The organism is uncultured Corynebacterium sp., from assembly GCF_946998835.1.
In the GTDB taxonomy this organism is placed as follows: Bacteria; Actinomycetota; Actinomycetes; order Mycobacteriales; family Mycobacteriaceae; genus Corynebacterium.
Genome location: NZ_CAMQAZ010000021.1, coordinates 1 through 45,997, shown reverse-complemented (window position 1 = coordinate 45,997; position 45,997 = coordinate 1). Strand labels below are relative to the sequence as shown.

Sequence of the window (45,997 nt, the reverse complement as noted above, 5' to 3'; positions counted from 1 at the left end):
TGTTGACCTGGTGGACGATACCGGTTCCCGGAGGAACAACGCGGAAGTTGGAGAATGCCCCGGTACCCCAACGGAGGAACTTGTAGCGCTCATCGTTGCGCTGGTACTCAATCTCGACGTTCTTAGCCAGAGCGTCTTCGCTACCGAAGGCCTCGATAATGACGGAGTGGTCAATGACCATCTCGGCCGGGTTCAGCGGGTTGACCTGATCCGGGTCGCCGCCGAGAGTCTTAACAGCCTCACGCATGGTAGCCAGGTCGACAACACAAGCAACGCCGGTGAAGTCCTGCATGATAACGCGTGCAGGGGTGAACTGAATCTCGATTGAAGGATCAGCGGAAGGCACCCAGTTGGCGACAGCCTTGATGTGCTCCTCGGTGATGTTGGCGCCATCTTCGTTGCGCAGAAGGTTCTCGCCGAGAACCTTCAACGAGTAAGGCAGCTTCTCCATACCCGGCACTGCATCGAGAGCGAAGTAGTCGTACGACTTATCTCCGACCTCGAGCTTACGCAGGGCGTTGAAAGAGTTCTTGCTTTCAGCCACAGTCAGCTCCATTTCTATTCGGGTGAATTGTCGCCTTCATCGGAGGAGTCGGCACTCGAATTTCGACTCTCCACAAGGCATAGGTGCGATCACGCCGCCCCTTATCAACCAATTAAAGCAATAATCACGGCGCGGGGCACACAAGCCACCACGCACGTTTTTAAGGAAGCGTTACCGTCCTTACAACAACCATAACAGTACGGGCGTTCTGTATGTAGATTGCGGGCGGCGCGCCGAGCTAAGCTACCCCCGTTCACGACCGCGACGGGTGATTATATAGAAGACAGACGAAGTGATGCCTCCGCCAAATTGGGGCATCGGCAACCACCTTCGCAGTACTTCAGCAATAGGAAAGGCAATCCACCAACATGGCAGCAGAATCGCTTTTAGCAAGCGCCACCGTCGACGAAGCGGTTACCCAGCTGCGCAACGACGACATTATGGTCACCAACAATGAGCTGCGAGAAGCGGTTCAGCCAATCGTTGACGATGCCGCAAATCGGGGAGTGCCCAATTTCAACGTTATCTACCTCGACGACAACCCCCAGGGCACCGATGCATTCTCATTTGCCCGCCAAGTAGTAGATGAACTTGGCGGAACTACCGTGGTTCGCACTCCAGATGGAATCGGTACCGCGTCGACCGATTTCTCACGCGCCGCCATTGCCCACGCCGAACGCGCCATGATGGGAACATCTCCAGACGACCCGGCCGGCCTGGATTACTACCTCAATGAACTCACTGGCTACGTAGTCCCATGGACTCTCTACAGCATTATCGTCGCGCTGATCATTATCGCGGCGTTCGCAGGTCTAATTTTCTACTGGATTCGAACCCGCCCAACCTCCTAGGTTCCGACAACCTGGAAGCAGGCCTGACGACAAGTAAAGCAACGCAGCCTAGCACGCATCGATTGACAGCTTTCCATTCGGCGCAGCCGCCGAGAATAGACGTTGCAACTGCCCCAGAAACTGGTAGCACCCAAGGCCCGTAACGCGCTTCGATGCTTTATTCGCTGCAGTGCCACTGCTCGCGGTGACAAACACCTGACACGCGTCAAGCCTTACGGCTTGTCCGTTGTGTGCCGGAAATATCGAAACGCAGACTGCAATCACTCCGACACGCCGGGGCGCCCGCTGAATGTGACATATTTCACAGCCCTTTTCCGTCGCACCTAAACGCGCAGGCCACGCCATATAACGAAACGATTACAAAGTGAAGCACTGTTGTTGATTTTGTTACTTATGTTTTTTTAGTGCTTGTTGACCCGTAATGTTCTCCGTGATGCCAATAGTGGACTCAAGTGTCCAGTATTGACTAAAGAAAATTCGTGTTAGCGCCACTGTTGCTTTTAACCCAGCTGCCAACGCAGTCTCTGCCAGGCATAGAAAAGCAGCAACGGGCGGATATCCAACGATGGGGAAGTCGCTGGAATCGCCCCGGAACCGCTAACGCATCCCATAGGAGAAAAGTAGGAGTACCGCGGTGCCGAGTAATCGCAAAGTCCGTGCCTCATATTGGACTCGTCCAATCGCCGGCCTGATCACGGCTGGTCTAATGGTGACTAACACTCAAGTTGCTGTCGCACAGCCAGCTGTTCCGAGCGATGCACAGATTCGCCAAGCTCGCGACGCTGCCAATAACGCGGAGTCATACTTACAGGCCCTGGTTGCCGAAGTAACTTCCAGCGAGCGCAAGGTCTCCGATCTTGAGCTGCGCATGGGAACCCTTCGCGAGGACGTGAACAAGGCGATGGTTGATCTCGAGAATGCTCGAGATGCGGCCATTCGCGCACGTGACGCAGTCGATGAAGCACGGATGCATCTCGACCGAGCTCGTACTGATCTTGCAAGCGCCCAGAAGCAGTTCGATGAACTAGCCCGCATAATCATGCGCCAAGGGCGCTCCAGCGGCTCCATCCTCGAGGGCGCAAAGAGCGCATCCGAGGCCCTTAACCGCCTCTCCGCCCTGCAGCGCGAAGCGAATCGTCAAGAGCAGACGATTGACTCCCTGGACAAGAACCGCACTGAAGCCGCCAACCAGGAATCGACCCTGCGGAAGAAGAGCCAAGAGGCTCAGCAGGCTGAGGACACGGCTAACAAGCGTAATACTGAAGCGCAGAATGCGTATACCCAGGCAAGCCAAGAGCTTGAGAAGGAACAGGCCGACTACCAGCAAGCTCAGATTGATCGCGAGGCAGCCAAGGCTTCCTTAGAGGCCGCTCGCGACGCAGTCAATGAGTTGAATTCGCAGCGCCAGAACTACGAAAACGAGCAGGCCCGCAAGGAAGCAGAGAATGCTGCCGCCAAGAAGGCTGCTGATGAGGCGGCTGCCAAGGCACGTGCCGAAGCAAAGAAGAAGCAATCTGAGGAAGCTGCAGCGACGACAACCCCAGAGTCCACCGGGCCGGCTGCTGAGGCGTCAGGTTCCACTGGTTCCTCGGGTACGAACAGCACGACCAGCTCAACTGAGTCCACCGGTTCCACTGGTTCTACTGACTCCACCGAGTCCACCGAGTCCACGGAGTCGTCGAGCACCGACGACTCGTCGTCAAGCGGAACCCCAGCGCAAACTGTGGCGCCGACGAACCCGGAGACCGGGCAGAGCACAGCTGGTTCATCGAGCCAGAAGGTAGAAACCGTGATTGCTCGCGCGATGAGCCAGCTCGGCGTCCCGTACGCTTGGGGCGGCGGTAACGCCAACGGTCCGACCAAGGGCATCCGCGACGGCGGAGTGGCCGACGCCCACGGCGATTACAACAAGGTGGGTTTCGACTGCTCCGGGCTGACTCTGTACGCATACGCAGCAGTCGGTATTGACCTGCCTCATTACACCGGTTACCAGTACCAGCGCGGCACTCACTACCCGGTATCTCAGATGAAGCGTGGCGACCTGCTGTTCTGGGGTCCGAACGGTCATGGCCATGTCGCTATCTACTTGGGCGATGGCCAGATGATTGAGGCACCACAGTCCGGTTCTGTGGTTAAGATCTCGCCAGTCCGTTATAACGGAATGACACCGAATGTTGTCCGCCTCGTCTAGTTTCTAACGACGTGTTCTACAGGTCGGGCAACCGACCTAAAGAAGGGTTTCTCTGTGACCTCCCCAATGCCCACTGACCATACAGACCTCGAGCGCGCATACGCGGAGCTGGGCAAGGTCGTGGTTGGCCAGGAGCACCTAATCAAGCAGCTCTTCATCGCGATGCTCGCAGGTGGTCATGTCCTGCTTGAGGGTGTGCCAGGTGTGGCGAAAACTTTGGCAGTGTCTACGTTCGCCAAGGTCATGGGTGGGTCGTATTCCCGCATTCAGTTTACTCCGGACCTGGTGCCGTCGGATATCGTCGGTACCCGTATTTTCCGCCAGGACACCTCGAAATTCATCGTCGAGCCCGGCCCGGTTATGTCGAATATCGTGCTCGCCGACGAGATTAACCGCGCACCCGCCAAGGTGCAGTCGGCGCTGCTGGAAGTCATGGCAGAACACCAGGTATCCATCGCCGGTGAGTCCACGCCAGTCCCGGAGCCGTTCCTGGTCCTGGCCACCCAAAACCCAATTGAAAACCAGGGTGTCTACCCACTACCGGAGGCCCAGCGAGACCGTTTCCTATTCAAGGTTCTCGTGGGTTACCCCACTCCGGCAGAAGAGCGGGAGATTGTCTACCGCATGGGAGCCACCCCTCCGGTTGCGCAGCAGATTCTCACTCCTGAGAGCGTTCGGGAACTGCAGCGCGCTACCCGCGAAGTCTTTGTTCACCACACGTTGATTGACTACATCGTCGCCGTCATCGAGCTCACCCGCAATCCTATGAGGGCGGAGCTAAAGGATGTCGACCGCTGGCTGTCTTACGGCGCATCTCCTCGTGCAACGCTCGGTGCCGTCGCAGCTGCCCGCGCCCACGCCTTGTTTTCCGGTCGCGACTATGTCGTACCCGACGATGTTGTCTCCGTGCTTCCCGACGTGCTGCGTCACCGCCTGGTCCTGTCCTATGAGGGCCTGGCCGATGGCATCACACCCGAACGAATTATTGACATCGTACTTTCTCGCGTACGCCTTCCCCAGGGCGCAAAAACTGGCTCCAATGAGGGCACTTCCTCCTAATGTCAGCTAGCGAAGATGACCTTGCACGCGTCCTGGCGTACTTAGAGCTGACTGTCACGCGAAAGCTCAACGGGCTTTTGCGCGGCAGTTTTCTCTCCACTGCCACCGGAGATGGCTCCGAGCCAGTCGGCTCGCGCGAATACGCCATCGGCGATGATGTTCGCCAAATGAACTGGGCCGTGACGGCTCGGACCGGCGTGCCACACGTGCGTACCGCAGAGGCAGAGCGCGAGCTGGAGTGCTGGATCGTCGCCGAGCCCGCCGCACGTCTGTCCACGGGCTTGGCCGACACCACCAAACGACATCTGCTCACCGCCGCTGCAGGCGCGATTACGATGCTTAACGACGCCCCGGGGTCCCGAACCGGCTTAATCGCGGGTGGCACTTCGGTGCCCGGAGGCCAGGGACGGGCCCACAGCTTAATGCTTCTTAAGCAGCTGTCCGACACGACCGCCGAGCACAACCTCGCAGCGGATATTGACACAGTAATGACTCAAGCTCCGCGCGCTGGGCTCTTAGTCGTTATCTCGGATTTCCTGGGTTCACTCGACTGGGCGCGCCCACTGCGGGTGGCCTCCGCCTCGACAGAGATTATGGCCATCCGCCTGGTCGATCCGGCCGATGAAGCTTTGCCCGGTGATGGCCCCGTAGTCATGGCGGATTCCGCGACCGGCGAAACTATTGAACTCAACATCAACGACAAAACCCGCCGCGAATATGCGGCCCAAGCCAGCGCCCATCACCAGCGAGTGACCGATGAGCTGAGCAGATGCCGTGCCCGCGTCATCACGCTGCGCACGGATTCGGATTGGGTACTAGATTTTGCTCGACAAATTGGCCAACATTAGCGTCTGAGTAATCACTTGTAAGTGTGAGGAAACTTGATACCGCGATGACGTTCCTAAACTCGACTTTTGCGCACCCCGGCTGGCTGCTGGCGCTCATTGTGCCGCTAGTCGCAGCAGTGGCTTACTGGGTCAGCACGAAGCAGCGGAGGCAACGAGCTATTGCCTTTGGCAACTTCACCATCGTTGGGTCACTGAGAAACAAGTCGTCGGCACGCATGCGCCATGTCGTGGCGATTAGCGCGATACTGTCGCTGGTTCTGGTCATTATCTCCCTGGCTGGTCCCATTTCGGAGACCAAAGTCGCCCGCAACCGCGCGACGGTCATGCTGGTGGTGGATGTCTCGCTGTCCATGTCGGCCACCGATGTTGCGCCTGACCGCATCACTGCAGCTAAAGAGGCGGGTCAAGAGTTTGTGGACAACCTCCCCGACGACCTCAACATCGGTCTGGTGACTTTCTCCGGTCGCGCGCGTACCGCCGTCAGCCCCACGACCAACCACGACACCGTCAACCGGGCTCTCCAGGCCGCTGAGCTGGATCAGGCTACCGCCACAGGTGACGCCATCGCCGCCGCACTCGATGCCATCAACCAGTTCAGCGACTCGGTCCAAGGCGGGGGAGAAGGCGCTCCACCAGCGACAATCGTGCTGCTTTCCGATGGCAAGCAAACTGTCCCGCAGGAGCTCGACGACCCTCGCGGTGCGTACACCGCCGCCGCCGAAGCCGCCAAGGCCGGGGTGCCCGTCAACACCATTTCATTCGGTACCGCGCAGGGCGCAATCACGGTACAGGGCGAGTTGATTCCTGTGCCTAACGACGACGAATCCTTGCGAGAAATCGCTCGTCGTACCAAAGGTGAGTTCTTCAGCGCCGGTTCCCTTGAGCAGCTTCGGGATGCATATGGATCGCTGGAGGATGACATCGGCTACGAGCTCAAGCGCGCCGAGAATCCGAGGCCCTTCCTCATCGCTGCCTTCGCTATGTTGCTGGTGACTGTCGGCTCACTGTTAGTGACCAATCGCCGGATTCCGCAATAAGGACGGGGTGAGAGGGCCGTCGTCAAGCAATGGCGCGTTGAGAACGGGCCGTCTTATGGTGTCCTCAGGCTGCACGACTAGACTCGTTTCCTATGTCTTCCGATAATTTTGACGCTGTTTTGCTGTTGTCATTCGGCGGTCCCGAAAAGATGGCCGATGTGCGTCCCTTCCTGGAGAATGTCACCCGCGGCCGCGGAATTCCGCCGGAGCGGCTGGATGAAGTCGGTGCTCACTATGCGCACTTCGGCGGAAAATCCCCGCTCAACGACTTAAACCGCGAGATTGTCGCCAACCTAGAGGCAGAACTAGCCCGCCGTGGCTATGATTTGCCTGTTTACTTCGGCAACCGCAATTGGCATCCGATGGCTGAAGACACTGCGGCACAGATGGCTGATGATGGCGTTAAGCGGGCTCTCGTCTTCGCCACCAGCGCCTGGGGCGGCTACTCCGGTTGTCGCCAGTATCACGAAGACATTGCCAGGGTTCGCGAGTCGCTGGGCGACCACGCCTTTGACATGGAGAAGATCCGCAGCTTCTACGATCACCCGCTGTTTATCGAGGCCTACGCCGATGCGGTGCGTAAGGCGTTTGCCAAGCTTCCGGAAGATCGCCGTGACGAAGCCCGACTTATTTTCACCGCTCACTCGATTCCGGTATCGGCAGACAAGGCATCCGGGCCGGTGGAGCTTGGCGGGAATCTTTACTCTCGCCAGGTCAACGAATCGGCACAGCTCGTCGCCGATGCGGTAGGTGTTACCGACTTTGATGTTGTCTGGCAGTCCCGGTCCGGCCCGGAACACGTGCCGTGGTTGGAGCCTGACATCGTCGACCACGTTGAGGCTGAAGTCGCGAAGGGCCTCCGCTCTGCGGTCGTGTGCCCGATCGGTTTCATCTCCGACCATGTTGAGGTCGCCTGGGACTTGGATGCTGAGCTGCAGGAAGAGATGGCCCATCACGACATTGTCATTGAGCGTGTCGCAACGCCTGGTCCGACAAATGCCTTCACCAACATGATTGTGGAGCTCATCGAAGAGCGCATCGCAGATGTTGAACCTCGCCGCCTGGGAAGTGAACCACTGTTCGGGTCGGCCTGTAACGGTGCGCCCTGCTCCACGACTTGTTGCACCCCGGCAAAGCGTCGTCCGCACTGATTCCGCTGATCCTAGTATGGGAGCTGGCCGATGCCTGGCAGGAAACTGCTAACGTGTCCACTCCTGAATCGCGTATTCAACGGCGCTCATCCGCGCCTGCCGGATTTTTTGCCACAGCGGGATTAGCTGCGCATCAAACGCGGCGCTGCCATGCCCGGACTCGCTGCCCTGCGCCACCGCCAGAATCGACGACACGCGGTCGGCTCTAGCAAGCACACCTAGCGCACGTCGCGGCACATCATCTGGCACAAACGCCATATCCAGGTGGTCATCGAGCATGCCGACCATCAGTCGCGGATCCACTTTCGGGGCACCGCTGCTTGACGACGTCAACGGGGAACGCGGCATCGTCGCAATAGTGGCAGCCGCACCCCGCGCTGCGTCCGCCAGCTGCAGATCCGCCTCCCCGGGAGAGAGGTAGGCCGGCTCGGGGAGGTGACCTTCCAGCGTGTACCAGTGCCACTGTGGTAACCCTGGCACCGGTGATGTCACCGGTGTGAGCACGTGGTTCCAGCCCGGCTCCGCGTCTGCAATCACAATGGCTGAGCCCGCTGCTCGAGCTGCCTCAGCCGCATCGGTTCCCGCTGGTAGTGCAGGTGCATCCCCGGGTCCGGAGAGGATGAGACGGACGAGGGGACGATGGTCACTGGTCCAATCACCCGATTCGGTGACCGCTCGAAGCAGGCGGAGCATGTCGCTTCGATCGAGGTCGGCATCCACATCGATGACGTGGGGGACCGTGGCGTCGGCAAGCACAAACGTCCCTGGTACCGACGTGGGTCCGCCGAGCGAATCGAGCGCGTCGAGGAGATGATCGTAGTTTTCCAACCCCGACAGCCACGCGCCGAGCCAAAGGGCGATGTGCTGAGTCGGACTCCAGACCTGGTCAAGAACACTGCGCTGCATAGTGCAGCTCATCCTAATGCAGTGCGTCGCCGGTACCGTAACCCATGCTGTTAATCTCAGTAGCCATGAGCTTTCAAGACCCGTACCGCAATCAGGACGTGTTCGCTGGTGCACGTGGCCACCACCGTCGGATTCCGCAACCAGCACGCGAGGTGACGGCAGAAAATGGTGTTGTCGTCGAGGCGTCCTATGACGGATTCGTCGGTGCGATTATCGGGTTGGAGAAAACTTTCGACGGCTGGTGTGTCCGGCTGGAGGACCGCCACGGCAAGTCGCGGCTGTTTCCCATGCATGAACGCGGTTTCCTCATTGACGGCAAGCCAGTGACTTTGGTGCGTCCGAAGGCGCAGCCGAAGAAGCCCTCGCAGGATCTGTCGGCATCGGGTTCGCGCAAGGTCCACAACGTCAAGGCCAAGGTCGCTCTACCCAGCCGCATTTGGGTTGAGGGCATCCATGACGCGGCAATTGTAGAGAAGGTGTGGGGGCACGACCTGCGCGTCGAGGGGGTGATCGTGGAATACCTGGAGGGCCTGGACAACCTTCCAGAGCGTTTGGCTGAATTCGGGCCGGGGCCAAAGCGACGCGTTGGAGTCCTGGCTGATCACTTGGTGGAAGGCAGTAAAGAAAGCCGCATGACGCAGCAGCTAGGCCCACATGTGATGGTCACGGGCCACCCGTTTATCGACGTCTGGCAGGCGGTCAAACCCGCGTCGGTAGGCATCGAAGCATGGCCGGAGGTGCCTTACGGCGAGGACTGGAAGACGGGAATCTGTCGACGATTGGGTTGGGGAGAAGATCCCACCGAGGGCTGGCGACGTGTGTATGCGGGGGTGCACACTTACCGCGATCTGGAATCAGATTTGATTGGTGCAGTTGAACGCCTGGTCGATTTTGTCACTGAGCCGCATATGCAGTACTAGCCACAGAAAATGACGCGACTTGACCAACATTTGTTCAGCAAAGTAGGTAGGGTGAGGGCGTGATTCCTCTCCTTTGGCTCGGAGCAAGCCTCCTACTGGTTCTCGGTGAACTAGCGGTCGGAGATTTGGCACTGTTAATGCTTGGAGGTGGTGCGCTGGCAGCGGCCGGCGCAAGCCAGCTTGGAGCGCCGCTTTGGCTATCAGTGGTTATCTTCGCCGTTGTTTCCGCCGCACTCGTACTGACTGTGCGTCCAGTCTTGCGCAAAAAGATGGCAAAACCGGACAAGTCGGCAGAACTGGAGTCGCGCCCGGAACTGCTGGCGGGTCGTCATGCTGAGGTTATCGAGCCAGTCTCCGCGTCCGCAGGCCTCATTAAGGTCAACGGAGAGTTGTGGAGTGCGCGCAGTCTGCTGTCTACGCAGACCTTTGATACGAAGGATAGAGTCACGATTGTAGAGATTTCGGGCAATACCGCAGTGGTGGACAAGCTACTCTAAGCAGTTCTGGGCAGTTGATACCAGGAGCTCGAAAAACTCTTCATTACTGACCGTCAACAAACTGACCACACAGTTTCTAGCTACGAGGGAATCCAATGGAAGGCTTTATCATCCTCGTCGTTTTCATTCTCGTGGTTGTTACCCTGGTTCTCAAAGCGATTGTCCTGGTTCCGCAGGGCGAAGCGGCAATCGTGGAGCGACTGGGACGATACACGCAGACACTGAACAGCGGCCTGAACTTCATCATCCCAATCATTGATCGTGTGCGCGAAAAGGTCGATACCCGTGAGCGTATGGTCACCTTCCCGCCACAGGCAGTGATTACGGAAGACAACCTGACCGTTGCTATCGATACCGTCGTGACTTTCCAGGTCAACGAGCCAGATCGGGCAATCTACGGTATCGACGACTACATCTTTGGCGTCGAGCAGATCACCACCGCTACGCTTCGCGACGTGGTAGGTGGCCTGACCCTGGAAGAGACACTGACTTCACGCGACTACATCAACCGCCGCCTGCGCGGTGAGCTGGATGAGGCTACTGCAAAATGGGGCCTTCGCATTGCCCGCGTGGAGCTGAAGGCTATTGAGCCGCCACCGTCGATTCAACAGTCGATGGAAAAGCAAATGAAGGCCGACCGCGAGAAGCGCGCCATGATTCTGACTGCCGAAGGTACCCGCGAAGCTGATATTAAGACCGCTGAGGGCCGTAAGCAGGCACAGATTCTGGCTGCTGAAGGCAATAAGCACGCAGCCATCCTGGCTGCTGAAGCCGAGCGACAGGCTACTATTCTGCGTGCCGAAGGTACTCGTGCCGCCACATACCTGGAGGCACAGGGTAATGCCCGTGCCATCCAGAAGGTCAACGCAGCTGTCAAGGCTTCACAGTTGACACCTGAGATTCTTGCCTGGCAGTACCTGGAGAAGCTGCCGGAGCTGGCGAACAAGGACGGCAATACCGTCTGGATGATTCCATCGCAGTTCGGCGACAGCCTCGAGAGCTTCGCGAAGGCTTTCGGCAAGAAGGATGCAGACGGTGTCTTCCGTTACGAACCTCCGGCCGTTAGCCGTGAGACCAAGGAAGAGGCCGAACAGGGTCGCGATGAAAACTGGTTCGATATGTCGACCAACCCAGAGCTGGCTCGCGCTGTTGCCGCAGCAAATGAGGTAGCTAACCGCCCGGTCGACGATCCGGTAACTGCGGCAGGCAGCTCCACTCCGGAGCGAAAGAGGAGTCGCCGCGCTGAACCACATCAGCCCGCACAGACCCCACAGCCGGGAGGCCAGCCCGGCCCCGCGGCAGTTGAGCCTGCAGCGCCGAGCGCCCCGGCTGCACAGCCGCTTCCGTCCGACAACCGTGGCCAGTCCGCCGCGCCTGGCGCCGCCAATGGCAATGTTGGCGGTAGCGCAGACTCGTCCGACCGTCCAGGCTTCTCAGACTGGACACGCGAACCCTACGGCCCAGGAAATGGGCAGTAAGCTTCTATAGCTCATCAGCCCGCTCGAGCAGGTGGACGGCCAGATTCCATCCGGCCAGCTCCGCCTGCCAGCCAGCTGCCGCGAGGCGCTGATTGACGGCCTGCTTAGAGACACCCAGTTCTTCCGCTGCTTCTACCTGTGTATACCCAGCACGAACCAAACCAGTAGCCTCGCGCCCTTCGGGGGACCTACGGGAGATTACGTGATGCAGCAAAGTGAATGCTGCGCCAATATCCTCCGAGTAGTCCTTACCAATCGGATTGTTAGTTCGAATCCTCGTTTTCACCGTGCCGACTCGGCCACCCTTGCCTATAACTGAGCTCGATGCCAGATGGGCTTGCTCAACATCATCTTTAGGGCAAATTCCAATACCAATTGCCCAGTCACCGGCGGCTAATAGCGCCAGCACGAGGGTGGTTACTCCCACTGCATTTTCGGGAACTGCACGAAGCTCTTCAATTCCTGCGACCTCAACAGTGCCGACATCGGCCAGGCTGGAAAGTGCCTGCGCAGAGACCTGAACGTGCTCCGCCCTGCGGGTAGATCGACCGCGATACCTGGCAAAAACTGAGTACATACGCACTAGTCTAGCCCCAACCCTTGACAGTAGTGGGTTAGGACACGGAAGCTCCCTCCGTCAGACCACCGCGGGTTCAGTGCGAGCGCGCTAATCGCTGACCACAAGTTTTCACTGCAACGTTTAACGCTTCTTAACGCTTCGACGAAGCAGCCACGACAGGGAACTTAGCGTCCGCGATAAGTCCCAGCACACCGAGCAGAAGCAAAATCCCCGTTGCCACCGCAAAGCGTACGTCGAATCCGACCAATAACGCGTCGCCAAGCAGAACAACCGCGAGCGTATTCGGCGCCGAACCTACAGCGGTGGCGATGATGTACGGCACAACGCGTATCGACGACAGTCCACAGGCGTAGTTGAGAAATGAAAACGGCACGCCAGCAATCATGCGCAGGCTGAGAACAGTCAGCCAGCCACGTTGTTCCAACCGACGGTCAAGGCTAAGGAGACGGCGGTTGGTCAGATGAGCACGAAACCAATCACGCCCCAGAAAACGCACAATGCACAGTGATAACAGGGCAGACACCGTTGTTGCGGTAATAGCCAGGAGGAAACCGAGCACTGGCCCAAAGAGAATTCCGGAAGCCAAGGTGAATACGGTGCGGGGGATGGGGAACTGCGTCAGTGCAACGTATGCGAGAAAGTAGAGGATGGGGAACCAATCACCAGCGTCGATAGACCACTGGCGGATGGTAGCGACGGTGGGCACATCTACGAACAGTGTGACGACGACCCCTACGCCTACGGCTATCGCCAGCAGGACTTTTTTGACTGTAGGGGTAATTCGCACATCGGATACGTTCACCCATTTGAGGTTACCGGGGATTACAGGAAGACGTATGACCAGCGAATTGGATGCTGAGCAGGGTTGGTGGGACAGCGGCTAAGGGCGTTTGCCCTTTATTTCACTAGGATGGGAAACAAGGTCACTATGCCTTGACTCGAGCACTTGACGTGCCCGTCCGCATGAAGATTCAGTGCACGGTCACTCGGGGTAGGTCTTAGCGTCTGACTAGTGGCTCTTATTGACTATTGGAGGAAGTCAACGCCTGTTGATCACTTTCTGCCGTCGGAGAATTCGGAAAAATAGTCGCAGCCGAATTCACCTTGGTAGTTGGTCGATGGGGACGTTGCTTAGAACATGTAAGGGAGAAGGTCTGTCGTGACTGACCGAACGACCCCCGAATCACCTTCCACGCTGCCACCGAACTTCGAGGAATTGCAGAATTCCTGGTATCAGGGCGTGGCAAAGGTATTCGCGCGGGTGCACAAGCAAGACGTTGCAGATGTCCCGCTCGATATTTGGAAACGACTGATTAAGACCACCTACGACGGTGTCGATGTCCGGCCGCTCTACACCCGCGCGGATGAACACGCGGAAAGCCCCGCTCCGGGCCAGTTCCCGTTCGTCCGTGGTGCAAAGGTCACTGCCGACAACACCAACGGCTGGGGTGTTCGCGAGACCTTCGGTCGCCAGTACCCGGGTGAAGATGCCCTTGACCCGAAGGCCGTCAACGAGACTCTGCTGACTGCCCTGGAAAACGGCACTACCGACATTCGCCTGGACTTCACGGGCTCCCTGGAAGCCGCTGACGTGCCGGCTCTGCTCAACAACGTCTACGTCGACCTTGCTCCGATTGCGGTACACGCAGGTAAGAAGATCCCGCAGGTTGCAGAAGCACTGGCGTCCTACATTGAGCAGGCGAACCCGGCAAACCCGGACAACGTCGCAGTCGAACTTTCCGCAGCCCCGCTGACCGCCGCGTTTGCTGGCATTGACGATGTCTCTCTCGACGAGGCTGTCGAGCTGGCAGTCAAGGCAGCTAAGCAGCCTGGCGACGTTCGCGCTCTGCTTGTCGACGGCGTTGTGTTCTCCAACCTGGGCGCAAACAACATCCAGGAGATTGGCTACAGCCTCGCTGTAGGCGTTGCCTACTTGCGCGCGCTGACCAAAGCGGGCTTGAGCGCTGAAGAGGCACTTGGCCAAATCACCTTCCGTTTTGCAGCCACCGACGACCAGTTCGACACCATTGCGAAGTTCCGCGCCGCCCGCGTTCTGTGGGCCCGCGTCGCCGAGGTCATCGGTGCCCCTGAAGCTGGCCGTGCCCCGATGCATGCGGTAACCGCACCAGTTATGTTCAGCCAGCGTGACCCGTGGGTCAACATGCTGCGCGTAACTGTCGCTTCCTTCGCTGCCGGTGTCGGTGGCGCCTCCTCGGTTGAGGTCCTGCCGTTTGACTATGCAGTTGTCGGCGGTATGCCGGACGTCTCCAAGACTTTCAAGGCCCGCATCGCTCGCAACACCAACCTGTTGCTGCTGGAAGAGTCTCACCTTGGTTATGTCGCCGATCCAGCAGGTGGCTCCTACTTCGTAGAGGACCTGACTGAGGAAATGGCTGACAAGGCGTGGGAAATCTTCACTGGCACTGAGGCTGCTGGTGGCTTCACCTCCGGTGAGGCCGATGTCCGTGCCGCCCTGGACGCTACCTGGGAGAAGCGCCGCGCCGACATCGCACACCGCCGCACCAAGGTCACCGCTATTAACGAGTTCCCGAACCTGGCTGAAGCTCCGCTGGCTCCTGAGGCTCGCCCGGAGGGCGACCCAATTCGCCGTTGGGCTAGCGACTTTGAGGCGCTGCGCAACCGCTCCGATGATTTCCTGGCTGCAAATGGCAACCGCCCGCTAGTCGGCATGCTGCCACTGGGCCCGCTGGCCAAGCACAACATCCGCACCGGTTTCACCTCCAACTTGCTGGCTTCCGGCGGTATCGCCGTCGCCAACCCCGGTCAGGTTGTACCGGGTGAGGCTGGTTTCGAAGAGGCTGTGAAGGCCTCTGACATCGTCGTGCTGTGCGCAGCAGACAGCGAGTACGAGGCTTCCGGCGAAGAGGCTGTCAAGGCCGCCCGCGCCGCCGGCGCCAAGGAGGTCCTGGTGGCTGGCTCCGAGAAGAGCTTCGCCAATGCCGCTGAGGATGCCCGCCCCGACGGATACCTGAACATGACCATTGATGCTGTCGCGGAGCTGTCCCGACTGCTGAACGAACTGGGAGCGTGAAGGAAGTAATGACCACCATCCCAAATTTCGCTGACATCTCCCGCAACACCGACGACGCAGCCGCTGCCACCAACAAGGCAGCTGCCGCGGAAGCTGGTGAAGTGTGGACCATTCCAGAGGGCATCGATGTCAAGCGCGTCTATAATCGCGCTGACCGCGACGCCGCTGCTGCCGAGGGCCACCCGGTAGATTCTTTCCCGGGTATCGCCCCGTTCATGCGCGGTCCGTACCCGACCATGTACACCAACCAGCCGTGGACCATTCGCCAGTACGCTGGTTTCTCCACTGCAGCGGAGTCCAACGCTTTCTACCGCCGCAACCTCGCAGCTGGTCAGAAGGGTCTGTCGGTCGCTTTCGACCTGGCTACCCACCGTGGCTACGACTCGGACAACCCGCGCGTGTCTGGCGACGTCGGTATGGCCGGTGTGGCAATTGACTCGATTTACGACATGCGTGAGCTCTTCCAGGGCATCGACCTGGGCGGCGTCTCGGTGTCTATGACCATGAACGGCGCTGTGCTGCCGATTCTGGCTTTCTACATTGTCACCGCTGAAGAGCAGGGCGTTTCGACTGAGCAGCTGCGCGGTACGATCCAGAACGACATCCTCAAGGAGTTCATGGTTCGTAACACGTACATCTACCCGCCGAAGCCTTCGATGCGAATCATCTCCTCGATTTTCGAGTACACCTCGGCAAAAATGCCGAAGTTCAACTCGATTTCGATTTCCGGCTACCACATTCAGGAAGCTGGCGCGACGGCCGACCTGGAGCTCGCTTACACGCTTGCCGACGGCATCGAGTACTTACGGGCCGGTATCGACGCTGGTCTGGAAGTTGATAAGTTCGCTCCGCGCCTGTCCTTCTTCTGGGGCATCTCGATGAACACCTTCACCGAGATTGCTAAGCTGCGTGCAGGCCGTATTCTCTGGTCTGAGCTGGTTGGCAAGTTCGGCCCGAAGAACCCGAAGTCGCAGTCACTGCGTACACACTCGCAGACCTCCGGTTGGTCGCTGACTGCCCAGGATGTCTACAACAATGTCGCCCGTACTGCAGTTGAGGCTATGGCCGCAACGCAGGGCCACACTCAGTCGCTGCACACTAACGCACTGGACGAGGCCCTGGCACTGCCGACTGACTTCTCGGCTCGTATTGCTCGTAATACTCAGCTGCTGCTTCAGCAGGAGTCCAACACCACCCGTCCGGTGGACCCGTGGGCTGGTTCCTACTACATCGAGTGGCTGACCAACGAGCTGGTCAAGCGTGCACGCCAGCACATCGACGAGGTCGAAGAGGCCGGCGGTATGGCACAGGCCACTATCGAGGGCATTCCGAAGCTGCGCATTGAAGAGGCCGCTGCTCGTACCCAGGCTCGTATTGACTCGGGTCGCCAGGCCCTCATCGGCGTGAACAAGTACCAGGTCGAAGAGGATGAGGCCATCGAGGTTCTCAAGGTTGAGAACTCCCGCGTGCGCCAGGAGCAGATTGATAAGCTAGCTCGCCTGCGCGCCGAGCGCGACGAGGAAGAAGTTCAGAAGGCTCTGGCTGCTCTGACCGACGCTTGCCGTAACCCGGGTGAACCGGGGGACCTGGACAAGAACCTCCTGAAGCTCGCTGTCGACTGCGCTCGCGCCATGGCCTCCATCGGTGAAATCTCCGACGCCATGGAAGAGGTCTTTGGCCGTCACCAGGCCGAGATTCGTACTCTCTCCGGCGTCTACAAGGACGAAGTTGGCAAGGAGGGAGCCGTGTCTAACGTCTCCAAGGCCATCGCTATGGCCGACAAGTTCGAAGAGCAGGAAGGTCGCCGTCCGCGTATCTACCTGGCCAAGATGGGTCAGGATGGTCACGACCGCGGCCAGAAGGTCATCGCTTCCGCCTACGCCGACCTCGGCATGGACGTTGACGTGGGACCGCTGTTTCAGACCCCGGAGGAGGCCGCTAAGTCGGCAGTCGACTCCGATGTCCACGTCGTGGGCGTGTCCTCACTGGCAGCAGGCCACCTGACGCTGGTTCCTGCCCTGCGCGAGGAGCTGGCAAAGCTGGGCCGCGAGGACATCATGATTGTCGTCGGTGGCGTTATCCCACCGGGCGACTTCCAGGAACTCTACGATGCCGGCGCCGCGGCTATCTACCCGCCGGGCACCGTCATCGCCGATTCGGCAATCGACATGATGACCAAGCTCTCTGCCGAGCTGGGTCTCGACATTGCCGTTGACGAAGAGTCCTAGATAACTACCGCAGTCGCGCTGGGCTGAGCGTTCAGCTCAGCGCGTTGTCGGAATTGAGAAGTAGCGATGAACGAGTATCTTGAAGAAAACCTGGGCACCCTCGTCACTACCGCAGGCACGGTCGTTGAGGGCAAGACAGCTGTAGCCCCCGAAGTTGTCCGTCGTGCGCGACGACGCATCGATGTCGATGACCTCTTTGAGGGTGTGCGGGCTGGAAACCGCACTAAGTTAGCTCGGGCAATCACTCTGTTGGAGTCGACTGCTCCGGCTCATAAGGTTCTGGCTCAGGAACTACTGGTGAAGTTGCTGCCATTTTCCGGAAAGGCGATGCGTGTCGGGCTTACCGGTGTCCCCGGCGTCGGCAAGTCAACCACGATTGAAACCCTCGGTCTGAAGCTGATTGAGGAAGGGCACCGCGTTGCGGTGCTGGCCATCGACCCGTCGTCGACGAAGTCCGGTGGCTCAATCCTGGGCGATAAGACTCGTATGTCCCGGCTCTCGGCTGCGGATGAGGCCTTCATTCGCCCATCGCCGTCAGCGGGCACACTCGGTGGCGTGGCCAAGGCAACGCGCGAGGCCATGGTGGTGTTGGAAGCCGCGGGCTACGACATTGTCATCGTCGAAACTGTTGGCGTCGGCCAGTCCGAGGTCGCAGTAGCACAGATGGTGGACACGTTCGCGTTTCTGGCACTCGCCGGCGCTGGTGATCAGCTCCAGGGCATCAAGAAGGGTGTGCTGGAGATGGCCGACGTGATTTCTATCAACAAGGCCGATGGTAAAAACTTGCGTCCGGCCAAGCGTGCTGCGCGTGACCTGATGACGGCCATGAAGATGGTTCGCTCGTCAGATCAAGTTTGGACTCCGCCGGTGCTGACCATGTCGGCACTGGAAAATGAGGGCATCGACAAGTTCTGGCAAGCCATTGAAGACCATGTCGAGGCTATGCACGAGAATCATCTCTTCGATGAAAATCGCGCTAACCAGCAGATCAAGTGGATGTGGTCCATGGTGCATGAAACGCTCCTGCAGCGGCTCAACACCAATGAAGCTGTACAGACAGAGAGCACGTTGGTGGAAAAGCAGCTCCGCTCTGGCCAGCTCACTCCGACGCTCGCCGCACAGCGCATTATGGAGGCATTCGACAAGGGAGTGGCAGCTCTGAACTAGCAGCGCCAAAGACAAATAACCCCCGCGATTACCTACCGGAAGTTATCTGGTTGGGTCGCGGGGGTTTTCGTCGTCAAGCGAGCGGAAGCGTATATGCGCCTTACTGACCGCGGTGATGAGGCGGATTGCTGTAGAGCGTGTGCTCGGCGAAGTGGAGGGCGTTGACCACGAGGTTGGTGAGATGCTCGTCGGGCTGAGAGTAGAAGCTGGATGTGCCCTCTTTGCGGGTCTGCACCATATTGGCCATGCGCAACTTCGCCAGGTGCTGAGAAATCGCCGGGATGGGGCGGTCGAGAGCACTGGCGATGGCGGTGACGGTCATCTCGCCGTCACGAAGGAGGGACAGGATGGAGAGACGAGTCCTGTCGGCCATCAATTTCAGTACGCCAGTGGCAACGTCGAGCTCGGTGCTCGTAGGAGCCTTCTCAGTCATTTGGAGGGGTAGTCCTTTCGGAGTCGACATACCAAACACAGACTATGTTCACTAAGGTGAACCTTACTATGCATTGATACCAGTATTCAATTTCAGATGTCGCAACACGCTGGCACGAAGAGGGGAAGTGTGCACCTAAAGGGCAGCCACCGAAGATGCTGAAAAATCCTTCAGTAATATCATCTGCATGGATTGGTTGATAAGCACCTTCCCGTGGCTGGTGGAGGACTTAACGTGGTGGCAAGTACTGTTTTTCGCACTCGACTACACGATTAAGTTCATCGCAATCGGTTGGGTGCCGGAAAACCGAAGCCCCTCGGCATCGACAGCGTGGTTGCTGCTGATTCTGCTGATTCCATTCATCGGCCTACCACTGTTCCTCTTCCTCGGCTCGCAGCAGATTACGGGCCGTAGGCATGAGGTTCAAGCACTGGCGCAGGAGCTCATTGCGGAACGTACCGCCCATCTTCCCGACGTACCAGACGATGCCGAGATAGAAGATGACGTTGTCAACGTATTCAAGCTCTCACGTCAGCTCACCGGGATGCCTGCGATCGCCAGCTCGGAAAAGGGACTCTTCACCGAATTCGCAGCATCCATCGACCGCATGATTGAGACCATCGATGCAGCCAAGAAATCTATTCACGTGCAGTCCTACATCTTTGCCCTCGATGACAGCACGGAGCCTTTCATCCAGGCTCTCGAACGCGCACAAAAAAGGGGACTAGAGGTCAAGGTTCTCGTTGACCCGATTGGCTCATGGAAGTACCCCGGCTACTACAAGCTGAAAAAGCGCCTGGCCCAGTCGCGCATTCCCTGGCACCCAATGCTGCCAGTGAGCTTGCTGAAACTCACCTGGCGCCGCCTGGATCTACGCAATCACCGGAAGCTCGTGGTCATCGACGGCGACATCGTATTCATGGGCTCGCAGAATTTGATTGAGCCCGAGTATCAGAAGAAAAAGAACCATAAAATCGGCCGCCGCTGGGTAGACACGTGGATTGAGCTAGAGGGCGATATCGCACTGGCCTTCGACGCGATTTTCGCAGTCGACTGGACTAGCGAGCTATACAAGACCCCAGATGCCACCAGGGATTATTCGCTTCATGAAACCGAAGTTGACGACAACTACAACGTCGTCCAGGTGCTACCATCGGGGCCGGGCTTTAGCACGGAGCCGAACCTGCGCGTCTTCAACAACATGATCTACCAGGCTCACGAGCGGATTATCGCCGTCAGCCCATACTTCGTCCCCGACGAATCCATGCTCATGGCTCTGACCTCCGCAGCTTACGGAGGCATCGACGTCCAGCTCTACGTCAACGAAGAATCCGACCAGTTCATGGTCGGTCACGCGCAGCAGTCCTACTATCAGGCGCTGCTGACCGCGGGCGTGAAAATCTACCGATACCCGGCACCTGCGGTCCTGCACTCAAAGTTCATGGTTATCGACGACCGCATGGCCATGTTCGGCTCCTCCAACCTGGACATGCGCTCATTCGGCCTCAACTACGAGATAACGCTTCTTTCCGCCGCAGGTTCCATCGTGGACAAACTAATCACGCTTGCCGACGAGTACCGCGACAAATCCCTCCTGCTCACTCAGGAGGAATGGAATGACCGGCCCATCCACCAGCGTTACCTGGACTCTGTATTCCGCCTGACCTCTGCGCTGCAGTAGGGCAGAAGTCGGGTAGGGCAGGATAATACAAAAAATCCCGAGGCCTGCATTAGCTGCAGTTTCTCGGGATATATCTTGTGTCCGGAGGGGGACTTGAACCCCCACGCCCGTTAATAGGGCACTAGCACCTCAAGCTAGCGCGTCTGCCATTCCGCCACCCGGACCGGGTAGGAAGCACTTCCGTGCTGACCTGTGATACTGTATCCCGACTTCATAATGAAACACAAATTGGCTGGTCAAATAGGAATTATGAAGGGGATACCAAACAGAATCCGAAGTGTAATTACACCATCGTTGTTAACCTTCAAATGCATTGAGTTTGTGCCGCACAACAGACAATGTAAACAGACAATGTAATTGAGAAGTCTGCAAAAGCACCTGCAGCGTGCCCATAAAGTAGGCACACTGGTACCTATGACTACACATTCCAACGACACTACGAATGCCCCGGTTTTCCCAGGGCCGGATCCGTACGCACCGCTGAAGGACCTGCCGACTTTCGAGCTGTCCTCGCCAGATATCAAGGACGGCGAGAAGATTGCAGACGAATTCCGCGCTCCATCGAATGTTTCTCCGCAGCTGGATTGGGCAAACCTGCCGGAAGGTACCAAGTCCATCGCCGTAACCTGCTTCGATCCGGACGCTCCAACTGCTTCGGGCTTCTGGCACTGGGCTGTATTCAACATCCCAGCAACTGAAAAGGGCCTGCCGCAGGGAGCTGGCTCCGAGGACGGCTCCACGCTGCCTGAAGGAGCTATTCAGCTTGTAGGCGACTCTGGCATGCGTGGCCATTACGGAGCTAACCCTCCGGCGCAGCACGCTCCTCACCGTTACATGTACGCTGTGCACGCGGTCGACGTCGAAAAGCTTGATGTTCCGGAAGATGCCACGCCGACCGTGCTGGGCTTCAACCTGTACTTCCACTCAATTGCGCGTGCAATTATCACGCCGTGGTGGGAGAACGTCGGCGAGTAGGCCGGCGCGTAGGTCAAAGCGGTAGCGCTTGCTAAAGCAACTCCCTAGTCCGAAATCCAGACGCACGATGTCCAGACCTGCAACTTGACGCTGACACGCAAACGGTAAAACCCCCGGATTCTACGCTTTAACAGCGGCAGAATCCGGGGTCACGTGTTTACCCAGCTATAGGGCGCGCGTCAATACGGTTACGAAACCTAAGCGCACTCAGCCACTAACCGCGCCACGGCAGACCACAGCCAACGGCCTCCGAAATGGAGTAGAAGCCCTGGGCACGAATCTGTCGGGCCAGTCCCTGGTGAATGTCGCGAATCCAGTCTGGGCCGCCGTAAATCAACGGCGTGTAGCCCTGCAGCAGGGAAGCACCGTTGGCAATGCGCTCCCACGCCTGTTCAGCGGTCTCGATACCGCCGACACTGATGAGCACTAGCTTGTCTCCGACGCGCTCATGCAGCAGCTTCAGCACCTCCAGCGACCGGGCTGCCACAGGAGCGCCGGAGACTCCACCGGCACCCATCTCGGCGACCTCATCTGTGGGAGTGCGCAGGCCTTCACGGGAAATAGTGGTGTTGGTAGCCACAATGCCTGCCAACCCCAATTCAACAGCCAAGTCAGCAACTGCGATGACATCTTCGTCAGAGAGATCCGGCGCAATCTTGACCAGCACCGGCGAGTCGGTCTCCTCGGTCACCGCTGCCAGAATCGGACGCAGCGACTCCACCGCCTGAAGGTCGCGCAGCCCCGGCGTGTTCGGCGAAGACACATTGACAACAACATAGTCCGCCAAGCCTCCGAGCTGGCTGGCAGACTCACGATAGTCATCGACAGCCTTGTCCAGCGGAGTCACCTTGGTCTTACCGATGTTGATACCGATGACATCGTCACTACGACGCGCCCGCAAGTTCTCCGCGACCACAGCCGCACCGGGGTTGTTGAAACCCATACGGTTCAAAATGGCGCGGTCTTCCTTCAGACGGAACAGGCGCGGACGATCATTACCCGGCTGAGGCTTGGCAGTCACGGTTCCCAGCTCGGCATAGCCAAAACCAATCGGCCCCCAGCAGTCCGGGGCAATAGCGGCCTTGTCGAAGCCCGCGGCAAGCCCCAGCGGACGCGGAAAGTCCACGCCGAATACCGTTTGACGCAGCACCGCATCGTCAACGACGAGCAATTTGCTCAAAGCACGCTGGAGACTCTCCGATTTCTGCAGACCCTTCAGGGTCTTTGAAATGGCCTCGTGAATCTGCTCCGGCGGAACCTGGAACATCGCCTTTAGCGCGAGTTGGTAGGACTTGGCGCGAAGTTTCGAAGGCATCTACTTAGTCTCTCCCTCGGAGTTGTCTGCTCCCTTTGTGTCACCTGCACCTGTCGGTAGCTTATCGGCTGGTTCCCGAACCGACATCTCCTCGCGGATCTTTGCTGCATCCTGCTTGAAATCCGCAATTGCCTTGTCGACGTCCGCAGCGTCGAAAATCTGGGCACCGTCACCGGTCGCCGAGAAGACACCAATCTGTCCATCCTCGGTGACAACGATTGACTGCGGATTCGCAACCGTGTTGATGTCCGCGACCTTGACCGGAGTACCGGAGCTGATGTCGTAGCCTGTCAGCTTATTTACCTTCGTCGAAGTAACCCAGACAATTCCGCGGGATTCATCGACCGCAACCGCCCACGGAGCCTCCGGAGTCGGGGCCGCCTGGTGCAGGCGGATGATGTCACTGGCCGTGTAAATCAGCAGCTGGTTGCCCTTGGTGTCAGCGGCTGCGATGACATCGTCACCGGAGGCCACCTTGCCCACACCGATGCCCGCACGCAGGGCAGAGCCAGCGCGGGATTCATCAATCTTAAGTTCATGCACCGAGGTCTCTGGACGGTTGACCTCTAAGAGTTTTACGTCCGCGTCACTACCCGCATCCGGAACCTCAACGAGTTGCGAGCCATTGTTGGCCGCCTTGAAGTCACTGGCCAGCTCACCATCAGCGCCGAACACATCAATAACGTTGCTGTCCGCGTGCGCACCGATAATCCGACCACTTTCCAGCCCAACCGCGGCGGAGTAGTTGGTGCCGCGTCCGACGACGGCCGCTTCCGTAGCTTGGCCGGTAATAACGTGAATGCCATCTTCACATGGCAGTAGAGCGGTGGGACCGCCCGGCGCGAGCTCGCCACACTTCGCGTCCAGTTTCATCGAACGCTCGATGGGGTTATTCACCGGACCAGCGAAGACCTTGTCCCCGGCCTTCAGGACAACTCGCTCACCGACCAGCACGGCATCAGTGATGTTCTCATCAATCTTCTTGGCCTTCCCGATAGCCATATCGGGAGCAGCGGGTGAAGCGGCCGGCACTGGCGTGGCGTTGCCCATTCCGGCATCGATGTCTCCTTCCACATCGGAGGAGCATCCTGCCAGGACCACTGCGCTAGCGGAAAGCCCCGCTAGAAGGGAGGTTATGACACGTCGACGACTGTTTTCACTCACGCTATAGAAACTACCACCCCGGCCGGATTACTTTGCGGACGCCTCCAGCCATGGGAAGTTCCCACATCGGGTGCCCTGACGAGGGTGGGGTTACTGATTACAGGGTGACGTCGTCAAGCGCGTTGCAAATCTGTGGTGGCAGCGTGAGTTGTTCAGCGGTGAGGTTTTCGCGCAGCTGGGCGCGGTCGCGCGCGCCGACGAGAATCGAGGTGACGCCTGGTCGATCGCGGGCCCAGGAGATTGCGGCGACGGCAGCGCTGACGCCGAGCCCCTTGGCTGCGGTGGTCAGTGCACCTGCGACCGTGACGCCGCGGGTGTCTAGGTAATCCTGCACCTCCGCATCGGCGTGTTCGGAGGCGGCGCGGGAGTCTTCGGGGATGATGTGCTGGTATTTGGCGGTCAGCACACCTTGGGCGAGTGGGGCGCCGCCGATGAAGCCGAGCCCCAGGTGTTCGCAGGCAGGAAGCAGCTCAGCTTCAGGACCGCGTTGGAGCAGCGAGTACTCATGCTGCGCGAATACCGGTCCGATGCGGTCGGCTGCGGCATGAGTCACCGCTGCCTGCCAACCGCTGTATCCCCGCACACCGGCGTAGCGGACCTTTCCCGTGCGAACGGCCCACTCTAAAGTGTCGGCAACCTCTTCCGGCGGTGTCAGACCGTCCCAGTAGCCGGGCGACCACAGGTCAATGTGCTCGACACCGAGGTGCCCCAGAGTGTCGTCGAGGTCCTTTTGCAGCGTCTTACGTGAGCAGTCCACGCGCCTGCCGACGGGCCGCTCGGGGTGTATCCCAGATGCGACCGAGAGCACCAACTCGTCGGCAACACCGCGACGCGCGATGACGGCACCCAACATGTCGGCTACGGTATCGCCGCCGTGGAGTGGGGAAGCGTCGACGAGATTGCCACCCGCATCGAGGAAGTCCGTCAGGATGCGTCCGGCTTCATCTTGCCCGGTGCCCGCACCCCAAGTGGCCGTACCCAGCCCCAAGGCGGAGACGCGTAAACCGCTGTTGCCCAGAATTCGTTGTCGCACGAGTTTCACTTTAGGACACCCGCGGACTGTCGCGGGAAAAACTCGAGAGGAGCCACGGTGCGCCACTAAAGCTCGTAGAAGAAGAGCCTCGGCGAAGGCCGCGCTATAGCCACAATGCAAACCGGGCGAGTAGCCTATACACCCGTGACTATCATGACGACACTTAGCGCCTCAGCGGATACCGCTGCCGATACCGCCGGCACCGGCATGACATGGGCGCAGACGATCATCCTGTCCATAGTGCAAGGTCTGACGGAATTTCTTCCGGTGAGCTCCTCCGGGCACCTTCGGATTGTCTCGGAATTGCTGTGGGGCCAGGACGCCGGCGCATCGTTCACCGCTGTGGTGCAGCTTGGCACTGAGTTGGCTGTGTTGGTGTTCTTCGCCAAGGACATCTGGCAGATTCTCACTGGCTGGTTTGCCGGTCTGTTCAATAAGGAAGCTCGCGGTTTCAATTACCGCATGGGTTGGATGGTGATTGTCGGTACGCTGCCGATTGCCATCATCGGTGTGTTGGGCAAGGATCTCATCCGCGATAACCTGCGCAATCTCTGGATCACTGCCGCTGTGTTGGTGCTGTTCTCCTTTGTCTTTATCGCCGCCGAGAAGTTCGGCCGTCGTGAGCGCACTTACGAGGAGCTGACCATGCGAGATGCCATCGTTATGGGTTTCGCGCAGTGCCTTGCGCTCATTCCGGGTGTGTCCCGCTCGGGCGGTACGGTGTCTGCCGGCCTGTTCTTGAATTTGGATCGAGAGGTCGCAACGCGCTTTTCCTTCCTGCTGGCTATCCCTGCCGTTTTCGCCGCTGGAATTTTTTCGCTCCCGGACGCGTTTGACCCTGCAGCGGGGCAGGCCGCTAGTGGTGCGCAGTTGGCCATCGGTACGCTGATTGCCTTCGTCGTCGGTTATGCGTCTATCGCATGGCTGCTGAAGTTTGTGTCGAACCACTCCTTTGCTTGGTTCGCCGCGTACCGCATCCCGGTCGGTTTGATTGTTATGGTGTTGCTCGGCTTCGGCACGATCAACGCTGTTTAGTGAGGTAGTGAGTATTTAATGCATTCGTGGCCCCAACCACAGGTTTCCAATCTCGGCGATGCGCGCTTTGAGGTGTTCAACCGCGCCGGCGTGGCAGGTAAGGCGCACTCGCTTGACGACGGCAGCTCAACATCGGTACCCCTCCGCCTCTACGACACTGCGGATCAGAAGGCCTCCCAGGTGGAAGCGGGGCCGGAGGCAACCATGTACGTGTGTGGCATCACGCCCTATGACGCCACGCATTTGGGGCACGCGGCAACGTATCTCACCTTTGATCTGATTTACCGGCAGCTGTTGGACAATGGACACTCGGTGCACTACGTGCAGAACATCACCGATGTCGATGACCCGTTGTTCGAGCGCGCGGAGCGCGATGGGGTGGACTGGCGTGAGCTGGGCACCTCGCAGATTGATTTGTTCCGCTCGGATATGGAAAACCTGTCGGTGATTCCGCCGCGCGACTACATCGGCGCGATCGAGTCCGTCGATGAGGTCGTGGAAATGGTCCAGACGCTGCTGGAAAATGGCTCGGCCTACCAGCTCACCGATGACGAGTACCCGGATGTGTATTTCCGTAAGGATGCCACCGAGAACTTCGGTTACGAGTCCAATTACTCGGCAGAGCAGATGGCGGAGTTCTTTGCTGAGCGCGGCGGGGACCCAGATCGTCCGGGCAAGAAGAATCCGTTGGACGCGCTGGTGTGGCGTGCCGCTCGCCCCGGAGAGCCGAGCTGGGACACCCCCTTTGGTGCGGGCCGTCCGGGCTGGCACATTGAGTGCTCGGCGATTGCTACCAATCGGCTGGGCAAGAGCTTCGATATTCAGGGCGGGGGCTCGGACCTGGCATTCCCGCACCACGAGTTCTCGGCGGCTCACGCTGAGGCTGCCACTGGTTGTGCGCGCATGGCCAGCCACTACGTCCACACGGGCATGATTGCCCTGGATGGCGTGAAGATGTCCAAGTCGCTGGGCAACTTGGTGTTTGTCTCCAAGCTGGTGGCAGCTGGCGTGGATCCGAGCGCCATTCGCATTGGTGTGTTCGCCAGCCACTACCGCTCCGATCGCGATTGGTCGGACGAGGTGCTGAAGGCTGCCACAACGCGTCTTGAGACCTGGCGCACGGCCTGTGCCGCGACTAAGGAGGCCACCGACGATAACGCTGTGGCAGCTGCCGCGGCGTTGGTCGCCGATATGCGCGCAAGCCTGGCCAACGACCTGGACACGCCGGCAGCCCTGGACGCGATTGATTCCTGGGCTGCGGAGTGGTCGTCAGCTGACGACAAGGCGGAAGGCAGTGCAGCAGAAGTAACCGCGGAAGAACAGGCCCCAGATGCTGGCGCGGAAACTGGCACAGGAACTGGCGTAGCCGGTGCCGGAGAATTCGTTGCGGCCGCGCTGGACGCACTCCTTGGCGTTAAAATTTGACCATGAGCAACTCAGACCTGCCTGCTGTCGAAGTAACGAAAGAGAACATCGATAAGCTAGTTGCCGATTTGCGCATGTTTGCCACCGGCAGCTACCTGCAGCCCGAGGAACGCGAGTTCTGGGAGCCACTTTTTGACGAAGCGGTAGCCGACCAGGTCGGGGAAGCCCTCCGCGAGGCCACCGCTGGCATTGATCAGGCGGCGGCACTGGCCGTCGATAAGCGAGAAGAAGCCGCAACGCAGGCGGTAGAAAACTGCCTGCAGCGGGTATCAGAGATTGAGCATGCGCACGGTGGCTCGATTTTTGATGAAGAGCTCGACGAGATTCTCGCGATTATCAATTCCGCGACGCAGGCTGCCGGCCTGGACTTGCCTGCGGTGAAGGCGGAAAGCTACTTCGGGATGGAATAACCCAGCCCAATTAATTGCTCGGCCATGAAAGTAGACTAAGGTGTCTATTCATGACTGAACGCCACTCTTCCGAGTTCCTCACCGCACTGCACAGCCGTGTTCTCATTGGCGATGGCGCCATGGGTACACAGCTGCAGTCTTTTGACCTCGACGTTGACGAGGATTTCCTCGGCTACGAGGGCTGTAATGAGATTCTCAATGACACTCGTCCCGACATCATCGAGACGATTCACCGGCGTTACTTCGAGGCCGGCGCCGACCTGGTAGAAACCAACACCTTCGGCTGTAACTTCCCGAACCTCGCCGATTACGACATCGAAGACCGCATCCAGGAGCTCGCCCACAAGGGCACGGCAATCGCCCGCAAGGTCGCTGACGAAATGGGGCCGGGACGCGAGGGCATGCGCCGTTTTGTCCTCGGCTCGCTAGGCCCGGGCACGAAGCTGCCGTCGTTGGGGCACGCTCCGTACGCACAGCTTCGCGACGCTTACACGGAGGCCGGACTCGGCATGATTTCCGGTGGCGCGGATGCGTTCCTAATTGAGACCTGTCAGGACCTACTGCAGGTAAAGGCAGCCATCAACGGCGTCAAGGCTGCAATGCGGCAGGCTGACAAGAAGATTCCAATCGTCGTCCATGTGACCGTCGAGACCACGGGCACCATGCTGATGGGCTCGGAGATCGGTGCAGCTCTGGCGGCGCTGCAGCCGCTGGGCATCGACATGATTGGCCTGAACTGTGCAACGGGCCCGGACGAGATGAGCGAACACCTGCGCTACCTGTCCAACTTCGCCTCCATCCCAGTATCCGTGATGCCGAATGCGGGTCTGCCAGTGCTGGGTAAGAACGGTGCGACCTACCCCCTGACTGCCCCAGAGCTGGCCGCGGCACTGCGTGGCTTCGTAGAGGAGTACGGCCTTGCGATGGTGGGCGGCTGCTGTGGTACCACGCCGGAGCATGTTACAGCTGTTCGCGACGCTATTGTCGGCGCCGGTGACTACGCCGAGCAGGGCCCGGCTGTTCAGGCAGCACGCCCATCGACGGCCCCGGATGCGAAGCCGATCGATGAAGTCGCCTCGCTGTACTCGGCGACTCCGCTGACGCAGACGACCGGCATCACCATGATTGGTGAGCGCACCAACGCCAACGGTTCCAAGGCTTTCCGCGAGGCCATGCTGGCCGGTGACTGGGAGAAGTGTCTCAACACCGCCCGCAGCCAGGTCACCGATGGCGCACACATGATTGACCTGTGTGTGGACTACGTCGGCCGCGATGGCCGCGAAGACATGGCAACTCTGGCATCACAGATCGCCACTTCGGTGACTTTGCCGGTCATGCTGGACTCCACGGAGCCAGAAGTGCTGAAGACCGGCCTGGAGCACCTCGGTGGCCGCTGTGCGGTCAACTCGGTGAACTTCGAAGACGGCGACGGCCCAGACTCGCGCTACCAGCGCATTATGCGCCAGGTCGTCGAGCACGGCGCTGCCGTGGTCGCTCTGGCCATTGATGAAGAGGGCCAGGCACGTACGAAGGACAAGAAAGTTGAGATTGCCGAGCGTCTCATTGCCGATATCACCGGCACCTGGGGACTGCGCGAACAGGACATTATTGTCGACTGTCTGACCTTCCCGATTTCCACGGGTCAGGAGGAAACTCGCCGTGATGGCATCGAGACCATCGAAGCCATCCGCGAGCTCAAGCGCCGCCACCCGGATGTGCACACCACGCTCGGCCTGTCCAACATCTCCTTCGGTCTTAACCCGGCAGCCCGCCAAGTACTCAACTCGGTGTTCCTCAACGAGTGCATCGAGGCCGGCCTGGACTCCGCCATTGCTCACAGTTCCAAGATCTTGCCGATGAACAAGATCGATGACAAGCAGCGCGAAGTCGCTCTCGATATGGTCTACGACCGCCGTCGTGAAGCGGACCACCCCGACGGAGCGTACGACCCGCTGCAGGTCTTCATGGAGCTCTTCGAAGGCGTCTCTGCGGCTGACGCGAAGGATGCCCGGGCTGAAAAGCTCGCCGCCATGCCACTGTTCGACCGCCTTGCACAGCGCATCATCGACGGCGAGCGCACCGGCATCGAAGCCGACCTCGACGAAGGAATGAAGGAAAAGGAGCCGCTGGCGATTGTCAACGAGGATTTGCTGCGCGGTATGCAGACCGTCGGTGACCTCTTTGGCTCCGGTCAGATGCAGCTGCCGTTCGTGCTGCAATCGGCCGAGACGATGAAGGCCGCGGTTGGCTACCTCGAGGGCTTCATGGACGCCGAGGACGCTACGGGCTCCAAGGGCTCGATTGTGCTGGCCACGGTGAAGGGCGATGTCCACGACATCGGTAAGAACCTGGTGGAGATTATTCTCTCCAACAACGGCTACACGGTCCATAACCTGGGCATTAAGCAGCCAATCGCCACGATTTTGTCCGCCGCCAAGGAGCTGGACGTCGATGCCATCGGTATGTCAGGCCTGCTTGTGAAGTCCACCGTGGTGATGAAGGACAACCTGCTGGAGATCAACTCCGCCGGCGATGCCGCGCGCTTCCCGGTCCTGCTCGGCGGTGCCGCACTGACGCGCAGCTATGTCGAAGATGACCTCTCCGAGCTCTACCACGGTGATGTCTACTACGGCAGGGACGCCTTCGAGGGACTGCGCATCATGGACGAGCTGATGGCAGCGAAGAAGGGGCTTGGCCCGGATGAGAATTCGCCTGAGGCCATCGCCGCCCGCGAAAAGAAGGAAGCCCGCCGCGCTCGCCGTGAGCGCTCCAAGCGCATCGCCGCCGAGCGCGCAGCGAAGGCTGCCGCCGAGGCTCCCGAGGTGCCGGAGCGTTCCGACGTCGCCGCTGACGTCCCTGTTGCAACACCACCGTTCTGGGGGACCCGCATTGTCAAGGGCCTGCCTCTCGATGACTACCTGACCACCCTCGATGAACGCGCCCTGTTCATGGGGCAGTGGGGCCTGCGCGGCACCCGCGGCGATGAAGGCCCGAGCTACGAAGAACTGGTTGAGTCCGATGGTCGTCCACGCTTCCGCGCATGGCTGCAGCGGCTGCGGGCGGAGAACATTCTCCAGCATGCAGCTGTAGTCTACGGCTACTTCCCGGCAGTTTCCGAGGGAGATACTGTCCACGTGCTGCCGCTACCAGCGGAAGGGGAGCAGCCTGACCCCACGGCGGAGCCTGTGGTCTCGTGGACCTTCCCCCGCCAGCAGCGCGGTCGCTTCCTGTGCATTGCTGACTTCATTCGCTCGCGTGAGGATGCCATCGCCAAGGGGCAGACCGATGTCATGCCGTTCCAGCTGGTGACCATGGGACAGCCCATTGCCGACTTCGCCAACGACATTTACGCCAAGAACGAATACCGCGACTACCTGGAGGTTCACGGTATCGGCGTGCAGCTCACCGAGGCACTGGCCGAGTACTGGCACCAGCGCATTCGCTCCGAGCTCGCGTTCTCCGACGGCACAAGTGTTGGCGCGGAAGACTCCGACGATACCCAGGACTTCTTTGACCTGAAGTACCGCGGTGCTCGTTACTCCTTCGGCTATGGTTCCTGCCCGGATCTAACCTTCCGTCAGGGCATGATTGACCTGCTGCAGCCGGAGCGCATCGGCGTGGAACTCTCCGAGGAGCTCCAGCTGCACCCAGAGCAGTCCACCGATGCGTTCGTGCTCTACCATCCGGAAGCGAAGTACTTTAACGTGTAGCTTCGCGCTATCCCTGCGGTCGCACCAGCAAGGTCTGCATGCTGCGGCCAATGGGGCCGTGGGCATCGTAGAGCTCGCCGGCGGTCATACCGATTCCATCCGGACCAATGGAACCGCGGGCGGTGATTCCTACCCAGCCGCCGTCTTGCCCCGACGCCCCCGACGAATCCGCTGCCGCCGACACGTCGAGCTGGGGGAGTCGGTGCAGGTGAACCACTAGGTCGGTGTTCATGAACGCCCACTGATGCGGGCTCAAGGTGGCCCCGACACCATTGGCGGTATCGGCAACCTGCATGACTCGTTCCACCGCAGTCGGCTCCTCACCGAGCACGATTGGGTGCGGTGCGCGAACCCAGTGAATTTTCGTCCCCGCCGAATCTTCCGACGCGGTAGCGCGGGCTTCAATCGATTCGATGTAGCCGCCACTCCAGTCGTCGGTAAGCGGAATATGCTCGGCGCTGCATTCCTCAGGCCCGGGCACCTGCTTGTCGAACGCACGCTCAATATCCCGCGTATCCGCAGTGGCCATCATCCATGCGGATGCAGAGGCAACTGGCCGCCAGGCCCCCTTGACGTCGGCAAGCAATTCGGCCTCGACCTTGGCGATCTGCCGCCCCGGGCGCGACACCCATGAGCGCGCACGCAGCTCCGTGTACGGCACGGCCGACAGCAAATCCACGGCGATGCGGGTGATGCGCATCCCCTCGCTTTCCAAGCGGCGGCGTTCCAACATGCGCGTTAGCAGCGCCGATGGTGGCGCACCGTGCTGGAATGGCCCCCACGCACCGTAGGTGAAGCTGGTGGGCATGAAGCGTTCGTAGCCGAGTTTGCCGTCGGTGATTGTCCCCAGCGGAATAAAGTACGCCGCGGGATTGTCAATGGCCTGTGCAAGCGAATCTTCGGTGGTTGTCATAGCGAGTCGATGCCTTTCTTTCACGAGTGAGACGTTCATGGAGCACTGCACACAGCACCTCCCGATACTTTTCTCCCTAAAACTCTAACCTTTGCCTCCGCGCTGCTGCTGGAAAAATCGCTAAATACCTCCTCGCCTGGCATAGTCGCATGGTGTGAAAGCAATTTTGTGGGACATGGACGGCAGCCTCATCAACACCGAACCCCTGTGGGAGATTGCCACGTACGACCTCTCGGAATTCGTAGGCCGTCGACTGACCCCGGAGTTGCGCATGCAATGTGTGGGCAACACACTCTGGGACACGCTGTCGATCTGCGCCGACCATGCGGGACGCACGCTTGACGACGAGCTGTTTTCCTCGGGATCCCAGTTTGTCGAAAACCGCTTTACAGAACTGGTTCTAGAGCACGGAGTCGAGTGGCGCCCGGGCGTGCCGGAGATTTTGGGCGAGGCGCAGGCTGCTGACATCCCGGTGGTGTTAGTGACCAACACTCGTCGGCACGTGGCACAGCCATGCATTGATGTCATGGGGGAGCAGCACTTCGCGGCCACGGTGTGCAGCGATGAGGTCGCCAAGGGGAAGCCAGCGCCGGACCCATATTTGCGTGGTGCGGAGTTGGCTGGATTTGCACCGGAGGAGTGCCTGGCCATCGAAGATTCCTCAACGGGGGTGCGCTCTGCACTCGCTGCAGGATGCGCCGTGATGTGGAACCCAATGCCGGATGTGAGCGTTCCACAGGCTGACGTGGAGGCGTTGGCACCCCCGGCACGCTTCATTTCGGGCAATTTGGATACCTCAAATTTGGGCTTATTGCGGGCTGCTTTCGCGGGCGAGTAGACGACATGGAACAATAGACCGAGTGAAGAACTTTGATGACCTGTTTGCAGAGCTGAAGGAAAAAGCACAGTCGCGCCCCGAGGGATCGGGCACAGTCAAGGCACTGGACGCTGGTGTGCATTTCCAGGGCAAGAAAATTGTCGAAGAGGCCGGTGAGGTCTGGCTTGCAGCTGAGCACGAATCTGACGAAGCCCTCGCAGAGGAGATTTCGCAGCTGTTGTACTGGCTGCAGGTGGTCATGGTCGGTCGCGGGCTGAGCCCCGAGGATGTTTACAAGTACCTGTAGGAGAAATCAACACCATGCTGCGTATTGCCGTGCCCAACAAGGGATCGCTGTCCGAGGCGGCAGTCGAAATCCTGAAGGAAGCTGGCTACCCAGGCCGAGGCGACTCCAAGAGCCTGACCATCCATGACGAAGCCAACGACATTGAGTTTTTCTTCCTTCGCCCGAAGGACATCCCCATCTACGTTGGCAATGGCCATCTGGATTTGGGCATCACCGGCCGCGACTTGGCTGCTGACTCGTTGGCTCCGGTCGATGAAGTTCTGAAGCTGGGCTTCGGCGCTTCCACCTTCCGCTACGCCGCTCCGGCCGATGAGGAGTGGACTGTAGAGGCCCTGGAGGGCAAGCGGATTGCCACCTCGTACCCGAACCTGGTTCGCGAGGACATGAAGGCGCGCGGCATCAACGCCACCGTTATTCGCCTTGATGGCGCGGTGGAGATTTCCATCCGCCTCGGTGTTGCCGATGTCATCGCCGATGTTGTCTCCACGGGCCGCACTCTGCGAAAGCAGGGACTGAAGCCCTTCGGCGAAGTTCTGGTCAGCTCTGAGGCTGTCGTAGTTGGCCGTCAAGGCGTTGAGGTCACCGAGGAACAGCAGGTGTTCCTGCGTCGCATGACCGGCATCCTGCATGCCAAGACGTACTTGATGATTGATTACAACATCCGCGCGTCTTCGCTGGAAGAGGCCTCCAAGCTGACCCCGGGCTTGTCGGGTCCGACTGTGTCTCCGCTGGCTAACGAGGATTGGGTAGCAGTTCGCGCGCTGGTCCCGAAGGCGGAGGCCAACCCGCTTATGGATGCACTGGCGAAGATTGGTGCCGAGGCTATCTTGGCCTCCAATATCCGTATTGCACGAATCTAGATTGCGCAAATCCAGTGGGCAACTGACCAGGGCGTTTCCTCGCTTGTCTACGTCGACGTAGGTAGTAGGGTTGACACTAGGAGTGCGCACGGCGTTAGCCGTACTGGCGTAGGCATTTTTGTGCCTGGAAAAGCGGCAACTACGCCGGCGCTGTAGTTTTGGCTGTGTAATAGCGTGAGGTAACCAGCGTGAGGTAACCACCCAGCTGCCAACTATGGCTCATGAGACCGCGCCTACTAGAAGGGATTACGTCCACATGTCCGCAACGCGTACCGAGGTCGACCTGCTTGGCTCAATGGAAGTTCCTGCAGAGGCCTACTACGGCATCCACACCCTGCGCGCAATCGATAACTACCAAATCTCAGGCAAGACCATCAACGATGTGCCCGAATTCATTCGCGGCATGGTGATGGTGAAGAAGGCCACGGCCATTGCCAACCAGCGCGTTCATACGCTGCCCAGCGATGTTGCAGAAATTATTGTCGCCGCATGTGATGAAATCCTGGAAAAGGGACGCTGCATGGATCAGTTCCCAATCGATGTCTTCCAGGGCGGCGCCGGCACCAGCCTCAACATGAACACCAACGAGGTCATCGCGAACCTCGCACTGGAGTTGCTTGGTTTGGAAAAGGGCCGCTACGACGTCATTCACCCCAACGATGATGTCAACCAGTGTCAGTCGACCAACGACGCGTACCCAACTGGTTTCCGGCTGGCCATCCACATGTCGCTCTTAAGCTTGCAGAAGCATTTCGACTCCCTGGTTGAGGCTCTGCACGCCAAGGGTGATGAATTTAACGACATCATCACGATGGGCCGCACACAGCTACAGGATGCCGTTCCCATGACCCTGGGACAGGTTTTCCACGCATTTGCCCACAACCTGGAGGAAGAGCAGGAGTCCATTGCAACTGCGTCGGCACGCCTGCTGCAAATCAACCTGGGAGCTACCGCCATTGGTACCGGCGTGAATGCACCAGGGGGCTACCGCGAGGCTGTGACCCAGGCGCTGCGCGAAGTAAGTGGGTTCAATGTGACCTCTGCGAAGGACTTGATTGAGGCAACCAGCGATACGGGCGCTTACGTCAGCGTGCACGCCTGCTTGAAGCGCGCGGCCATGAAGATTTCCAAGATGTGCAATGACCTGCGCCTCCTGGCATCAGGTCCGCGTGCTGGTCTGAATGAGATCAACCTGCCGGAGCGTGCTGCCGGTTCGTCTATTATGCCTGCGAAGGTCAACCCGGTGATTCCGGAAGTCGCGAACCAGGCCTGCTTCAAGGTCTTCGGCAACGACGTGACTCTGACCTGGGCCGCCGAGGCCGGCCAGCTGCAGCTCAATGTGATGGAGCCAGTTATCGGCGCATGTCTCTTCGAGTCGATTGAGCTCCTGCGCAGCGCTACCGATACCTTGCGCGAAAAGTGCATTACTGAGATTACGGCTAACCCTGAGGTCTGCCGTAGCTACGTGGAAAACTCCATCGGTATCGTGACATACCTGAACCCGGTTATCGGCCACCACGAGGGTGATATGGTCGGCAAGGAAGCTGCACGCACCGGCCGCTCCGTCCGCGACATTGTCCTCGAACGCGGGCTGATGGACGAGAAGGAGCTCGACCACGTCCTGAGCACCGAGAACCTCATGCACCCGGAGTACCGAGGGAAGCGGTACGTGGCAGGGGAGTCTCGTCTCGACGACCTGTCTTAATGCGGTTGCCGGTTGGCTTAGGCGGTAGCCGGTTGCTTTAGGTGGTAGTCGGTTGCGCCACGAAGGGACTTGCCACGGCGTAACCTTTTGCCGTCGGCAGAGGGCTGGCAGTCTACGTGGGGCTGGCAGTCTACGTGGGACTGACCGCAGCCACGTGACCCGCTGCGCAAGGGGGCCACGCAGAACAAGGGGGCCACGCAGAAACTGACTAGGTTTATGGCAAAAATTTGCAAGTAAATTGCATTCATCTGTCATAAACTAGGTCACTAACTTGCGCTGGCAGCGGTTCCGTCGGCAGGCGGAGTCCCGCTGGCACCACGATTATCAACAGAACCACCATCGCGGCTATCACCAACAGCGCCCGGCCAGCCCGGGTACTCTGGCGTGACCCCGCCGTAAGCAGGGCACAGCTCCTGGAAAGAACACCAGCCGCAGAGTTTGGACTTCTTCGGCACAAAGTCACCGTTTTCACCGTCGCGCACAATCGCCGACCACAAGTCAGCAATCTCCGCCTGGAAGGCTTCCAGCTCGGCCGCGGTGGGGCTGAGCACCAGGTCATCGGCAACTTTCAGGTACATCAACCGCAGCTGTTCCGGGATACGACCGGTGAGCCGCCACCACACCAGTGCATAAAAACGCATTTGGAATAGTGCTTCATCTTGGAAGCGAGGCGAGGGTTTCTTGCCCGTCTTGTAGTCCACAATCCGGACCTCTCCAGTCGGAGCGATATCGACACGGTCGATGAATCCACGCAGCGGTACCGACAACGGCACGGTCTGATCGGCATCCGGGTCAATAACCAGCTGGACAAACTTTTCCATCTCGGCAGCGTCGAAGCCCATAGGGTTTTCCATCATGAAGTAGCCCTTGAGCAATCCGCGGCATTCGACCAGGAAGTCGTAATAGTCGTCCTCCGGAACCAGCTCAATCAGTTCTTCGTCCTCAGCACGCATGTTCTCCCAGGTCGGCTTCAGGCGTTTCACCGCTGCCGGGTATGTGCGTTCTTCCCGTGGCCAGGCATGCATCTGTTCAAGTACAGCATGCACCAACGTGCCCTTGACCTGCGCGACTGTCGACGGCTCCGGAATCTTGTCGATCGCACGGAACCGGTACTTCAGCGGACATTGGCGGTAGTCATTAGCTCGCGACGGCGACAGCGCCAGCTTGGAGCGACGGGAAGGTTGAACTGCTGACTTAGAACTTTGGGGATTGTCGGGCATACTAGCCAGGTTAGAGTACCGTCCCGTTTCGGACGCATTCGCGTCTGTACGAATCACGAACCAGCACGACTCAACAAGATCCAGCCCGGCACACCCCAACCCGACACAACCAAAACCTAAACCCCAAAAGGAGCCCACACACCTATGGCTTTGAGCGGACCATTCCAGGTCGGCGACCGAGTCCAGCTGACTGACTCGAAGAATCGCCACTTCACCGTCATCCTCGAGGAGGGCGGCAAGTTCTTCACCCACCGCGGCACCATCCTCCACGACGACCTCATCGGTGCCAAGGAAGGCACCACTGTCACCTCCGGCGAAGGCACGGTCTACCTGGCCATGCGTCACCTATTGGTCGATTACGTGCTCTCCATGCCACGCGGTGCCGCGGTGATTTACCCGAAGGATGCCGCCCAGATCATCGTCGAGGGCGACATCTTCCCAGGCGCCCGCGTCCTGGAAGCCGGCGCTGGCTCCGGTGCTCTCAGTCTCAATTTGCTCCGCGCTATCGGCTCTGAGGGGCAGCTAATCTCCTACGAGGTCCGCGAGGACCACATCGAGCACGCTGAGCGCAACGTTGTCGACTTCATGGGTCACAAGCCCGACAACTGGGACCTGCGTCTCGGTGACCTCAACGAGGCCACCGTCGAGTCACTCGGTGGTCCGGTTGACCGCGTCATCCTGGATATGCTCGCTCCGTGGGAATGCCTGGACACCGTCTCGAAGGTGCTTCAGCCCGGCGGCGTGCTCATGGTCTATGTCGCCACCGTCCCGCAGCTGATGAAGGTCATGGAGGGTATCCGCGCGCAGAAGTGCTTCACCGAACCGCGCGCCTGGGAATCCCTGGTCCGCGACTGGAATGTGCAAGATCTCTCCGTCCGTCCAGCGCACCGTATGCAGGCTCATACCGCGTTCCTGGTGTGGGCACGCAGGCTTGCCGACGGCACGGTGCCCCCGCGCCCGCAGCGGCGAAATCAAAAGAAGCTCTAATACTGCCGCTTCGCGCGGGGAGGTGTAGCCGTCGTAAAGCGTGATGCGACACACGGTCTAAATCGACCAAGCGCCAACAGCGGCGGAGCCAATGGGTAATCTGGGGTACATGACAACGCCGTCTGACAAAATCCGTGATCTAGAGCAGAAGAACTACAACCTCGGCATTCGTAATAATCGCCTGGTTGAGCTGTTGCGGGACTCCCGTAACAAGTTAGAGCTGCTGCGGCAAGACATGGAGGACATGCTGGAGCCGCCTAGCACGTACGGGATTTTCCTCAAGCCGGGGCCGGAGAAGGGCACGGCCGAGGTGTTTACCGGTAATCGCCGGATGCGTCTGAGGGTGCAGCCAGAGATTAATGAGCGGGCGCTGCGGCCGGGCGCGCAGGTGCGTTTGAATGAGGGCTCGATAATCGTGGAGGACTGCGGTTATCCGGAAAGCGGCGATATCGCCAATGTCCGCGAGGTGCTGCCGGATCGGGAGCGCATTTTGGCCTCGGATACCCACGGCGAGGAATTCGTGGTGTCGCTGGCGGGGGACTTGTCGCCGAAGCCGGGGGACTCGGTGATGATTGACCGCAAGTCGGGCTATGCGTTTGAGGTTATTCCGAAGTCCGAGGTGGAAAACCTGGTACTGGAAGAGGTACCGGATGTCACCTACACGGATATCGGTGGTCTGGATAGTCAGATTGAGCAGATTCACGACGCCGTGGAGATGCCGTTCCTGCAGCCAGAACTGTTTGAGCAATACAACCTGCGTCCGCCGAAGGGCGTGCTGCTCTACGGTCCTCCCGGCAACGGTAAGACGCTGATTGCCAAGGCCGTGGCTAATTCGCTGGCTCGTAAAATTGCGCTGTCCAAGGGTAAGAGTGAAGCGGAGGCGCAGCGGGCGCAGTCGTACTTCTTGAATGTCAAGGGTCCGGAGCTGCTGAACAAGTTCGTCGGTGAGACGGAGCGTCAGATTCGTTTGATTTTCGACCGTGCTCGTGACATCGCAGAGGACGGCAAGCCGGTTATCGTCTTCTTCGATGAGATGGACTCGATTTTCCGCACCCGTGGTTCGGGTATCTCCTCGGATATGGAAAACACCGTGGTCCCGCAGCTGCTCAGTGAGCTCGACGGTGTGGAGGGGCTGGAAAACGTCATCGTGATTGGTGCCACCAACCGCGAGGAAATGATCGACCCGGCAATTCTGCGCCCGGGACGCCTGGATGTGAAGATTCGCATTGAGCGTCCGAATGAGACTGCGGCGAAGGATATCTTCCGCAAGTACTTGACTCCGGAGCTGCCGTACAACGCGGCCGAGGTAGAGGCTCACGGTGGGGTGGAGCAGGATGTTACGCACCTCATCAATCAAGTCGTGGAGCGTATGTACGCCAAGACGGAAGAAAACGAGTATGTGCGGATTCGCTATGCAGATGGCACTAGCGAGACCATGTACTACCGCGATTTCAACTCCGGCGCGATGATCTCCAACATCGTCGACCGCGCGAAGAAGGCCGCCATCAAGTCGGTTATCGCTGGCGGCGAGGCTGGCATTAGCCTGGATCACCTGCTGTCCGCGGTGGCGGAGGAGTTCGCGCAGAACGAGGACCTGCCGAACACCTCGAACCCGGATGAGTGGGCTCGTATCTCCGGCCGTCCGACCTCGCGCGTTGCCTCGGTTGAGGTGATTCGCCATGGCTAATTCCGCTGCAAATGCCTCACAGCCGAAGCGCTTCTTCGGCACTGAAATTGAATACGGCATTTCCTGCCCGGACAACCCGGATGTCAGCCCGATTCTCACCTCCACACAGGCCGTGCTGGCTTTCGCGCACGAACAGGAAGAGGGCCTGTCGGGGCGCATCCGCTGGGACTACGCACCGGAGTCGCCACTGCGTGACAGCCGTGGCTTTGACCTGCGCCGCTACCACCAGCCGCCAATCGTTGACCCGAACGCCGTCGGTGCCGCAAACCTGCTGGTCCAAAACGGTGCCCGTTTCTACGTCGACCACGCTCACCCGGAGTACTCCTCGCCGGAAACAGCAACTGCTCGCGAGGCGGTCATCGCCGACCGCGCAGGGGACAAGATCATGCTGCGGGCCGCTCAGCTTGCCGCCGAAGCCACCGATGCCGAGGGCAATCCCGGACCGACGCTGAAGCTTTACCGCAACAATGTCGATGGCAAGGGTGCCTCGTATGGCGCCCACGAGAACTACCTTTTCTCCCGGGAAACCGAGTTCGATGACATTGTCGCCGGTCTGACACCGTTCTTCGTCACCCGCCAGGTGTTTACGGGCGCTGGTCGCGTTGGTCTGGGACAGACGGGACAGGAGTCGGGTTTCCAGATTTCGCAGCGCGCGGACTACATCGAGGCTGAAGTCTCGCTGGAGACCACGTTGAACCGCGGCATCATCAACACCCGCGACGAGCCGCACGCCGACTCCGATCGTTTCCGCCGCCTGCACGTCATCATCGGTGACGCCAACATGAGTGAGGTTGCCACCTTCCTCAAGCTGGGCACCACCGGTTTAGTCATTGATGCCATCGAGGACGGCGTGCGTTTCGACGATTTGCAGCTCCGCAACCCCGTCGAGGCCGTCCATAAGGTCTCCCGGGACCTGACTTGCACCGAGAAGCTGCAGCTGGCCGACCATGTCACATGGATGTCTGCAGTGGAAATGCAGTACGAGTACCTGCGTCGCGTGGAGAGCTACGACGCTCAGGGCGACGTCGTCAAGCTCTGGCGCGAAGTGCTCGACGTGCTTGCCGACGACCCCCGCAAGGCAGCCCACCTGCTGGATTGGGTGGCGAAATACAACCTCATGGAGGGCCTGCGTAACCGCCTTGGCGCGGGCTGGGACCACCCGAAGTTGGCACTGATTGATATTCAGTACTCGGATATTGATCCGGCTCGGGGGCTGTACCACGCGCTGGTGCGCCGTGGCTCGATGCGCACACTAGTGACCGAGGAAGAGGTCGACCGCGCGGTTGAGCACGCGCCGGAGTCCACACGTGCGTATGTGCGCGGTGGGATCTTGCGTCGCTTTGGCAAGGATGTCGTTGCGGGCAGTTGGACCAGCTTAGTGGTGGACACTTCGGGGGTGTATCGACGCACTCGTGACGTGGAGGCGCCGGGAATTACGCTGGCCTACATTACGCTGGATGAAGTTGACCACTGCACTGCCGCTGATTGCGGTGAGGTGTTGGAGTCGGCGGAGACAGTGGCCGAGGTGGTCGAGCATCTGCGCACGCTCGGAGCTGTCCGCGAACAATAGACACGCGCAGTACGGCGGCGCTTGCACAGGCGCACACAGAGCCGTAGTAGCGCAGTAATACTTAAAAGATTTTCTTGAAGGAGCAATAACATGGCTGGTAACACTCAGGTCTTCGGTGGCGGTTCCGGCGGAGGCGACGAGGAAGAGTTCGGCGAGGTTTCTGGCGGCGGCCAGGCTCAGGAGCACGTTGCAGCTGCTGACGATCTGCTGGATGAAATTGATGGTCTGCTGGAGAACAACGCCGAGGAGTTCGTGCGTTCGTACGTCCAGAAGGGTGGCCAGTAAGAAGTGACTGACCAGCAGGTACCGGCACAGGCGCTGACCCGACGCATCACCGGCATTGAAACCGAGTTCGGCATCACTCTGACGCTGGATGGTTCGCGCCGTCTGGGGCCGGATGAGATTGCCCGCTACATGTTCCGCCCGGTGATTGCCAAGTATGGGGCGACCAACATTTTCACTCACAATGCTGGTCGTATGTACCTGGATGTCGGAAGTCACCCGGAGTACGCCACCGCTGAGTGCGATTCGGTCTCGCAGCTGGTCGCGTACGACCGCTCGGGCGAGGTCATCTTGAACGAACTCGCCGAAAAGGCTGAAGCAGAGCTTGCCGACGAGGGTATCGGCGGCAAGGTTTACCTGCTGAAGAACAACGTTGATACCGTCGGTAACTCCTACGGTTGTCACGAGAACTACCTGGTTGGTCGCGAACTGGGATTGAAGTCCCTGTCCAAGCTGCTGCTGCCTTTCTTGGTTACGCGCCAGCTCATTTGCGGTGCTGGCAAGATTTTCCTGCCGTACCCAACCTCGCCGTATCACAACGATCCGATTCAATACTGCTTCTCGCAGCGCGCGGATCATGTGTGGGAGGGTGTATCCAGCGCCACGACGCGCTCCCGACCAATCATTAACACTCGCGATGAGCCACACGCGGACTCCAACAGATTCCGCCGCCTGCACGTCATCGTGGGTGACTCCAACATGAGTGAGACGACGACTGCGCTCAAGATTGGCTCCACCCAGCTGGTGCTGGAGATGATTGAGGCCGGTGTGACGTTGCCGGACTTCGAGGTCGCCAACGAGATTAAGTCCATCCGTGCGGTGAGCCGCGATATGACCGGCAAGGCCGAGATTCCGCTGCGCAGTGGCGAAACGGCCACCGCGCTGCAGATTCAGCGTGCGTTCCTGGACGCTGCGACCGAGTGGCTGAAGGTCCGCAACGAAAACATGGTCAATGAGGACAAGGGCATCGCCGGTGCCGGCACTTCCAACGAGGAAATGAGCCGCATTGTCGAGTTGTGGGGTCGCGCGCTGGATGCCGTGGAAACCGGTGACTGGACTCTCATTGAGCACGACATTGACTGGGCCATTAAGTACTCGCTAATGAAGCGCTACTTGGACCGCGGTCTGACTCTGGAGGACCCCAAACTTCATCAGATCGACTTGGCCTACCACGACATCCGTCCCGGTCGCGGTATCTTCCGCGCGCTGGAAGCCCGTGGTATTGCCTCGCGGTGGATTACCGATGAGCAGGTTGCTGAGGCAGTCCGCATCGCTCCGCCGACCACCCGTGCGAAGCTGCGCGGTGATTTCCTCGTTGCAGCTGAAGACTCCGGCCTAAAGACCGTTGTGGACTGGACACACCTGAAGATCTCCGGTGATGATCCCATCTCCACGATGCTCGGCGACCCGTTTGCCACGGAAAATGCTGAGGTCAGTGAGATGATTGAGATTCTGACGGCCGCGAAGAAGTCCTCGGAAACGCATCCGGAAAACTAGTTCCGTCCCAGGAAACTGCCCCAGGAAAAGGAGCCCCACAGTCGTGTCTGTCCCACCAGTATCGGAAAGCCCTGGAACCGCCGCGATTAGTGAGAACCAACGCCAGGTTCAGCTGCTGTTGGCGCTTGCCGACGACACCGGGTGGGTCAGCGAGACGTGGATCTCCAAACATGTCGAGGGTTACGCTCGTGTTTCCGAGGATTCTCGGGCTCGTTATTTACGTGCAGACACCGCGGCACTCCTGGCCGCCGGGGTCCCGGTAGAGGTTTCGTCGTCAAGCACAGGCGATAAGGTCAAGCGCCTGCGTCTGAACAGACTGCGGTGGTCCCAGCATGACCCCGAATTCACTGAAGCGGAGGCTTCAGTAGTGTTCCAGGCGGCGAATGCAGCGTTTGGTTCGGAGGAACTGAGTTCGACGGCGGTGGCGGCGTGGCGGAAGCTCGCATCGTTTACCCAGCGCAGCGCCATTGCGAAGCCGGATGAGTCGGTGGTGGTGGCAGATGCGGTGGATATGAGTCGGGCGGATTTCAGCACGCTGCTGACCGCGATGACATCGCCGCGTCGAACAGTGGAGATGTGGTATTCCCGCCAGTACGGCGTGGATGATGAACTGCGCACGCTGGAGCCGTGGGGTTTGATTAACCTGCGCGGACGCTTCTATGCGCTGGGCTTTGATCCTCAGCGTGAGGCGGCGCGCATGTTTCGGCTTAGCCGTATCCGTGATGTGTCGGATACGGGGACGTCGGCGACGCAGCCAATGCCCGATGGTGACTTGCAACAGATTGCGGAGAACATGCTTCACCGCGGTGGGAAGACCTATCAGGCGATTGTCCGTATCGCTCCAAATACCTGCGCTGATGTGGTGATGAAAGCGACAGCGCTAGGGGAGGGACGCTACGAGCTGCCGGCGGCACCGTTGAGTGAGATTGTGTCCACAGGCTTGAGCTACGCACCGGATTTGATTGTGGAATCACCTGAAGAGGCACGGTCGGTAATTATTGCTCGATTGGAGCAGGTACTTGCTCGCCATGGCGGATTGAACACCACGGACAACACTCTGGAGGGCAACTAATGACAGTGCACGCAGCCCGGGAACTAGACGCTAGCATCAGCATTGACGAGTTGTTGGCGGTCGTACCGTATTTTTCGCAGCATCGCTCAATGACGGAGGCCGCAACCGAGCTGGCCATTCCTTTTGCCCGAATTCGGGCAATCGTCGAGCAGATTGCCGATATCGATCAGCCGGGACTCCTCGGTGTGCGTGCTTTTGAGGTTGATTACCGCAACAGCTTTGATGTCCGCATTCGTCCTCATGCGCCGGTGCTCAGGCAGCCGCGTGCCCTGACAGCCGAGGAAACCGCGACCTTGCTGCTCATCCTGGAAACCATCGAGGACTCCGCAGCCACGACTTCTTCCGAAGCCGCGCAGACGGCCGCGACAAAGCTCCGCAGCGCCTTGGGAACGACCGTTCCCATCATCGATTCCACCGCCGCAGAGGATGGCAAGGCCTTTGCGTATGCAGAGCAGATTTACTCCGCACTGCATCAGCGCAAGGTGCTGAAGGTGCGTTACCGGAATGCATCAGGGCAGGTTTCGGTCCGCGAGCTTGACTGTGTCAACGTTTATACAGTTGAGTCCACGACGTACCTCCGCGCCGTCGACCGTGCGCAGGAAGACAGCCGCCAGAAAAGCTTCCGTGTCGACCGCCTCGAGGCCGCCGAGGTCCTCGATGTTCCAGCCGGCTTCCACCGCCCAGAGTCCGTCGATATCCGTGATCCGCACGCCTTTGGCGCGGAAACGGGGACGTCCGAATGGGCGAGGGTGCTTATCGACGCCGACGCCACCTGGATCGCAGACTATGAACCGGTCTTCTTCACCGAAGATGAGGGGGAAGAAGATGCCGAACTGGAGGTCGAACAGGACTCAGACCACGCCTCACCGAAGCCGGCCTTTGCCGCTGACGTGCCCATGTCAGACCTGACAGCAACAGGCTCCTTTGTGCTCCGCCGTTCACCGAGCGTAAAAGTCACTGAGCCCCTAAAATTGAAAAACGCCGTTGTTGCGCGAGCTTCCGAAGCTTTGGCAGAGTATGGTCTAAACGACAAAGCTTAAATTAGAGCTTCAATCGCGCACAATGTGGCAACTTGCCACTTGTATTTGTATTCATTTGAAAGGTCTCTAAGCGGATGCCGAACCTAGGTCCCTGGGAAATCATCATTATCCTGGTTGTTCTTGTTTTGCTCTTTGGTGCAAAGAAGCTGCCGGATGCCGCACGTTCGCTCGGCCGCTCCATGCGTATCTTCAAGTCCGAAGTCAAGGAAATGCGCAACGATGACGAGCAGCAGGAGCAGGCTGCAATCCAGCAGGCTCCGCAGGCTCAGCCTCAGCAGCCGTACCAGCCGCAGCAGCAGTACCAGCAGCCGGCACCCCAGGCTCAGCCGCAGCAGCAGTACCAGCAGCCG

General features: G+C 59.3%; 40 protein-coding genes and 1 tRNA gene. 30 read left to right on the top strand and 11 right to left on the bottom strand.

Annotation, left to right across the window (positions count from 1 at the left end; translation table 11 throughout):
- Positions 1–544, bottom strand: a 544-nt coding sequence (locus tag Q0U90_RS08315) for an aconitase family protein (RefSeq protein WP_288819820.1), incomplete at its 3' end; no start/stop codon positions are given.
- Positions 545–912: 368 nt separating this feature from the next.
- Here Q0U90_RS08315 and Q0U90_RS08310 point away from each other — a divergent pair.
- The 6 genes from Q0U90_RS08310 (at position 913) to Q0U90_RS08285 (ending at position 7,681) form a co-directional block, all read left to right on the top strand.
- Complete coding sequence (locus Q0U90_RS08310) at positions 913–1,395, top strand: DUF6676 family protein (RefSeq protein WP_297453474.1); 483 nt, start codon at positions 913–915, stop codon at positions 1,393–1,395.
- 634 nt (positions 1,396–2,029) lie between these two features.
- Positions 2,030–3,586, top strand: a complete 1,557-nt coding sequence (locus Q0U90_RS08305) for a DIP1281 family NlpC/P60 protein (RefSeq protein ID WP_297453471.1) — start codon at positions 2,030–2,032, stop codon at positions 3,584–3,586.
- A 54-nt stretch (positions 3,587–3,640) separates the two neighbouring features.
- Positions 3,641–4,645: a MoxR family ATPase gene (locus Q0U90_RS08300; RefSeq protein WP_297453469.1), complete on the top strand. Its 1,005-nt coding sequence runs from the start codon at positions 3,641–3,643 to the stop codon at positions 4,643–4,645.
- The gene (locus Q0U90_RS08295) at positions 4,645–5,493 is read left to right on the top strand and encodes a DUF58 domain-containing protein (protein WP_297453467.1); all 849 of its coding nucleotides are present in this window, start codon (positions 4,645–4,647) and stop codon (positions 5,491–5,493) included. The genes Q0U90_RS08300 and Q0U90_RS08295 overlap by 1 nt, the downstream gene beginning before the upstream one ends.
- A gap of 44 nt (positions 5,494–5,537) precedes the next feature.
- Complete coding sequence (locus tag Q0U90_RS08290; RefSeq protein WP_297453464.1) at positions 5,538–6,530, top strand: VWA domain-containing protein; 993 nt, start codon at positions 5,538–5,540, stop codon at positions 6,528–6,530.
- 92 nt (positions 6,531–6,622) lie between these two features.
- Positions 6,623–7,681: a ferrochelatase gene (locus Q0U90_RS08285; protein WP_297453461.1), complete on the top strand. Its 1,059-nt coding sequence runs from the start codon at positions 6,623–6,625 to the stop codon at positions 7,679–7,681.
- Between the two features lie 48 nt (positions 7,682–7,729).
- On the opposite strand, the gene Q0U90_RS08280 is transcribed toward Q0U90_RS08285, so the two are convergent.
- Positions 7,730–8,587: a hypothetical protein gene (locus Q0U90_RS08280; protein ID WP_297453458.1), complete on the bottom strand. Its 858-nt coding sequence runs from the start codon at positions 8,585–8,587 to the stop codon at positions 7,730–7,732.
- Between the two features lie 65 nt (positions 8,588–8,652).
- Between Q0U90_RS08280 and Q0U90_RS08275 the strand changes: the two genes are divergently transcribed.
- The 3 genes from Q0U90_RS08275 to Q0U90_RS08265 all read left to right on the top strand — a co-directional run bounded on the left by Q0U90_RS08275 (position 8,653) and on the right by Q0U90_RS08265 (position 11,482).
- Positions 8,653–9,507 carry a DUF3097 domain-containing protein gene (locus tag Q0U90_RS08275; protein ID WP_297453455.1) on the top strand — a complete coding sequence of 285 codons (855 nt, stop codon included), beginning with the start codon at positions 8,653–8,655 and terminating at the stop codon, positions 9,505–9,507.
- Between the two features lie 59 nt (positions 9,508–9,566).
- Positions 9,567–10,004: an NfeD family protein gene (locus tag Q0U90_RS08270; RefSeq protein WP_297453452.1), complete on the top strand. Its 438-nt coding sequence runs from the start codon at positions 9,567–9,569 to the stop codon at positions 10,002–10,004.
- A gap of 95 nt (positions 10,005–10,099) precedes the next feature.
- Positions 10,100–11,482, top strand: coding sequence for an SPFH domain-containing protein (locus Q0U90_RS08265; protein WP_297453450.1), 1,383 nt, complete (start codon positions 10,100–10,102; stop codon positions 11,480–11,482).
- A gap of 4 nt (positions 11,483–11,486) precedes the next feature.
- Here Q0U90_RS08265 and Q0U90_RS08260 read toward each other — a convergent pair whose 3' ends face one another.
- Together Q0U90_RS08260 and Q0U90_RS08255 are read right to left on the bottom strand one after the other, a co-directional pair.
- Positions 11,487–12,059, bottom strand: a complete 573-nt coding sequence (locus Q0U90_RS08260) for a DNA-binding protein (protein WP_297453447.1) — start codon at positions 12,057–12,059, stop codon at positions 11,487–11,489.
- 133 nt (positions 12,060–12,192) lie between these two features.
- Positions 12,193–12,864, bottom strand: a complete 672-nt coding sequence (locus tag Q0U90_RS08255) for a TVP38/TMEM64 family protein (protein ID WP_297453444.1) — start codon at positions 12,862–12,864, stop codon at positions 12,193–12,195.
- 357 nt (positions 12,865–13,221) lie between these two features.
- Between Q0U90_RS08255 and Q0U90_RS08250 the strand changes: the two genes are divergently transcribed.
- The 3 genes from Q0U90_RS08250 to meaB all read left to right on the top strand — a co-directional run bounded on the left by Q0U90_RS08250 (position 13,222) and on the right by meaB (position 18,509).
- Positions 13,222–15,114: a methylmalonyl-CoA mutase family protein gene (locus Q0U90_RS08250; protein WP_297453441.1), complete on the top strand. Its 1,893-nt coding sequence runs from the start codon at positions 13,222–13,224 to the stop codon at positions 15,112–15,114.
- 8 nt (positions 15,115–15,122) lie between these two features.
- Complete coding sequence (scpA, locus tag Q0U90_RS08245; RefSeq protein WP_297453438.1) at positions 15,123–17,342, top strand: methylmalonyl-CoA mutase; 2,220 nt, start codon at positions 15,123–15,125, stop codon at positions 17,340–17,342.
- A gap of 66 nt (positions 17,343–17,408) precedes the next feature.
- On the top strand, positions 17,409–18,509 hold the full coding sequence (meaB, locus tag Q0U90_RS08240) for a methylmalonyl Co-A mutase-associated GTPase MeaB (protein WP_297453434.1): 1,101 nt from the start codon (positions 17,409–17,411) through the stop codon (positions 18,507–18,509).
- A 100-nt stretch (positions 18,510–18,609) separates the two neighbouring features.
- Here the strand turns inward: meaB and Q0U90_RS08235 are convergent, their stop codons facing one another.
- Positions 18,610–18,942, bottom strand: a complete 333-nt coding sequence (locus tag Q0U90_RS08235; protein WP_297453431.1) for a metalloregulator ArsR/SmtB family transcription factor — start codon at positions 18,940–18,942, stop codon at positions 18,610–18,612.
- 187 nt (positions 18,943–19,129) lie between these two features.
- Here Q0U90_RS08235 and cls point away from each other — a divergent pair, with 187 nt between their 5' ends.
- Entirely contained in the window at positions 19,130–20,623 is a 1,494-nt protein-coding gene (gene cls / locus Q0U90_RS08230) for a cardiolipin synthase (RefSeq protein WP_297453427.1), read from the top strand.
- A gap of 78 nt (positions 20,624–20,701) precedes the next feature.
- Here the strand turns inward: cls and Q0U90_RS08225 are convergent.
- Positions 20,702–20,787 (bottom strand) — tRNA-Leu (locus Q0U90_RS08225).
- A 250-nt stretch (positions 20,788–21,037) separates the two neighbouring features.
- Between Q0U90_RS08225 and Q0U90_RS08220 the strand changes: the two genes are divergently transcribed.
- Entirely contained in the window at positions 21,038–21,598 is a 561-nt protein-coding gene (locus Q0U90_RS08220) for a YbhB/YbcL family Raf kinase inhibitor-like protein (RefSeq protein ID WP_297453424.1), read from the top strand.
- Positions 21,599–21,812: 214 nt separating this feature from the next.
- Here the strand turns inward: Q0U90_RS08220 and Q0U90_RS08215 are convergent, their stop codons facing one another.
- The 3 genes from Q0U90_RS08215 to Q0U90_RS08205 all read right to left on the bottom strand — a co-directional run bounded on the left by Q0U90_RS08215 (position 21,813) and on the right by Q0U90_RS08205 (position 25,110).
- Positions 21,813–22,913, bottom strand: coding sequence for a quinone-dependent dihydroorotate dehydrogenase (locus Q0U90_RS08215; protein ID WP_297453421.1), 1,101 nt, complete (start codon positions 22,911–22,913; stop codon positions 21,813–21,815).
- A complete protein-coding gene (locus Q0U90_RS08210; RefSeq protein WP_297453418.1) occupies positions 22,914–24,077 on the bottom strand; it encodes a hypothetical protein in 1,164 nt (387 codons plus the stop codon). It lies immediately after the preceding gene.
- A 97-nt stretch (positions 24,078–24,174) separates the two neighbouring features.
- On the bottom strand, positions 24,175–25,110 hold the full coding sequence (locus Q0U90_RS08205; protein WP_297453415.1) for an aldo/keto reductase: 936 nt from the start codon (positions 25,108–25,110) through the stop codon (positions 24,175–24,177).
- Positions 25,111–25,263: 153 nt separating this feature from the next.
- Between Q0U90_RS08205 and Q0U90_RS08200 the strand changes: the two genes are divergently transcribed.
- The 4 genes from Q0U90_RS08200 to metH are packed head-to-tail and all read left to right on the top strand — an operon-like array spanning position 25,264 to position 31,690.
- The gene (locus tag Q0U90_RS08200; protein ID WP_297453481.1) at positions 25,264–26,145 is read left to right on the top strand and encodes an undecaprenyl-diphosphate phosphatase; all 882 of its coding nucleotides are present in this window, start codon (positions 25,264–25,266) and stop codon (positions 26,143–26,145) included.
- Between the two features lie 18 nt (positions 26,146–26,163).
- Positions 26,164–27,570, top strand: coding sequence for a cysteine--1-D-myo-inosityl 2-amino-2-deoxy-alpha-D-glucopyranoside ligase (mshC, locus tag Q0U90_RS08195; protein ID WP_297453412.1), 1,407 nt, complete (start codon positions 26,164–26,166; stop codon positions 27,568–27,570).
- A 2-nt stretch (positions 27,571–27,572) separates the two neighbouring features.
- A complete protein-coding gene (locus Q0U90_RS08190; RefSeq protein ID WP_297453409.1) occupies positions 27,573–27,980 on the top strand; it encodes a hypothetical protein in 408 nt (135 codons plus the stop codon).
- Between the two features lie 50 nt (positions 27,981–28,030).
- Positions 28,031–31,690, top strand: a complete 3,660-nt coding sequence (gene metH, locus Q0U90_RS08185) for a methionine synthase (protein WP_297453407.1) — start codon at positions 28,031–28,033, stop codon at positions 31,688–31,690.
- Between the two features lie 7 nt (positions 31,691–31,697).
- Here the strand turns inward: metH and Q0U90_RS08180 are convergent, their stop codons facing one another.
- Positions 31,698–32,603 carry a thioesterase family protein gene (locus Q0U90_RS08180; RefSeq protein WP_297453404.1) on the bottom strand — a complete coding sequence of 302 codons (906 nt, stop codon included), beginning with the start codon at positions 32,601–32,603 and terminating at the stop codon, positions 31,698–31,700.
- A gap of 154 nt (positions 32,604–32,757) precedes the next feature.
- Here Q0U90_RS08180 and Q0U90_RS08175 point away from each other — a divergent pair, with 154 nt between their 5' ends.
- The 4 genes from Q0U90_RS08175 to aspA all read left to right on the top strand — a co-directional run bounded on the left by Q0U90_RS08175 (position 32,758) and on the right by aspA (position 36,292).
- The gene (locus Q0U90_RS08175) at positions 32,758–33,441 is read left to right on the top strand and encodes an HAD family phosphatase (protein ID WP_297453401.1); all 684 of its coding nucleotides are present in this window, start codon (positions 32,758–32,760) and stop codon (positions 33,439–33,441) included.
- Between the two features lie 22 nt (positions 33,442–33,463).
- Complete coding sequence (locus Q0U90_RS08170) at positions 33,464–33,727, top strand: phosphoribosyl-ATP diphosphatase (RefSeq protein WP_005510825.1); 264 nt, start codon at positions 33,464–33,466, stop codon at positions 33,725–33,727.
- 14 nt (positions 33,728–33,741) lie between these two features.
- Positions 33,742–34,587 (top strand): ATP phosphoribosyltransferase, encoded by an 846-nt coding sequence (gene hisG / locus Q0U90_RS08165; protein ID WP_297453392.1) that lies wholly within the window; start codon positions 33,742–33,744, stop codon positions 34,585–34,587.
- Between the two features lie 256 nt (positions 34,588–34,843).
- Positions 34,844–36,292 (top strand): aspartate ammonia-lyase, encoded by a 1,449-nt coding sequence (gene aspA / locus Q0U90_RS08160; protein WP_297453390.1) that lies wholly within the window; start codon positions 34,844–34,846, stop codon positions 36,290–36,292.
- 266 nt (positions 36,293–36,558) lie between these two features.
- Here aspA and Q0U90_RS08155 read toward each other — a convergent pair whose 3' ends face one another.
- The gene (locus Q0U90_RS08155) at positions 36,559–37,512 is read right to left on the bottom strand and encodes a RecB family exonuclease (RefSeq protein ID WP_297453388.1); all 954 of its coding nucleotides are present in this window, start codon (positions 37,510–37,512) and stop codon (positions 36,559–36,561) included.
- Between the two features lie 144 nt (positions 37,513–37,656).
- Here Q0U90_RS08155 and Q0U90_RS08150 point away from each other — a divergent pair, with 144 nt between their 5' ends.
- The 8 genes from Q0U90_RS08150 to tatA all read left to right on the top strand — a co-directional run.
- Entirely contained in the window at positions 37,657–38,499 is an 843-nt protein-coding gene (locus Q0U90_RS08150) for a tRNA (adenine-N1)-methyltransferase (RefSeq protein WP_297453385.1), read from the top strand.
- A gap of 109 nt (positions 38,500–38,608) precedes the next feature.
- Positions 38,609–40,186, top strand: a complete 1,578-nt coding sequence (gene arc / locus Q0U90_RS08145) for a proteasome ATPase (protein ID WP_297453382.1) — start codon at positions 38,609–38,611, stop codon at positions 40,184–40,186.
- Positions 40,179–41,756 carry a depupylase/deamidase Dop gene (gene dop, locus Q0U90_RS08140; protein ID WP_297453379.1) on the top strand — a complete coding sequence of 526 codons (1,578 nt, stop codon included), beginning with the start codon at positions 40,179–40,181 and terminating at the stop codon, positions 41,754–41,756. The genes arc and dop overlap by 8 nt, the downstream gene beginning before the upstream one ends.
- Positions 41,757–41,846: 90 nt before the next feature.
- Positions 41,847–42,041 carry a ubiquitin-like protein Pup gene (locus Q0U90_RS08135; RefSeq protein WP_070831931.1) on the top strand — a complete coding sequence of 65 codons (195 nt, stop codon included), beginning with the start codon at positions 41,847–41,849 and terminating at the stop codon, positions 42,039–42,041.
- Positions 42,042–42,044: 3 nt separating this feature from the next.
- Positions 42,045–43,535: a Pup--protein ligase gene (gene pafA, locus Q0U90_RS08130; RefSeq protein ID WP_297453375.1), complete on the top strand. Its 1,491-nt coding sequence runs from the start codon at positions 42,045–42,047 to the stop codon at positions 43,533–43,535.
- A gap of 43 nt (positions 43,536–43,578) precedes the next feature.
- Positions 43,579–44,607: a WYL domain-containing protein gene (locus Q0U90_RS08125; RefSeq protein WP_297453372.1), complete on the top strand. Its 1,029-nt coding sequence runs from the start codon at positions 43,579–43,581 to the stop codon at positions 44,605–44,607.
- The gene (locus Q0U90_RS08120; RefSeq protein ID WP_297453369.1) at positions 44,607–45,647 is read left to right on the top strand and encodes a WYL domain-containing protein; all 1,041 of its coding nucleotides are present in this window, start codon (positions 44,607–44,609) and stop codon (positions 45,645–45,647) included. Before Q0U90_RS08125 ends, Q0U90_RS08120 begins: the two co-directional genes overlap by 1 nt.
- A gap of 74 nt (positions 45,648–45,721) precedes the next feature.
- A partial coding sequence (gene tatA, locus Q0U90_RS08115; protein ID WP_297453366.1) for a Sec-independent protein translocase subunit TatA occupies positions 45,722–45,997 on the top strand: 276 nt, incomplete at its 3' end.

What these genes read in the sequence shown, in the direction of transcription:
- Q0U90_RS08235 (WP_297453431.1), bottom strand. Translation starts at nt 18,942, where the DNA reads ATGACTGAGAAGGCTCCTACGAGCACCGAGCTCGACGTTGCCACTGGC.
- Q0U90_RS08285 (WP_297453461.1), top strand. Translation starts at nt 6,623, where the DNA reads ATGTCTTCCGATAATTTTGACGCTGTTTTGCTGTTGTCATTCGGCGGT.
- metH (WP_297453407.1), top strand. Translation starts at nt 28,031, where the DNA reads ATGACTGAACGCCACTCTTCCGAGTTCCTCACCGCACTGCACAGCCGT.
- scpA (WP_297453438.1), top strand. Translation starts at nt 15,123, where the DNA reads ATGACCACCATCCCAAATTTCGCTGACATCTCCCGCAACACCGACGAC.
- Q0U90_RS08150 (WP_297453385.1), top strand. Translation starts at nt 37,657, where the DNA reads ATGGCTTTGAGCGGACCATTCCAGGTCGGCGACCGAGTCCAGCTGACT.
- Q0U90_RS08120 (WP_297453369.1), top strand. Translation starts at nt 44,607, where the DNA reads ATGACAGTGCACGCAGCCCGGGAACTAGACGCTAGCATCAGCATTGAC.
- meaB (WP_297453434.1), top strand. Translation starts at nt 17,409, where the DNA reads ATGAACGAGTATCTTGAAGAAAACCTGGGCACCCTCGTCACTACCGCA.
- Q0U90_RS08310 (WP_297453474.1), top strand. Translation starts at nt 913, where the DNA reads ATGGCAGCAGAATCGCTTTTAGCAAGCGCCACCGTCGACGAAGCGGTT.
- cls (WP_297453427.1), top strand. Translation starts at nt 19,130, where the DNA reads ATGGATTGGTTGATAAGCACCTTCCCGTGGCTGGTGGAGGACTTAACG.
- arc (WP_297453382.1), top strand. Translation starts at nt 38,609, where the DNA reads ATGACAACGCCGTCTGACAAAATCCGTGATCTAGAGCAGAAGAACTAC.
- Q0U90_RS08200 (WP_297453481.1), top strand. Translation starts at nt 25,264, where the DNA reads ATGACGACACTTAGCGCCTCAGCGGATACCGCTGCCGATACCGCCGGC.
- Q0U90_RS08190 (WP_297453409.1), top strand. Translation starts at nt 27,573, where the DNA reads ATGAGCAACTCAGACCTGCCTGCTGTCGAAGTAACGAAAGAGAACATC.
- Q0U90_RS08290 (WP_297453464.1), top strand. Translation starts at nt 5,538, where the DNA reads ATGACGTTCCTAAACTCGACTTTTGCGCACCCCGGCTGGCTGCTGGCG.
- Q0U90_RS08295 (WP_297453467.1), top strand. Translation starts at nt 4,645, where the DNA reads ATGTCAGCTAGCGAAGATGACCTTGCACGCGTCCTGGCGTACTTAGAG.
- mshC (WP_297453412.1), top strand. Translation starts at nt 26,164, where the DNA reads ATGCATTCGTGGCCCCAACCACAGGTTTCCAATCTCGGCGATGCGCGC.
- Q0U90_RS08275 (WP_297453455.1), top strand. Translation starts at nt 8,653, where the DNA reads ATGAGCTTTCAAGACCCGTACCGCAATCAGGACGTGTTCGCTGGTGCA.
- Q0U90_RS08220 (WP_297453424.1), top strand. Translation starts at nt 21,038, where the DNA reads ATGACTACACATTCCAACGACACTACGAATGCCCCGGTTTTCCCAGGG.
- dop (WP_297453379.1), top strand. Translation starts at nt 40,179, where the DNA reads ATGGCTAATTCCGCTGCAAATGCCTCACAGCCGAAGCGCTTCTTCGGC.
- Q0U90_RS08135 (WP_070831931.1), top strand. Translation starts at nt 41,847, where the DNA reads ATGGCTGGTAACACTCAGGTCTTCGGTGGCGGTTCCGGCGGAGGCGAC.
- Q0U90_RS08260 (WP_297453447.1), bottom strand. Translation starts at nt 12,059, where the DNA reads ATGTACTCAGTTTTTGCCAGGTATCGCGGTCGATCTACCCGCAGGGCG.
- Q0U90_RS08155 (WP_297453388.1), bottom strand. Translation starts at nt 37,512, where the DNA reads ATGCCCGACAATCCCCAAAGTTCTAAGTCAGCAGTTCAACCTTCCCGT.
- hisG (WP_297453392.1), top strand. Translation starts at nt 33,742, where the DNA reads ATGCTGCGTATTGCCGTGCCCAACAAGGGATCGCTGTCCGAGGCGGCA.
- Q0U90_RS08215 (WP_297453421.1), bottom strand. Translation starts at nt 22,913, where the DNA reads ATGCCTTCGAAACTTCGCGCCAAGTCCTACCAACTCGCGCTAAAGGCG.
- aspA (WP_297453390.1), top strand. Translation starts at nt 34,844, where the DNA reads ATGTCCGCAACGCGTACCGAGGTCGACCTGCTTGGCTCAATGGAAGTT.
- Q0U90_RS08180 (WP_297453404.1), bottom strand. Translation starts at nt 32,603, where the DNA reads ATGACAACCACCGAAGATTCGCTTGCACAGGCCATTGACAATCCCGCG.
- Q0U90_RS08265 (WP_297453450.1), top strand. Translation starts at nt 10,100, where the DNA reads ATGGAAGGCTTTATCATCCTCGTCGTTTTCATTCTCGTGGTTGTTACC.
- Q0U90_RS08280 (WP_297453458.1), bottom strand. Translation starts at nt 8,587, where the DNA reads ATGCAGCGCAGTGTTCTTGACCAGGTCTGGAGTCCGACTCAGCACATC.